Source organism: Rhodopirellula halodulae (assembly GCF_020966775.1).
Taxonomy (GTDB): Bacteria; Planctomycetota; Planctomycetia; order Pirellulales; family Pirellulaceae; genus Rhodopirellula; species Rhodopirellula halodulae.
This window is the reverse complement of the sequence record NZ_JAJKFV010000003.1, coordinates 1-57,671: the sequence shown is the minus strand read 5'-3', so window position 1 is coordinate 57,671 and position 57,671 is coordinate 1. Positions and strand designations below refer to the sequence as shown.

The window sequence follows — 57,671 nt, the reverse complement described above, 5'->3', positions numbered from 1 at the left end:
CGTGCGCGTGAGCCAAACCATTGGCGGCTTGGTAAACCGCGTCCAATGCGGCGGCGACGGACATGACGCCATCGCGCGCGACCACTTGATGCATGTCAATTCCGTCGACGTACTCCATGACGATGTAGAGCTTGCCGTTGGATTGATTGAAGTCATACGCGCGGACGATGTTTGAATGATCCAATTGCGCTGACGCTCGGGCTTCTTCTTGAAACCGCTGAATACGACGTTCGTCGCGACTGGAATCGGAATTCAGAATCTTCAACGCCATCTGCCGCTTCATGACGTTGTGTTCCCCCAGGTACACCATGCCCATGCCGCCTTTGCCCAGCGGCCGAAGCAATTTGTACGCGCCCAGGAAGAAGCCTTTGCTCTTTCCCGCAAGAAGCTTGCTGGACTGCCAATGAGTCAGCAGCCCCGCGTTCATCATGCCATCCGCGAGGCGTTGTGGGGTGAACTTTCGGTCATCCGCCATCAGCGAAGCAACCACGGTCTTGATCTCATCCAATGTCACAACACCGGCGGCGATGGATCGTCGCACGAGCGATCGACTTTCCTCGTCGAGAATGGGTGCTGAGGCGGGAGGGCTCTCGCCAGACATAGAAATTTCGCATCAATAAGAGTGAAACCGGTGCGTGCAGTTTACCAATCGACCCCGATTTATCGAAGCAACAGTTTCCTTCGAAAAGCCCGCAAATCACGGTGTTTCTGATGCGTGGGGATGAAGTTTTGATGAACATTGTGAAGACGGCCACGGACGCTTCGCCCATCAGCTCGATGGACTTGGGAAAACCCTCTCAGTCCAGCACAAAGATTTCGTCCGGATAGTCGACGCGGCACAGGTACAGACCCTGCGGCGGTGCGGTCGGTCCAGCCTGCTTGCGATCGCGACTGTCGAGCACATGATCGATCCAGTCCAAACTTTGCTTGCCGCGACCGACCTCCAACATGGTTCCGATCAAGTTGCGAACCATGTTGTAAAGGAAGCCTTCGCCTTCAATTTGAAAGCACCAATGTTCGCCCTCCAAAGGAACGCCGGTTGGACCGCTGATCTCTCGTAGTAGCCACTTGGCGGAATCGATCGTGCGGACCGTCGACGGACGTTCCGCTCCCGTTCCTTGGAACGCACGAAAGTCGTGACGGCCGACGAATTTCTCCGCCGCGGCTTGCATCTTGTCATGATCCAGCGGTCCCGGCACGCGATGGACGTATCGATGAAAAAAGGGATCGCGTCCGCCGCCCACTTGAACGAGATACTGATACTGTTTTCCGATCGCATCGGCGATCGGATGAAAACGCTCACGCGTTTCGCGGACTTCCCGAACTCGAATGTCGTCGGGTAGTTTGCTGTTGATGGCTCGCATCAATGCGTCGGGCCCCGCCGACCAGTTTGACAGTTGGCATCGGGCGACTTGTCCCACCGCGTGAACGCCCGCGTCCGTTCGGCCACTCCCGAGCACTCGGACAGGCTTGCCCGCCAAAGGTCGCACGACGTTTTCGATCTCGGCCTGCACGGAAACATGATCGGGTTGGACCTGCCAACCGCAGTAGTTGCTTCCGTCGTATGAAACCGTCAGGTGGAACGTGCGGCCAGAAAAGCTGTGTTGCTCCTCGCGTGGTGCCTGATCGGATTGTTCGTGTTGGAATGATTCGTCAGGATTCACTTCATCGTCTTTGTTCGGTGTTTGGCCGCTACCAGTTGGCATGCTGCGTCTGGGACTCGGCCCCCTGCTTTCGGTCACGCGATGCTTGGGTGGCGATCGAACGTTGCCAAGGCTCCAATGGCGGCTCGACAGAAGCGCTAGCTCCTATCAAGCAACGCCAGTCAATTGGATCAACTGGCAAGTTTGATCGACCAACCGAGAACCACAACCCGCCGAGCCCCTCATGCCTCATCGCATTCGATTGCAACGTCCCTGGAAACGAGAAGTCTACTGCAACCAGCAACTGATTCACGTCGAAGAACGAGTCGATCTGCCCGATTCGCAGGCGATCATTTTGGATGAGGAAAGTGCCGCATCACACAATGTGTTCGACGTCACTTACCACCGATCGTTCAATTGCCCGACTGGATTGGAGCCCACCGACAAGCTTTCGATCGAGCTGCAAGAGCCCGTGAGCGGCGAGGTCGACGTGCGGCTCAACGGCGAATCATTAGCACGCGACGAAACGGTTGGGTCGAAAACCGACGCGACCGAAGAAGTGGGGATCTATTCAATCTCCCAACCGCTTCGGTCGCAGAACTCGTTGGAAATACATCTTGTGGTCACCGGCGAAGGCGGTGAACGTGGACTTCAATTGCAGCCCGAAATCGGTGGCGTCGCACTGAAGATTGATTCGTAGAGTGTGGTCGCTCTAGCGGTTTGACTCTGTAGTTCGGATCAGCCGCCCAAATTTTGCTCGATCAGCCGAATCATTGACTGCGAAGATTCGACCGCGCCGACGGTGGTTGTTTTTGGGAACAGCAACTTTGGAATCGTTCCCGATCCAGCACGTTGGTAAAGCTGAATGTGCTTGGCGATGTATTCCGACGGTGTCTTTCCCGCGAGCGTTGATTTCAGCTTGGCTTCGTCGACCAATTTTGATGCTTGGCTCAACGCTTGCGAATGGTTCGGTTTGGACTCGAACAAGTAAGCATGGAATTCGCCAAACTTTTCACGATCGACCATCCAGACGGCGACGGCCAGTTTCGCCAAATCGCAAGCTTCGCGATGCATGGCACCGGTGCTTTTGATGGCGGGATTGCATTGTCCGTCCAGTGGGACGGGCAAAGCCATCACAGCCAAACGATCGCCGAAGTGTTCTCGAGCGGCTTCCAGCGATGCATGTGTGCGTTGGCAATGTGGGCACGTGTAGTCGAACATCTCCACAAAAACCATGTCAGCTTCGGGATTGCCGATCAATGGCCAGTCCTTGGTCGACAGGCGAACCCCACCCAAAATCTGGGCCGTTGTTGGTTCGGCTTCGGCAGATGTCTCGGCGGTGACTTCTGCACTCAACAGGGTGGCTGGATTGACCATCGCCATCGTGAAGGCACTCGCGTCAAAGTTGGCCACGGTTGCGATCACGTCGCTTACAAGTTTCTCAGGTTCACGTTGCTCGTTCAGCGAGCTGACAGACGATGGGGGAGCGAACAATTCATTCGTGCCGGCATCATCCCCCGCATCGGATTCGGCTGGTGCAGCACCCGGAGCGGCGAAGACTTCGGAAGACTCGGTGTATTCGATGACTTCGAAAGTCTCTGGGGTCTCGGCAGCCAACTGCAAACCGATCATCATGAACAGGCCGGCAGCGGAGATAGCTCCCAACCAACGCAGCGATGGCGTTTGCAGTGGACGAGCGTAGAGGAAGGCTCCCGCCAGGATCAGACCCGCGAAGTGCGCGACCATGCAATACGGACACAGGTGCCCCAAGGCGAAAACTTGCAGTCCGAGGAACCACAAAGCGGCACCTCCTGCAGTCAACGCCACGACACCGATTGCCCCCCAGCGAGCCTTCTTCCAGGTTGCCGACGTTGGACGCATCAGAAGCAGACTGATCATCGCGACGTGAGTCAAAATGGCCGGCACGCTGACCGGAATGGAAGCAACTTTCGACCAACGACTGTGCAGCACGTGCCCACAATCGAACAGCTCACCGCCGCTGCACCCAGCGACCGGTGAGGAAGTGAAGGAGGACCACGCCAAATACGAACTGGATGCCAATGCGACAACGCTGCAGGCCATCATCAACCATTTCACGTTCCAGCGGATGGACCGCCAGTTCACACCCGTCGACCGCGACCCCCGCCAATTCGCGGCGGTGTTTTGGAGGTTGGGAAGTGCGTGAGAGGCCGAAGAGTGGTAGTCAGCGGTGGCCATGGTCAGTCCAGAACCGGGAGGGAAAGTCTTGATGCGAGTCGCCCAATCACCAACTCTAGGTTGCGGCGAAAGGTGCGCGGTTGAGGTTGCAGATTTTGTGCCAACGCCGGGACGGGGAATCTGGTTTACCGGAGAATTGTGCGGTTATTTCGTGTTTCGCCCTCCGCGATGGTCGGCACCCGATCAGTTTGCTAGCAAAAAGACCATTTTCTGTCGTTTTGTGAAGCGGCGCGGTTCAGTACGAGTTCGATTGAGACGCGGAAGCCCCGGACGTTGAAACGCGATGAGCCCGAAAGGTGTGACGCAGGCCTCGCCAGAGCGAGTTTGCGTCTCAAAGTGTCGCGTTTTAGGTATCCCATGAGTCGCAAATTGCGACGATCCGGGAGTTATTGAAGAGATCGTCGTTGTTCGGGGCGACAACCGTCCCGTCGCCGACGGCGTAAAGAATTCGGGCATTCGGACGCGCTCCCCGTAGCCGAAGTCGTCAAGACTTCGGACGAGCATGGAACGAGCCTCCCAAATGTCGCGGATCGCTCCGCGGTCCGACGGTGGAGACCTCGCTTTGTTCCAAAGCATCGGTCGGGGCGTCATGTGAAACATGACCTACAGACGATCGCCCGTTGCCGAATTTGGACGCGCTACCTGTAACCGAAGTCGACAAGACTTCAGACAAAACTCCCGTAGCCGAAGTCGTCAAGACTTCGCCCGTACCCCGTAGCCGGATTCGTCAAGAATTCAGAACCGCACGTTTTCAAAACGCGTCGGTTGGATTCCATCGAACGCTCCGCCAAACGTTCCAGCGATCGTCGGCTTTCAGGCAGGCGTGACTTCGTGGGTCAGACGATCGCGTTGTTGGCAGAGCGACGCCAGACGCTCGGCGTGTTGCATCGTCAACATTTGTGGCTTCAACCGCCACGCCCAGTTGCCGCTGGCCACGCCAGGCAAATTCATCCGCGCTTCGTTGCCCAAGCCCAGCACGTCTTGGATGGGAACGATTGCGATTTCGGCTTCGGATGACATCACCGCGTCAATCAACTGCCAGTGAATGTCTTCCTCGCCGTGGATCACATCGTCCAACGGGTCCGGGCCCTCTTCGGGCGGTTTGCGAAGGTGGTACCAACCCATCACGGTGTCATTGTCGTGCGTGCCCGTGTAAGCCACGCAGGATTCGGTGTAAGTCGACGGGCGATGGAAGTCATCTTCCATCGTGGCGAATCCGAACTGTAGCACCCGCATCCCGGGGAAGCCAAGTTTCTCACGCAGTTCATGCACTGAGTCCGTGATCATGCCCAAATCTTCCGCAATAAATGGAAGCTCGCCCAACTCTTTCGTCGCGGCATCGAACGGCTTGGTGCCTGGTCCCGTTTTCCATTGACCGTCGATCGCCGTTTCCGCGCCGTAACGAATTTCCCAATACGCTTCGAAGCCTCGGAAGTGATCAACACGCAACAGATCGAACTGCTGCAATGCTCGTCGGAAACGAGCCGTCCACCAAGCGTAGTTGGCTCCTTCCAGTGCATCCCAATCGTATTGCGGGTTGCCCCATAGCTGCCCCGTTTCGCTGAAGTAATCCGGCGGAACACCCGCGACCAATTTCGGCGTGCCGTCTTCGTTCAGAGCGAACATGTCCTGGTTGCCCCAAACATCAGCGCTCTCGTAAGCGACGAAGATTGGCATGTCGCCACAGAGCTGAACGCTCTGCTGGTTTGCATAAGCCTTCAAGCGATTCCACTGACGTTCAAACAAGAACTGCTTGAATCGCGAAAAATCGATTTCGCGCGAGAGTTCTTGGCGGGCTTGCCCCAGGGCATCGGCGTCCCGTCGTCGGATTTCATCTGGCCAATTGGCCCAGTGCGAATCCTCGAACTTGTTCATGAAGACTTCGAACAACGAGAACTCATCGAGCCACCAATCGTTCTCATCGATGAACAATTCAAACGCGATTTTGAACTCGCGGGGTGGTGCTTCGCAGAACCGTTCGTAGGCAACACGCAACTTCGGCAGTTTGAATTCATGCACCGCGCCGTAGTTGACGAACGCGGGATCACCTTCAGGAAAGCCTTCCAAGTCGGCGGCGTCGAGCAAGCCCTCTTCGACCAGCGTTTCCAAACTGATGAGCAAAGGGTTGCCCGCAAACGCGGAGTAAGCGCTGTAGGGCGAATCACCGTAGGCGGGTGGGCTGAGCGGCAAGATTTGCCAAATCGATTGCCCCGCCGCATGTAGGAAGTCCACCATCTGGTAAGCCGCTGAACCCAGATCACCAATGCCCAACTCAGACGGCAAACTGGTGATGTGACAAAGGATGCCGGAGGATCGCGGGAATCGCATACGCTTGGTCGGGTTGGCGATGGAACGGGCGGTGAATCAAAGATGGTCAGCGAATGAGCCACGACGAAGCTGACTTGGAGCAACTCAAAGCAACTTTCGCACCAGTGTTTGAAAGACTACCGAAGTTCGGTCACACCGCCAATTGGACCAACTCGCGAGCGGACTGTTCTCCGTTGGCTTCGATCGCTTTCTTCTCCAGCGCTTCGTCAACCAAATTGTAGTGCACATCGCGTTGGCGAGCGATGAAACCAAGCTCTTCAATTGCCTCACGAATTTGTTGCAACGACAAATAGTGCACCGTACCGGCCTCCGCGACGACGTTTTCTTCGATCATCAAACTGCCCATGTCGTTGGCACCGAACATCAACGCCATTTGCCCAATCTTCAAACCTTGCGTGACCCAACTACTTTGAAGGTTGGGAATGTTGTCCAGATACAATCGAGAAACCGCCAGCATCTTCAGATACTCGAACGATCCCATCGGACGGATGTGATCCATCTCGGTGTTGTCGGGTTGGAATGTCCAGCAGATGAACGCGGTGAAGCCACCGGTTTCGTCTTGCAAGCTTCGCAGTCGTTCCAGATGCTCGACGCGTTCTTCCAACGTTTCGACGTGGCCAAACATCATGGTGCTGCTGCTGACCCCACCCAGTTCGTGCCACACTCGCATGACGTTCAACCAGTCATCCGTCATGACTTTGCCGCGAGTGATCTCAGCGCGAACACGATCGTTGAGAATCTCCGCTCCACCGCCTGGCACACTGCCCAATCCCGCGTCCTTCAATCGCGACAGGACTTCACGAAGTGGTAGTTTGTTGACCTTGGTGAAGTGATGCAGTTCCGGTGGCGAGAAACCGTGAACGTTGACATCAGGAAAACGCGATTTGATGTCGCCCAGCATCTCCTCATACCAGTCGAGTTTGTACTTGGGATGCAGACCACCTTGCAGCAAGATTTGGTTGCCGCCGAGGTCGACCGTTTCCTGAATCTTCTGCAACAACACTTCTCGCGGCAACACGTAACCTTCGTCGCTTTTGGGGCCGCGATAGAAAGCACAGAAGTCACACACCGCGGTGCAGACATTGGTGTAGTTGATGTTCCGATCGACGTTGTAGGTGCGATAAGGCTCCGGGTGTTTGGCTCGTGAAACCTTCTCCGCCGCGGCGCCGATTGCCGCCAGGTCATGACTCTCGAGCAACGTGACTCCTTCGGCTGGAGTCAGACGGTCGCCCGCAACGGCTTTGTCGAGGATGTCTTGGACGGCGTTCGAGTTTGCGGGAGCGTTCATCGGTTCGTTGCAGTGAAGGAAGCGTTCGGAGTTGAGCGTGGGGGCAGGTGGGGCGTTCGGTGGGAACGGGCGATTGGCGGGGGCGTCCGGTGGCATTGGGTATACGGAGCGTCCGGTGGAACCGGACCTACTGGGATTGTCCGGTGGAACCGGACCTACGGGGTGGTGTGGGGGGACGCGGGGACCAAACCTAGATGTTCGGCTTTTTCGCGGAAGGCTGCCAGTCCCGATCGCTCGCCGTTTCCGAGCTGGAAATGCAGATTCTCAGCGAAGTAACGGTGTAGGTCTTCGACCGTCAGCCCGTGCGGGGCGGCTTCTCGTTTCGCAATGGTCTCGAAGCAAGCCAAGCCTTCATCGCGAGACGTATTCAAAGCGGTTTCAATCAATTCACGAAGTTGCGGATCGGCGATGGCGGATCGACGAGCCACCCACATGGCGAACACAAACGGCAACTCCGTCCATCGGCACCAACGATCTCCGAGGTCCCAAATTTCTTGATACTTGCCCGGTGCCGGGTGCATCGCACGATCACCAATCATCAGCAACGCGTCCGCGTCGACTTGATCGGGCGACGCCCCGATTGGAAACGGGACGGTTTGCGGGCGAATGCCATGCATCTCCGCCAGCAGGATCTGCGACATTGCTGCGCTGGTGCGACTGCCTTCGTCCAACGCCAACGTTCGAACCTTCGACATCGGAACGCGGCTGAGCACGCGGACGCTCCACACCGGGCCTCGACACGCGATCGCGGCGTTTGAAATGATTTCGTATTCGTCACCGCCACGAAAATATTCCACGCTGGGGATCAACGCGATGTCCAACTCCCCGGCGGCCAAATCGCGAGCCAATCGCGACGGCAGGTCCAAACGCAATTCGCCACGCTGTCCGTGCTGATCGAGCGATGCCAAGTGGTCCGGCAAAGTTTCGATCAGCGGTTTGGTATTCAGGTAGGAAACGGCACCGAGGCGAAGCATGGAAACACGTGTGAAAGACAGCGGAAGTAGCGTTTTGAAGCGAACGACGCGACTCGTTGATAACCGCATGATGCGGGCACCCACAACCCGTTTCAGCCGCGGCCCCGTGTTTTTCGCCACACTCGCATGTCGTTGGGTCCTTTGAACAGCACCATGACCGCCCCAAAGGCCGCGTAGCGGTGAAAGACGTACTCGTGGAAGTCGTCTTCGCCCGGCCAAGGGTAGCTGTAGATGATGCCGAAATCTTCGACGTGCAAACCAATCGACGGATAAGCGGACTCGATGGAGTGCCCCAGGCTGGGCAGCGTCGGATCCTCCGCCATGGTTTCTGAACCCGATGGCAGGAAGTTGCCTCGGACCAATTCGGGCGTGGGACCAGCACCCTCGATTGTGTCCAGCGTTTCCTGCCAATCGTTCAGTGTCGTGGTGCCTTGGCGAATCAATTCCGGTTCTGATTCGATTCCAATGGAATCCCAACCCACGGCAGCGGCCAACCATGTGATCGCGGCGAATCCACACCCCCATTCGACGAACCGTTGGTTGTTGAGCATCTGAGTTTCCGCGACCCAACGCATGGTTTGGTACACGTGCAGATAGTCGGCGGCGACAAACAGTTCGATCTGCGGCCGATCCCAACGATCTTGGAATGCTTCGATCCGTTGCTTGACGCCATGAACCATCGCGTGGATCTCGGTTGGAATGGGCGTGGTGTCCAGACCGGGTGGCAGTTCAATCGGAGTCAACATGCGATGGGGCGATCAGAAGGTGTCAAAGCAGCAGGTGTCAAATCAGAACGTGCAGTCGGGTGGGAATGTCAGAGCAGCGTTTGCATTTTGTACCGAACACGAGTGGCTCGCACCGATCGTTCAGCGACCAGCGTTGATCCGCCGCCGAGCAGCAAAATCGATGTCGCCGTCACAAGCGGCATGTTGGCAGGTTGGAACGCTTGGTTCGAGATCCGTAAAGATCCTAGAACCGGAACATTCGGTCAGTTCAATCCGGACGACGGCGAGGTTCTCCGAGGATCCCGCCAGTTCGTCAAGCCCGCCGGTCGGAATCGACCTATTTGTTTCGATGAGGCACGAAACCTGAACCAAGAAATGGCAACATGAATTCAACTTCGGTGGACTTCGGGCAACCGTCGATCGGTTGGCTGGACGAGATGTGGGGGCAACTGGATGACACCACGTCAGAAGATCAAGCGGTCGAGGAAAACTTGGCCGAGCAATGCGGTCTGACGGACGAGTCGAAACTCGCGTCAACCTACGCATCGCACTACTTGTTGCCTCTGTTTGAACCGCCGATGGGACTGTCGATTCCACTCGACAAACGTCTGCGGAAATGCTTGCCCGAGGATTTCTGCAAAACCAATCACTTGGTTCCTTTGGCTGTCCAAGACCACAGTTTGGAAGTGGCGATCGCGTCGCCGTCGGCGTTGTTGTTGGCGGATGATGTTCGACGCATGAGCGGTTTGCAGATGCGACCGCTATTTGCCCGAGCCACCGTGGTTCGACAAGCGTGCGAGCAACTCTTTGACAAGCCCGCAGCAACACCGGATGAAGCCGAAGCGAAGCCATCGTCTTCAGCAGACAAAAATTCTGCGGACCGAAAAGCCGGCTCGAACAAAAAGAAACGATCGGGCAAAGCGTCCGGCAAATCCGAGCAGCCACATGCGTCCCCAAGTCCCGTGGCGGTGCCTTCGCCCATGAATTTGACCGCGTACGATCTGAAGGACGCGGAACGGGCGGCTTGGCAGCGTCAGTTGGTAGCCGACAGCGGGTTGACGGTGCATTGCGGTCGAAAAAGTTTGGACAAGAGCCCGCTGGCTCGATTGTGGGGCGTTTGGGCGGCTCAGACTCATGGCCGGCCGGCGTGTCGTTGGAACGCATTGCAGCGTGAATCGATGGATTCAGATCCTTCGGTGGTCGTGATTCCGGACCTAAAAGACCGGACCTCGGCGGAGGTCGCGTTGCACGCGGTGCTTCAGGGACAACGCGTTTTTGCCGTTGTTCACGCTCGCGATCCCGTTTCCGCGATTCTTCGTTTGAGAGCTTGGGGACAAATTGGCCACTTGCTCGCGGAACAGATTAATCTGTTGATACACCAGGACGGCCTTTCCAGGTCCGATTGCGGCACCATCGAGATCGATGACACGCGGCGTTCGGCTTTGGCGTCGGAAAACGACATGGGTCGATTGCAGAAACTGTTCCCCTCATCCGGCACCTTTCTATGTGGCCCCTGACCAACGGAAATCGATGTCTCGTCGGACCGGAAGCCGATCTTTTCCGCGGTGCTGCGGCAATGATGGTGGACGAGCTGGTGGATCAGTTGAATTCTGAACCTGATGAGTTACCGGCGGAAACGAACGAGCCGACTCAGTTGTGGGGCGGTGCTCCTCTGGTCGAATTCGATCCGCCGCGTTGGTATTCGATGTGGGAACCGGAGCAAAAGGTTTGGTTGCTGGAGCGCGTGACCACATCTCTTCTGACCTCGCGTCCCGCACCCGCGATGGCGGCCATGTTCGAAGCGACCGTGGAAGCGGTTTACGTCGAGATGGGCAATTTAATTTCGCTGGAGATCACCGAGGGCGGGCCCATTGAACCGGGGTCATGGCGTCAATCGTTGCTGGATGCATTCGTGCAACGTTGTCCGATGGATAGCTTTCTGCAAGCCACCCATTTCGAAGCGACCACGTTGGATCCCTGTTGGCCTCGCGAGATCCAGCAGCAAATGCAGATGTACGAACAGTCGACCAATCCGGAAGCGGATGCGAAATCGAATTCGATCCAGGACCCATCCGAGAAACGTCAAAACGATTGGATGACTTGGTGGTCGATGGTGATTGATCGTCTGGTGGACGCAACGTTTGGCCCGCGAGTTCACCACACGGCGGAGGCGTATCGCGATGGTGATCCCAAGAAGTTGAAAGAGTTTCTGCAGTCCAAAGGTGTGAGCCCCAAGTTCGTGCAACGCATCCCACCGCTCCGTTCACGAGCACAGACGCAAAGTGCGATCACCCGATTGCAAAAGTTGTTGATCGACACCCCATAGCCGGATTCCGACAAACGCCCACTCTCGTAGCCGAAGTCGTCAAGACTTCGGACGAGCCTCCCGATCGTCGCGGATCGCTCCGCGGTCCAGCGCCCCACACCTCGCTATGTTCCAAAGCATCGGCTGGGACGCCATGTGAGACATGGCCTACACGGATGCATCATCCTCAAGCTGAGTCTGGATCTCGCATCCCGTCGCCGGATTTGCCAAGAATTCGGACGCCCACCCCCGTAGCCGAAGTCGTCAAGACTTCGGACGAGCATCGAACACGACTCCCAATCGTCGCGGATCGCTCCGCGGTCCAGCGCCCACACCTCGCTTTGTTCCAAAGCATCGGCCGGGACGCCATGTGAGACATGGCCTACAGCGAAATTCCGAATCGCGACTCGTTCACGCGGAGACGGCGCGAGTGGCTTGAAACGGCAACACCGATGGCGTGTCGGCGTCCATCGCCGGCCTCCTGACACTGCGTTTTCGACGAATGGCGGGAGTCGTCTCGGGCACCAACGTGCGTCGCATCATCTCCCACTGATCGCGACTCATTTCTACGCAACTTTGAGCGAACCAGCCGACGGCTTCGCTGAACGTTTCTTGTCGCAACACGATGGGCTGCGATTGAACGCTGCTGAGTTGCTCGCAAAACGGACGGTCGTCGTTGTCTCGTTCCGACGCCGTTTCGATCTCGGAATGCAGCTTCAGGCGTTCGGCGACTTCGATGAATCGAGTCGCCACCACCAAGCGTTCGTGCTCGTTGGCGTCGGGAATGACTGCGAGAATGGTTTCACTGGTATGCACGGAAGGATCCAAATTCACTTCGTCAGAATCAGTTTGCCCTGGCGTGTCTTGCGGAGCCGGTAAATCTGGCCTTCGTTTTCGATCCAGATTTCACCGCCGCATCGAGCCAAGGCCTCGAATCGGATGATTTTGGGCATTCCACCGGTCGACATGGTCGTCGCCGAAGGAACCGATTCCACCGCGGGAGTCACCGGCGTCGCGCCATCAACCACCGCACCCGCAGGTGCTTCGGTCCAGGTCGAATCATTCGCCGGCGTGGGTTTCGAATCGGTCATGCGACCAATCTAAGTGGACGAAACCTCTCGGGCAAGACCTTATTGCGAATGATTTTCAGTAAAAACAGCCGGGCGTCGCGTATGGAAATCGCTGGCCATCTGGAACACGTTGCCCGCCCGCAATAATCGCGACTCTTCCATCACCGGAGCTTGCAACTGCACGCCGACGGGCAAACCAGTCGCGTCGAAACCGCCTGGCAACGAGATCGCGGGGACTCCGGCCAAGTTGGCACCGACCGTGAAGAGGTCGCACAGATACATGGCGATCGGGTCATCGGTCTTTTCACCGAGCGTGAACGCGGGCGATGGCGTGACGGGGCCGAGAAGCACGTCGCACTGTTTGAAGGCCGCGTCGTAGTCGCCTCGGATCAATCGGCGGACCTTGAGGGCTTGGTTGTAGTAGGCGTCGTAGTAACCTTCGCTGAGTGCGTAGGTGCCGACCATGATTCGGCGTTTGACTTCGCTGCCGAAACCACCTTCCCGACTGAGCGAATACATGGCTTCCAGCGGGCCGGAGTCCGCCTTGGCAATTTCCGCATCGCTGACGCGGTATCCGTAATGAGCCCCGTCGAATCGCGAAAGGTTGCTGCTGGCTTCGCAGGGAGCGATGACGTAGTAGGTCGGCACCCAATACTTGCTGTGCGGCAGCTCGATTTCGACGATCTCGGCGCCTTGTTCCCGCAGCACCGATTCCGCCGTGGCCAACGCGTCGCGGACCGCCGGGGAAATTCCGTCTTGATCCAACCCTTCTCGCAGCACGCCGACTCGCATGCCTCGAACGTCTTCCGCGGCCATCGCGGGAGTGTAATCGGGGACTTCCACGTCGACGGAGGTGCTGTCGCGAGGGTCGTAACCCGAAATGGCCTGCAGTCCAATCGCGACATCGTCGACCGACCAGCCCATCGGGCCGGCTTGGTCCAAGCTGCTGGCGAACGCGACCAGTCCGTATCGGCTGACTCGCCCATAGGTTGGTTTCAATCCGGTGATGCCGCAGAACGCGGCGGGTTGGCGGATCGATCCGCCGGTGTCCGTTCCAATGCTCAGCGGAGCCGTTCCCGCGGCGATCGCTGCCGCTGCCCCGCCGCTGCTGCCCCCGGGCGTTTTGGTGGTGTCCCAAGGGTTGCTGGTGATGCCTGCGGCGCTGGTTTCGGTGCTGGCGCCCATGGCAAATTCGTCCATGTTGGTTTTGCCAACGACGATCGCCCCCGCATGTTTCAATCGTGCGACCACGGTCGCATCGTAGGGCGGCACAAAGTCTTGTAGCATTTTGGACGAACACGTCGTGGGCATGTCCGAGGTGCACAGAACGTCTTTGACCGCCACGGGCAATCCAGCCAAAGGCCCCAGCGTTTTTCCGGCCTTACGGTCCGCGTCGACTTGGCGGGCCGCTTCCAAAGCGGATTCTTCCGCGATGTGCGTGTACGCGTTGATGGTCGATTGAGTCGCGCGAATGGCCGCCAAGGATTGTTCGATGACCTCGACCGCAGTGACTTCACCAGAGTCAAGTTGTTTCAGGATTTCGGATGCCGAGTGCAACATGAACGAACCGTCTTGGTCGCGTGGGAAAAAGGATGTGTTCGGCCGCAGTATCGGGGATCGGCCAAGGATTTGGAATGCGACTAGTGCTGGCGGGAACGATTGCCGCGTAGGCCATGTCTCACATGACGCCCCGGCCGATGCTTTGGAACAATGCGAGGTCTCCACCGTCGGACCGCGGAGCGATCCGCGACGATCAGGAGGCTCGTTCGATGCCCTCCCGAATTCTTGGCGAATCCGGCTACGGAATGGCTGGTTCGATGCTCATCCGAAGTCTTGACGACTTCAGCTACGGGTATTGGTTCGTCCGAATTCTTGACGAATCAAACGACGGGATGCACGTTTCGAACTCGGTGATGGGCGACCCGCTGTAGGTCATGTCTCACATGACGCCTCGGCCGATGCTTTGGAACAAAGCGAGGTCTCCACCCACGGACCGCGGAGCGATCCGCGACGATCGGTAGGCTCGTTCGATGCCCTTCCGAATTCTTAGCGAATCCGGCTACGGAATGGCCGGTTTGATGCTCGTCCGAAGTCTTGACGAATTCAGCTACAGGTGTTGGTTCATCCGAAGTCTTGACGACTTCGGCTACGGGAAGGCGCATTCGAACTCTTGACGACTTCGGCTACTTGACTTGGGGCCAGGTCATTTCGGCGACGCACCCAACCAGGGCCGGAATCAACCGGATGCTGCCACCGTGCATCTCGGTGATTCGATGGACTCGGCACAACGACAACCCCAATCCTCGCCCCGCTTCTCGGCCGCTGAAATACGGATCGAAGGCACGTCGCGCATCCTCCTCGCTGATTCCTTCGCCGCTGTCGGCAATCGTCAATCGACAAGGTCCGTCCGAAACGGCTTCCACCGAAACCACAATCCGACCTTCCACGCCAATCGATTCCATCGCATTGTTGATCAATGCCACCAACGCTTCGCCAAACATCGCCCGGTCGCCATGACAATGAATCTCGGGCGAACATTGAACCTGTAAATCAATCGAATCGCGTAAAAGCTTCGCTCGCAAACGCTCGCTCGTTTGCTGCAACACCTCAGCAACCGAAAACGTTGTCTCCAGCGACGGGCTCGGTGGATTCGCATAGAACATCAAGTCCGCGATCATCGCATGAGCCCGGTAGGATTGATCCACAATTCGTTGCAGTGATTCCGCGTGCCGGTCGTCTTGAACGCGCGACATCAACCCCTGTGCTCGTGTCGAGATGTTGGCGAGCGGATTGTTGATCTCGTGGGAAAGACCGTACGCCAATTGTTTCGCGAGGTCGCGACGCGCGTCTTCCAAGGTACTCGCAAGCTGCTCCTGCAAACGTTCACATTCACGTTGAAGCGAGGTGACTTGGCCAAAGGTCACGTGAGCCTGCAGAGCCGTACTGCCACGTGCATCATCACTCGATCCAGCGTGATCTCCATCCGTTTCTTTGCGAGAGTCAATCAGCCGAATGGAATGCAGTGATTGCCGGATGCCGGAACTGCGATGCAGACGAGCGGCCTTCCACCACAAGTCGGACTCAAGCAACCAACGAGAGAACGGTAGCGTTTGAAAGTGTTGATCCAAACGCGTGTAGCGTTCGAGCAAACGCGACGATTCTTTGTGATCGGGCGTCGCCAAAAATTGCTCGCCATCCCAAGTCGTCTGACCATGCTGCATCCACCACTGGGCCAACTGTTCCGTGGACCATTGACTAGGAATAGGCCGCCATCGCCGTTCGTGTTCCTGGACCAATTGGGCCGCTGTGAACAAACACAAGGCAGCGTCGTGCCGGAAACACTTCAACAAAGACGCTTGCTGATGCGATTGACGCGTCGCCGTCCCGCCACGACCAGCCAGCAGTCCCATCAACGTCGCGGATGAACTCGAGCGCATCGGAAGCCAAATGCGTTGAGACGGCGAAGTGGTGGGAGCGTGTTCGTCGCGAGGCAGAACGATCGGCGGTAGCCAACCGACAAACAAATCAGCCGATGACACCGCGATCCATTTCGAGCAGATTGCATGCGCGGCCGACCAAGTCATCGATGGAAAACGGCTTCTGCATGAAGTCGTTGGCACCCGCGGCCTTCAGTCCATCCACTTTGCTGTGTTCAACCATCCCGGAGATGCACAGAATCTTGACCGTGTCCATCGAAGGATCGCTGCGAACCCGCTGGCAGACTTCTTTGCCGTTGATATCGGGAAGCATCACATCGAGGATCACCAGATCGGGGCGAAATTCCTTCACCCCCATCCCGGCATCAAACCCGTTGTTCGCGGTGCGAATGTCGAAGCGGCCGTCGCGTTGGAAACCGTCCTGCATCAAGTCGACCAGGTCTTGATCGTCGTCCACGATCAACAGTTTCTTTTTGCCGCTTTCCAGGGCGTCGGTTGGGATGCCGTTGTCCTTCATGAACAGGAACAACTGCTCACGCGGAATGCGCCGGAACTTGCTGCCCGGAACACGGAAACCCTTCAACGAGCCGTTGTCAAAACAACGGATGATCGTCTGCTGACTGACTTTGCAGATCTTGGCTGCTTCGCCAGTCGTGAATACCGTTTTTGTGGTCATGGCGGGAACCGTCCTCCCTGTGGGGTAGCCCAATACCGAAACGAGGAAAGCGTGAAGCCATCGGGGTCGGCAAAAACTCTCACCGAAGCACCCAGCTTCACTCTGTCACTCCAATTAGCAAAACCTCTGGGATGATGCACTAGCACTTCAACCCCCAGAGTCACAAACGCACTTAAAATCCGCTGAACTCGCAAGGGTCACAAGCGACCGCACTTCCCTGGCTTGCCACTGCGTCAAATCATACAGTTCGGGCAAGATGGGTCAAGGTTGATCGGCGTCACGAAATCCCCCATGTGAAGGATGGGAGACGGGGTGCGTGGAAGCGGGGTCTCGTTGTGGAAGCGATGCCGTCCGATTTCTTGACGAATTCAGCTAGGGGGCGCTCTGACCGATGATGCCCCGTGTAGGTCATGTCTCACATGACGCCCCGGCCGATGCTTTGGAACAAAGCGAGGTCTCCACCCACGGACCGCGGAGCGATCCGCGACGATCGGGAGGCGCGTTCAGTGCGTGCCCGAAGTCTTGACGACTTCGGCTACAAAATGCAGATCCGAATTCTTGACGAATTCGCCACTGAGGCGCTGACCGATGATGCCCCGTGTAGGTCATGTCTCACATGACGCCCCGACCGATGCTTTGGAACAAAGCGAGGTCTCCACCCACGGACCGCGGAGCGATCCGCGACGATCGGGAAGCTCGTTCGATGCGCGCCCGAAGTCTTGACGACTTCGGCTACGGGGTGTTCGGCCAAATTCTTGACGAATCTGACGACGGGATGCACGGTACCCCGGTGTTGGCTGTCCGGTGCGGCACCAAGGTGCGAACGGCCGTCGATCAACTGAATGGTCGACGGCCGTTGCGGCGTTTCATTTGTGCCACACGTTGTTACGAAACGTGGATGACGGCTTTGACCACGCCCGATTCGGGGTCGGTCCACGATGGGAACGACTCGATCACGTCTTCGAATTTGGCGTGATGTGTGATCCACGGATCCGTATCGATGACGCCGGTTTCGATCAAATCAATGATCCTCGCGAAATCACGCGTCAACGCGTTGCGGCTGGCCAGGATCGTCAATTCTCGGCGGTGCAAAAACGGCGCGTGGGGGAATTGCAAATCTTGTTGAGTGATCCCAACATAGACGACTCGTCCGCCGAACGCCGCCATCTCCATGGCACGACGCATCGAGTGGTGATTGCCCGTGGCATCGACCACGACATCCGCACGGCGCCCGTCCGTCATCGCTTCCAACTTTTCGATGTCCGCCTCGGACCCGTCAAACTGAATGGTGTGTTCAACACCCATCTTCTCAGTCACGAAGTCCAGACGTTTTTGACTGAGGTCAGCCACGATGACCTTCGCACCCGCAACGCGCGCGAACTCGGTCGCCGACAAACCGATGGGGCCCGATCCGATGACCAACACGGTGTCTTTCTCAGTCACCACCGCGCGATCAATTGCATGACAACCGATGGCCAGCGTTTCCACCAAAGCGGATTGCTCGTAAGAAAGGTTGTTGGCCGGATGCAATTTGCGGGCGGGCAAGATCATTTGTTCCGTCAGGCCGCCGTCGCACATCACGCCCAGCGTTTGGTGTGACTCGCAGCAGTTGGTAAGACCTCGCGTGCAGGAATAACACTTCTGGCAATTGATGTAGGGTTCAACGCTGCATCGGTCACCCGCCTTGATGTTGTCCACGCCCTCGCCGATCGCCAACACTTCCACGCCCAATTCGTGGCCTGGAATGCGTGGGTAGGAGAAGAACGGAAACTTGCCGAGGTAACCACCCAAATCCGTTCCGCAAACGCCGACGCGGTGAATCCGCACCAGGGCTTCGCCGGCGGCAGGTGCCGACGGTTCCGCAATGTCGACTTGCTCCCATTGCTTGGGAGCACTCAGTTGCAACGCCTTCATGCTCAGGCTCCTGTTCCGATGGCTTGGCCGTCTTCGCCAACGAACAGTGGCAACAGGTGACGGTCGTAAATGTTTTGAGTGACTTGTTGTCCAACGATCTCTTCGTTGGCTTTCAACATGTCGGTGTAACGGTTGCCGGCTTTCGCAGCGACTTTGAACGACACGTGCAACAGTTGGCGAACGTGAGCGTTGAAATTTGGATTGCTTGGAATGTGTCGGATCAGTTCCGCGAATGCGGGACCATCCAATTGATCAACCGCAGCCGAATCAGGCAGCTTGGAACGGTCGATGTCGATGACGCTGGCGTAAGGAGCACACAACTCATCCACATGTTCCAGAGCGTACACGTAGATTTCTTTGGCAAGAGCCAATCCATCGCCACCGGCTTCGGCCAAACCAATGATCTCTTCCAACCAAGTCGTGCCTGCGGTCTTCAAGTGAACGCCAGCCCCGGTTCGCTTCATGCAATCGCGAATGATGGGATACAGGCTGAACTTGTCGCTGCCGCTGTGGACGCTGAGCTTCAACACCTCAGGCAATCCGTAAGCCTTGACCGCGTGAGCCAGAACGGCCACGTCATCGTTGAACTCACGTTCGAACTGAGCCAAGTCGCCGACGTAGTCGACGCCTTTGTTGAAACGTCCGGTGAACTTGGGAGCGATCGTTTGAACGCGAATGTTTTCGTCAGCCAACATGGCCAAGATGATCAACAACTCCGGTGGAGTTTGTGGTTGATCGGTCTCGTCCATCGAGACTTCTGCGATGTAGTTGCCTTCGCCCTTGGAGGCCGCAATGTGGCGATCGATTTGCCCGGCTTCTTTTGCCGCCAGCATGTATTGGCCGGCAACACGACGCACGTCGTCTTCCGTGATCGTCAAGGGAGCCGACAAGCCGTCCAGTTCCAACGTTCCGATCAATTCACCGTGTTTGGCGACGAATGCATCGATGTCCGAGGCATCGGCTGGTTTGCCGATGGAGTCCGCCACGTCCAAGGTGAAGAAGTCAGAGCAAGGCAAGAAAGGATCGACGGTTTGCAGACCGATGTGATCCGCGTCCACGTGCCAAGGTCGGTCAAATCCCAGCTTCTTGACTGCTTCGGCCGCCGCGTCGTAGACGCTTTGCGGCTCCGACCCCACAAACGTGTGTTCGCGATTGGATTTGTTCCAGACCGGAGCGACTTCGATGCCCTTTTCAGCCAAACGGGTGAAGGATCGCAATTGAGCGGCCGCTTGATGAGCGAAACGGTCACCGACACCGAAGGAGTATTTCTCGATCGTTAACAAGGCAGATTTCTCAGATTCATACGGATGGAGGGATGTGTTCACGCCCATCAATATGCCGGATTATTTTCGATTTCACCACAGCCCATTTGCGAAATGCAAGTCTCCGCAAACTTTTGCCCTGTATAGACTTTTGGCTGCAACGCGTTTCCTTTGAGGTTGCCGAAACTCGATGGATTTCGCGTCTTTGAAACTCAATCTCTATAGCCTTCTCGTTTGTCCAGCCATCCAATCAGGCAACGTGACACGGATGAAATAGAAAAAGCTTGGAAGCCTCACTAGGTGACTCCCAAGCTTATGCGGATCACGCACCCCGACGCGTCGGTCGCGAAAAGTAGCTAACGCTTCCTTGAGCTGTTCATCAATAGTCTTGCATGTCAGCGGCACCGACGCCTGCTTCCTCTTCCGCGATTTCTTCGGCGGTCATTTCGGTCTCGCCAGTCACGACAACATTCTCCTCGGAACCACAGCCCGCGAAGATAGTTGTGGATGCGAAAGCGAGGAAAAGAAAACTGATTCGAAATAGATTCATACTGGTTTGAGCTGTTTGCCAGAGGGAAAAAAAGAAGGCCGGCGAACAACCGCCGCCGGCTTGGGAAAAACCATTGCTTGAGAGAGTCAACTAGAACTCCTCGGTGATCTCGCGACTGGCACGTGTGCCAAGAGCTCCGATCAAGCCGTACGGACTCTCTGAACCGGCTGGGTGTGCCGTCGAACCGTTGAACACGGAACTGTCATTTGGATCACCAGCTTCGATGGAGTCCGTGATGAACTTCACGGCACCGTCACCCATCAGAACGTGAGCTCCGCCTTGGTGACGACTTGCGACGGATGCTTGACCTGTCGAACTCCAGCCACCACCGAAACAAAGTGGTGCGTTCGGGCTACGCATGAAGTTCACACAGGTGAATGCGATGTTGCTGTTCGCCCATCGAAATCCGCGACGGCGGGTGTCGCCACCCTCCAGAGTCACGCCATTTGCCCAGAACTGAGGACGTTGCGGATCGAGATCATCGTCGCAAACATTCGCGTGTCCGCGAACGCCGTCGGGAAACCATCCGTTATTGATATTGATGTGTGTTCGGCTGTCTCGATCGCCGAGGTCCGTCACCATTTCACCCATGGCAATGGTATTTGATAGACCATCCAGAACGTCTCGAAATTTGCAGTGGTGACGCTGCACAAAGAAGCCTCGACAACCCGCCTTCGCATTCGCGAGCTGGTCCTGCCGCCAAGCGTTGTTACCAAAACGCCAATACCCCCACTCGGTGTAGTGAATCGCGTCGCCGACGTTCACGCCGTAGTTGGTGCGTCCCAAAGCGGGAAGCCCTCGACCGGGATCGCTCGGACAACGAAGCATTGCGATGTCAGTCGCCCAAGGTGGAAACTCTCGGACCCAAGTGCCCGGTCCCATCGCTTGCCAAACGTCACCCGTCGTCGATGGGTCTTGGTCTTTGTCGTAGGGGTTGCTAATCGTCTCCCATAGCCCTTGCTGTTCGAAGAACGGAGTCAGTCCGACAAGTGCTGAAAGGGACCGCTGGTTGTGCCCTGGGAAATCATTCGGGCCTGATCCAGCCTGGGTGTCGGGCCGAAAAGTCCCAGAACCCTGGACGGGAAGTTGGTTGTAGGCGGAATGGTAGTTGTGCATCGCCAAGCCAAGTTGCTTGAAATTGTTGCTGCACGACATGCGACGGGCGGCTTCTCGAGCTGCTTGGACCGCCGGAAGGAGCAACCCCACCAGCACGCCGATAATGGCAATCACCACCAGCAATTCGACCAGTGTGAACCCTGAACGTTTTGTACGCTTCACGTGTTTAGGCCTCGCAAAAGAAAAGAGCTTCAAAAAGAGCATTTGGAGATGGCTAAATCCCCTCGAGTGAGGCAGTCTACGCGTCTGGCCGAGTCATTTGAAGCCTTTTTGGGTGCGGTAATTCCCCCTGAGCAACTTTGAGCGGTGCTCGAAACGCCAATATGTCTCATGGAGAGACGATCGCAATCTATAGGCCTATCCCGCCATGCCGAGAACGATTTGCGACTTCGCTCACCACGAATTACTGAGCGAGCGTGCCTCAGCGGCCACAGTCGCCGGGCGACAATATGTCTTCCGAAAATCGAGCTGGATTCCACCGGGAAATCGATGGATTTTTTTGGGACGCTCGCCTCTGGGCGGGACAACAGTGCCGGGAATCGCAGTTCTCGTTTTCCGTGTCTCGTTTGATCGCCGACGATTCTGTGGTGCGTCCGCACTTCACTCGTTCAATTTCCGACGTCGCCTCAAACGGCGATTCCAAACCACCGCTAGGAAGAATCCGCCGAGGGTAGCGAACACGACTTCGCGGTAGAACACGAGCCCAAGAATGAGGTTGGCGGTTGCGAATCCGATCGCCGCTCCGGTGTAGGCTCGCAGGGCATCCAGTGCTTCCTCACCATTGCAAAGCAATAGCAGCAAGAATGTCGGCAAAATGATCAGATCGCCAAGCGGTGGCGTTATCCGAAAAAATTGACTGAGGAACATCCAAACCGCTGTCGTGCCGAGCACCGCGAAAACAATCCTCAGCAGCAGAACGCATGCTCCGATCACATGACGATGTCGCAAGAGTTAACCAAATTTTGCGCCGAACCGTTTTAGGGTTACAGCACGCTCATTCATTTGGCTGTCGCTCATTCTTTCACCGGTCTGCGAAAGGAGGTACTCGTCAACTGGTCATGAACAAGACCACGCCGAGATAGCCGATCGATAGGCCGACCGCGGCCAAAGCAAGCTTCGTCACGAATGGCGTTGCGTCACAAAGCAATGGATGAAGGCCCCAGTACCAACGAAAGTGAAAGTAGGACGCAAGTGAAGCAACGATCAGACAGATGGCGTAGCGTGCGTGTGGACTCGACGTCATCATCGTTTGCGATGGCGTCCGATGATTGGCCGGCAGCGTCAAATGAATCGTCGTCGGCAACGTTACGAACAGATAGCCAGCGAAAAAAAGCAAGCCGATCGGTAGGGCAACCCCGACCGGTGCTCGCGTCCTTGGGCCTCCTGACACGGGGTCCGTCAGGATGTCCAACAAGTCGATGAACGCAAGGTCTTGCTGTCTGGTCAAACTTTTGCCCCGAACTTTCCAGTGAAGAACGCATCAGCATGACTGCGATCAAAAATTCGTCGCCTATCGCGCCGCTGGGATCGCGTCTGGGAACACCTCGCCCAAACAACGTTGGTCGCCGAATGATTTGGGAGGCTGATATCAGTCATTTCTGGGGCGACCGAGCCTGCGCATTCCAGACGTCAAATCAATCGCTGGGGACATCCATGAATTCGAGCGGTGGTGCCGCCTCCGGAGATCTCTTCGTCAGCACGCGAATCGTGTATCCGCCGTAGCACTGGTTGCCCTTCACCAGCATCCAATCTGATAGGGAATCCAAGCCGACCGTTCGCGAGTCACCGTACTGCAAGTCCGGCAAATTGACGGGATCATTGGCACACGATGCTGTGATCTGATCGCCATCGATTGCTGTTGGTTCAAACCAAATGTGTTCGAGGTCGTCGTCGGGAGTCGGGAGTGCAAACTTGACGCTGTACCCATCGAAACTTGGGTCTTGCCAATGCTTCCTGAAGTAGTCGAACGTCTCTTGAGCGGTCTCGATCGCCGAGTCCATTTCAGGATCGTCGCCTTCGACCTTGATGAAATTGGATGACTCAGTCGTCTGCTCCACGGGTTGGTTGCAACCGAGTGCGAGGTTCAACAGCACCACGAAGACAAAGATCGAACTCGAGGTGGTCGTTCGGCGAAGTGCTTTCAGCAAGACAAGAGGCTCTCAATAGGAAGGACAAAGGTTGCAATGTTGATGTCTTGAGCATGCATGCTCGCGCGGCGGCTCATGTCACGATGCCAGAACGCGAGCACGCATCGCGTCAACTCGTTTCTCGGCTAACCGGCAAACGGATGTCTCCGCCAAGCATCAGTCAATGCGAACGGCCCAAACGCGAAACGACGGGTCGTGTGCTTTGGTGCCTTCGAGCACGCGTCCGTTGGCGGAAAGTCGAACGCGGTCAGCCGGAATGCGGCTCCATTTGAATTCGTACGCCTGCTCTTTCGCGTCCACCAATCGCCAGGTTCCGTTGCCGTTCGTCTTGCCACCGCCGAGATTTTTAATGTCCACCCCATTGTTCCATCGCCAAGTCCCCAAGATCGAACGTTCGGCATCGGGGGACTGATTGGAATTCGGGATCGCAAACTTCGATTCGCGGATGGATTCTGCCTTGTCACGAACTGAAACTGCCGCGTCCAAATCGCCCTTTTGCGTCAACGTCTTTTGATGCTTCTTCAATTTTTCGGTGATCTGTTCACGAAGCTCTTTCCGCTCACTCACGTAAGACTGCTCCAACTCGGCAACGGCCTCAAAGAATTGGCGATCCAAAGCACGAATGCTGGCTTCGTGTTGATCCAAGTCATTAGCAACTTGTGTTGCCTTTGACTCGCTCTTGGGCAACCCTTCCGCAAACGCACACGGCGTCGCCGCGAAGGCAAGAGCAAACAATCCAGCGATGAAAGAACGACGAGTCATGGGAGCTGCCTCAGCATGTGTCAGCAATCGAGCGGTGATGAAGTCGCTCCAGTCTGACCTTCCTCGCGAGCCGATGCAACCAAATTTCTAGCCGTGAAAGAACACGTAGCGGCCGCCATCGTTTCCTCCAACCGACAACCATCAACGCCGCAGTAGCGGGCATCAGACAAATCAGGTCGGTCAATGTTGAAAATGTGCGGTATCAGAATTCGAATCTGCTTCGATCGAATCGTAGTACCCGCGAACGTGATCCGGCATCGGTGCATCCGAGTTCGGATTATGGAAATAGAAACCTTCCTGTCCATCACCGAGCGGGATCCAATCAATGGCGGTCCCTCGAACGAATTCAAGGCTCGACTTGGCGATCGCAATATCAACGCCGCGGGATTGAGCGAAAACGAACTCGTCGTTCGGTAATTCTGATGCCAAGGACAAGTTATAGCGGTACCCGGTGCACGTTGTCGGGTCGTCGAAGTCGACTGACATCTCAAGCAGTTCAGCAGAGGGATCAGAAGCCATGAACTCGCTCAAGGAAGCTTCCGCTGCTTCGGTCAACGTGATGACTTCGTTCGCAAGTTGCTTCTCTTCGATGTTGCCGCTTTGAGAGGACGCATCACAGCCAACGAAAAGACAGCAGGCAGCTACAACGATCATGCGCATACAAACACCTCAGCAAACCCAATCATGAAACGCAAACGAGGGCGGTGGAAACTTCACGGGTAGTCGACGCAAACACTTGATACGCTTGCGGTGGCGGCTTTAGGAGTATCGCAACAACAGCTTATCGCAAACGGTCGCCATTCGTTCCAGGAAAGCGGCGTCTTTCAACGACCTTTGTCCAATTCGCTTCGCAGCACTCGCCTGAACGGAAGCCCCGGGCCGCAGCAGGATACTTCGACCTCAATCAATTTCACGAATGACTCGGCATGGATTGCCGAACGCCAGGACGCCATCGGGAATGTCTTTGGTGACGACGCTGCCAGCGCCGATGGTCACTCCGTTTCCGATGCGGATACCGGGCATGATGATGCTGCCGCCTCCAATCCAGACGTTGTCGCCGATCACGACTGGTTTGGCTTGAGTCTTGCAGAACGCAAAGTCACCCGACGATGGATCGCCGAATCTTTCTCGTGGACTGAGCGGATGGTAGGCCGTGTAGATGTGCACGCCGGGAGCGATCAATGCGTTGTCGCCGATGGTGATGGTGTTGCAATCCAGGAAGACGCAGTTGGCGTTGATCTCGCAATTGCTACCCAGATGAATGTTGTCACCGTAGTCCGCAAAGAACGGGGCGGTGATCCAAACACCATCGCCGTGCGAACCAAGCAACTCACCCAGGATTTCCGTCAAACGAGCGCGGTCCGTCGTTGGAGTTTGCTCGTAGAGACGCAACAGCCGTTTGGCTTCGTGCCATCGTTCCAGCAGCGCAGGATCACCCGGGTTGTAGGGTTCACCCGCCAGCATCTTTTCCTTCTCAATCTTCACGGCCGGCACCTTCAATCGTCGCGAGGGAGTGATGAGCAAGAGCCATCAACGATCGCACAAGAAAAGCCGGCAGCGTAATGCAACCGGCTTTTCAGTACACCCCAGAGGATGTGAAACATCCGCGAAAACGCGGACGTTTTGTGAGGTTTTCGGTGTACCCGAAGCAGAAGCTGAAGCACTCGGTTTGGATGCATCGCTGCGCCGCTTGGTGCGGTCCTGGTCCACGTTGAGCCAACCGATCAAAGACGCGATTTTGTTGATCGTTGAAAATGGGTCTTCGGGTGATTGAGGTCGCCCCGTTATGATAGATGCACCACCAAGCCACGAAGGAAACCAGATGTCTCCCACCCCAACCGCCGCCGAAGTTATCAAGGTCGCATTGCAATTGCCCGCTGGCGATCGTGCGGAGATTGTCAACGCGCTTCTGCTGACGCTTGACGAGAACGATTCGACTGCGTCAGTCGAGTTAGACCCGGCTTGGTCTGACGAGATGAAACGCCGCATCGACGAAATCGACAGCGGAGCGGTTCAGACCGTTTCGTCGGATCAAGTTTGGGAACGGATTGGTGGGCGGGTCAGTGGCGAATCCTGACTCACCACTGCTTTAATATCACCCGCTCGCCGCCGACGAAGTCGAGGCGGCGTTCTCCGAGTACGCGATGGTCGGTCAAGAAGTGGCTGACGGTTTCAAAGCGGAACTCGATCACGCGGAAAAGTTGGTGTTGCGGTCACCTGAATCTTGGGCGACCTATTTTCATGGCACGCGTGGCTTCCGCTTTCGTCGCTATCCGTTCGTGATGGCGTACATCATCCGTGAAGACACACCATTGGTGATCGCGGTCGCCCACACGCGCCGTCGGCCTGGGTATTGGGCAGAGCGAATCGACGACGCATGACAGCCTTCGGCGGTAGGATGCCGCCGCATATCGGGCCCGATGTCGGCACGCCTCACCCGGCAGGGGCCGAACCTATGCGGTTTTTCTTTGGAAAAGCTGCATAGTTCGGGCATAGGCGAAGCAGAGTGCGAAGCATTTTCGAGCGATTCGACGCTACGCGACGTCGTGCGTCTCTGGTCCACTCTGGACCCCGCCATCAAACAGGCGATTTTGGCAATCGTTCAAAGCCAATCGCGAGGTTGAGACCTACAAGCTAAACTGAGGTGGATAGCCGTTAAGTGAAGGAGCCCCCAATGTCGATTGATCTTCCCCTCGATTCCATGTCTGTCGCTGAAAAGATGGAAGCGATGGAAACTATTTGGTCGAGTCTTTGTCAGAAGCCCGGTGACGTGCAATCTCCGCAGTGGCACGAAGAAGTGCTTGCCGAACGCACTCGCCGTCTCGCAAATGGCGAGGCGAGCGTATCAAGGTGGAGTGATGCAAAAGCTCGTCTTTTGAAGCTCGGTCAATGATCGTCAATATCAGCAGTGACGCAGAAGCAGACATTGCCGATGGATTTTGGTTTTACGAAGGACAGAACGCAGGACTGGGAGACTATTTTCGATCTGCAATTATCGCTGATATCGAATCGCTTGCGATTTATGGTGGCGTTCATGAACAAGTCTACGGCTATTACCGTTCGCTTTCGCGGCGGTTCCCATTCACGATCTACTATCGCGTTGATAATGACGTGGTCTTAGTGGTTGCTGTAATCGACGCAAGACGCAGTCCATCATGGACGCGGAGGCGTCTGGACCGTTAAAAAGTGCTTCGTCCCACGTGGGGCTCTATCATGTTGCAGGTTCCAGAAGTTCTTTTCTTAGGGTAGACAGCTGCTCCTCAAGTATCTGTTTCGCTGCACCTTGCATTATGTAAAGGCGATTTCCACACTCGTCGTACCGCAGCAGCGTACGGCCTCGGGCCAACGTTCCTTAATAATGTTGGGCACGCGGGCGATCTGTATGCGTTCGGTCAGAGCAGATTGACTATCTCGGAATCTGCCACAACCGAGCCGGCGATCGCGACCGCCTACTGCGAACAGTGCGGGCGACCTGCAAAGACTGACGCAAGCGAAATCATTTATCAGTCCGCTGCGGAACTTCCGCCCTTAAGCCAACAAGAATACGATTCGTTTCTGAAGCAAGAGGAACGACAACGTCGGTTTGGCGGTAATCGCGGTGTAGGTGGTGAAGAGTTTTATGCGGCAGGACCGGCTGATTTGTTCCTCGATCACAAAACGGGAAACTACGTTCAGGCCGCTCATAGTTTGGATCGGCCGAAAAGGTACTCGCGATTCCCGGTCGGTAACGTTTCATCGGGTTAGCCGACAAATCGGTAGTTTAACGATCCGACCACAGGTAGACGCGATTACCTTTTTCGAGGAAATCGCGTGTCGTCAAACTGGCCGGATCTTCTTTGAGTCCGTCAAGCGTGTGGTTCATGCGGCCTTTCCAGTATTCAATGCAGTGACGCACTCCCCATTCGTTTGTCTTGTTCCGCTTCGTCTCATGGATCAATCGCTGAACCAGCATCGACAGATAGTTCTGTAGGTTGTCGAGCAGCGGAACGATATGTGGGACTTCGCGGCCCTCATGGACTAACAGATTGCGGGCTCTATAAATTCTCGCCACTTGCCATTCCAAACGCTGCTTTGACGCTTCCAATCTGGCCCGTAGTTGTTTGGGGTCGTGAAAGAGTTTCCACGCGTCGTATAAGCGATATCGCAGAAGAGGATGCTCGGCAAATTTCAATAGCTCGTCGATCTTCGGGTCGCGACACTTCGATGTGAGTGTGACGAGCATGTCATCGGAAAAGATTACGCCGTTCTTTGTTTCCCGAAATCCTACGCCGTAGTTTCGACTTCCTGTCGCATCGCCAAACTTCTGTGTTAATATCGTCATGTAACGCGTCGTTCGATGAACATGACGCGAAATCACAAGAGGGACAATTAACTCACTTACCCTCTCCATTGCAGTCTCGCCTTCGTGCGCACCGGCCAAGGTTTCGACGGATGACCAGAGATTGACGAACCGAGTGCGTGTATCACTGCTACCGGAAGCAAGTGCCAGTTGTTTTACTGCTGCTAAAATTCGGTGATCGACGTTGGTGGTTGATACAAGATCAATCGCTTCCTTGATGTCGCGATCCGCGTGGGTTCGTGGATGGAGCCGACGAAATGCCTGCTCGCTCTGCAGGAATACGTTGTCATGACCAGATGACGAAACGAACGCCGTTGAATGGAGTCGTAGTGCCGATGGATTCTGATAGAGACTGGCGAGGCCAATAACCAACTCCAAGCGTTCGCGAGCATCGGCAACAGCGTGGCGAATCGACTTCGCGGGTAAATCGACTCGGACGTGTAGTGAAGACCCTTCGTTCGACAACGCCGCTGTGTAGTCGTCGGGTAAAGCGTCGATGGAAACGACACGATGCCCACGTTTGCGAACGGCTGAGTGCATTCCGGTAACATCACCGAGAATCGTAAAGGTACACGAGTATTGACTCTCGTCTTGTTGAGTTAAAGCGATCAACTCTCGAAGCACGTCAACCGGATTCTTGCTCGCCGTTTTGTCCACTGGTTCCCAAACATCATCGTCTTCCTTTCCATGCTGGAACGAGAATGTTGCTAATCGCCGAAGGTTCTCGATTGCAGACTGTTTACGACTAGGCAACTCGCCTGCCGCTTTCAATGCCAGTGACTTGAACGCTTTCCAATATGAACGCCGTTGACCGACAAGGATTCCGCCGCCGGCAACAATCGCTTCCGGTGTCTTCGCTTTCGTGAGCGATATAGCTCGCGACTTGTAGGTGGGAATCTGGCGAAGAATATCGTCTTCAGATTTTATCGCTGCAGCAAGTTCCGCTTTCAATTTCTCGACATGGGCGGCGTTGCGAGGCTCAGCCTGCCACAGATTTCCAATGTCGATCAGTTCCTCGATAAGCGACGGGACGTTATGAAGTCTTGGCTGAAACGAGTCGGGCGTAAAACCGTAAAAGAGCTCATGCCACGCCGCCAAAAGGAATACGGAGCCGGGGTTCTGCTTATCGTCAGGATGGTCGGGGAGCCACATGAGTTTCCGGGCTAAAAAAAAAGCACCTGCCGACTGACAGATGCTTTCGTATGGTCAGGGCCGAGGGCTTGGAAGTGCAAGCACGTTCCGCACCGAGGGCCCTTTGCTAGATTGGTGATACATCTGAAAGATATCGGCCAAATTGTCGTGAGTCAAGAGATTTTCTTTGCTTTCGCCCCCGTCAAAGGCACGTAAGTGCTGTATTGTAATGTGTTTTCGACGCTATTTGGTGGCTGGGGAGGGGGAAGATCGACTTTTCGGCTTACGAGCTAATTTCCGACATTTTTGATGAGGGCGTTTTGCAGCATCGCCCTCCGTTCTACGCAGCTTTCGCATCGCTCGGTGCGTGATCACGACCCACGGAACTAGGATCGCTACGCCTCCCGCCGCGAAGCCGAGCCATCTGGCGAGGAGCCACCATGCGAAGCGGGTTTTGGCGTCGTCGATGCGGTCTCGGATGGGGACGTGTTCTCAGCGGCGGGGATTGCTCCATGGGTTCAGGTCGTCGGAGAGGTCGGCGTCGTCGGGTTGGTCTTCTTCGTTTCGGTTAGAGAACCCCCAGCGGGCGAGGAACGCTTGCAAGCGATCGCTGCGAAGCAGGCCGCTTGCGGTGTGCTTGAGCTGGTTATCAACGAACACCATCAGCGTTGGCGTTACGCTGACGTTGTAGCCCTTCGCGATGACGTTCTCGATGTCCACAGATTCGTAGCGAACGTCGTCGGGCATCGACTGCTTTTGCAGTTCGCAGGGTTGGCAACCATGTGACGTGACGAGAACCAAACGCACGCGAGATTGCCAAAGCGGGATCGCGTCGTCGGGGAGCTCGCTTTCGGCTTTGGAGACTTCGCCACGAACGAATGCACGCACCCAAGCCGCGTTCATGGCGAGTCCATGACCGTCGCCGGTTCGCCATGCGACGAGGCCGACGAATTTGGTTCCCGCTTCGTTGAACAGCGGCGAACCACTGCGACCGGGCAATGCTTCGGGCTTGTTGTTGATCGAGCCTCGCGTTTGCGCGACAGCGTGACCACGTTCACGGCTGACGGCGGCCCCTCGTGGGACTCCGCAGGTCAGCACGGTGGTGTTCTTCTTTGTAATTGACGCGACGGGGATCTGCACCCTGAAGCTACACAACTCGTCTAAACAACTAGACCTGGGTCGGAAGACAACGGCAACCAATCGGCGTCGCAAAACATTCTTAAGAAAAAACTTGACTTGCCTACGTCTTGTCGGCAACAATGCCTACACGGAGTAGGCAACCAGTTCTTTCGAAGGAAACGCGATATGGCAAAGCAGGACTACACACCGCTGACGAAGGCGCAACGAGAAATCATGGAGGTCGTTTGGGACGAAGAGGAGGTCACCGTCACCCAGGTCAGAGACGAACTCCGCAAGCAACGCGAGGTTGCTCGCAACACGATTCAAACGATGATCGTCCGCCTGGAAGAGCGCGGTTGGCTGAAACACCGGGTAGAAGGGCGAACGTTCTGGTACTCGGCCAATCGACCTCGCACCGCGTCCCTCGGGGCGAAGGTTGCTCAGATGGTGGATCGACTCTTCGCCGGTTCGCCTGAAGAGATGGTCACGGCCCTCATGGAATATCGTGGTCTGACGACCGATGAAGCCGATCGCATTCGCAAAATGATCGACACGGCAGAGACAAAATCGTTCAACAAAGCCAATCGTACATCGGGCACAAAACGCGGAGATCAATCATGAACACGCTCTCTGATCAACTGGTTCTGTGGGTGATCAATGTACTGATTCACTCGACCGTTTTGACAGCGATTTTGTTGTGCGTCGCGATGTTGTTTCGCAAACGAGCCGCTATGCGATATTGGATTCTGAGTTGCGGTCTGCTGTTGGTGTTGGCCAGCCCCGCGGTCTCGGCACTCGTTCAATGCAAAGGAGGTGGCTGGCTGACGCTTGCCTTGCCAAATGAAAACGTTCCAACGATAGCATCTGCCGCAGGCGAGCAGCTAACGCGGGCACGCGAGTCGCCGATGCAACGTTTGCCAACACAGAAGGTCAATGCATTCATCACGCCACCGGTCCCGGATGCGAACCACGCAGACGATGCTGCCAATGCGTCCATCACGAGCGAGCCAACGAGCGTCGCCGATGTTCCTACGAAACCATCCGCTGCCTCAACCGTAGACTTTGGCTCCCTCATGCAGCTACTGAAGATCACCACGACCGCCGCCACGGTGATTTGGGCATTGGGAGCAACGGTGCTGCTAGTACGGATGGCGACTGGATGGATCCGACTCGCGGGGATCCTACAACGAGCGGGGCTTATCGACGCCCCTGACTACGTTGCGATGTTCACGAAAGCCTGTGCACTGGCCGGTTGCCATGAAGAACGCACTCCACGTCTGCTTGCTTCGGATGAAGTCACCTGCCCGTTCGCTGCAGGAATATTGACTGGTTCCGTCGTCCTTCCCAAGCGTTTGATCGACGACTCAAGCCCAATCGAACTTGCCGACGTCCTGGTTCATGAAGTCGCTCACGTCGTCCGGCGGGACCAAATCGTCGTCTTGTTGCAAAACATTGTCGCGGCGATCTACTGGCCGCATCCGCTGGTAGGGAAGCTCAACTGTGAACTCGCCAGAGCCCGCGAAGAGGTCTGCGACAACTTCGTGCTGGCAACCACCGCCGCCCCGATCTATAGCCGCGCACTGCTGTCGTTCGCCCAACTTGTCCAGCAGCCAAAAACAGTCCCCGGCAGCGTGGGCTTTTTCACGTCACACTGGAAATTAGAACAACGTGTGGCGGGGCTACTCGATGAAACTCGAGACAAACAAACTTTGGTGAGCAAACGCGGATGGGCGTTTGTCTTGGTTTCGGCTGCCAGCTTGTTGGCAGCGATCTATGTCGGCACCGTCACGGTTGCAACCGCGCAGGTCAATGACGAGCTGATCGTGGAAGAGCCTGTTGAGTCCAAAACAGTTCAGGTTCGAGGACAGGTTCTCAAACCGGATGGTAGCCCAGCTTCTGGTGCGAAAGTTCGTTCCGCAGCATCTGTCTACGCTGACATGCGAGGTCTGCTGGGCGAACGTTTTGAAACTACCATGGTAGAAGTGACCGCTGATGAAAAGGGTCAATTTGAGATCTCGGTCGACACCCAGCCGTACGGCGACCTACCGGTCCTTGGTACGAAATGGGAGGACCATTGGAAGTACACCGTCATCTCCGCGACCCTGCCCGGATTTGCCGGGCAATTTACAAAGTTCATAGAAGTGGAAGAGTCCGATGCCATCACTTTACAACTTGTCGAAGACACAACCATTCGCGGGCGGATCATTGGCTTGGAAGGTCAGCCCATCAGTGGTGTCACAGTCAATCTAGAAGCTATTTGGGTACCGCGGGAGGGGAATTTGGATGCGTGGTTGAGTGCTGTTGAAAATGGAGAACCTGCCTGGACTGCCGTGAATTATCTTTCCCTGCAGTGTGAACCTCGCATGCTCGGCGTCCCCGAGACGGTCACCTCAGACGAGAACGGTGAATTCGAAATCAACGGCGTAGGGCGTGAACGATGCATGAAGATGCATGCTCATGGAAACGGCATCGCATTTGATCATTTCGAAGTTGTTTCCCGGTCGATTGATCCTCTACCGTGGGAGGAAACAGGTAGCACTGATTCTCCGACCACAGTCTATGGTGCCAGATTCACGCTCACCGGTCGCCCATCGCAGACAGTCACGGGGACGGTGACCGATGCAGAAACAGGGTCGCCACTCGCTGGCGTCGACGTCGCAATCTCGAAGATCTCAGGGGAAAACATTGTCAAACGTTGGTTGCTCCCAACCAAAACCAATGAACAGGGCGTGTTCCAAATTTCGGAAATGCCGAAGGGCAACGGCAACCAACTGATGGTTCGTCCGACCGATAATCAACCATACTTCATGCGAGAGATCGACGTCCCCGACTCTGATGGGATGGCTCCGATTGCAATTGATATTCAACTGCATCGTGGCATTTGGATTGAGGGGAATGTTGTCGATAAACAATCCCGTGAACCGGTCGTTGGAGCTCGAGTTCATTACCTACCACTGTTGACGAACAAGTTTGCCGACGAACTTCCCGAGTTCGATCGTGGTTACGTCGATGGCCAACAAGACCGCTACCAAACCGATGCCGAAGGAAAGTTTCGCTTGGTTGGTTTACCAGGCCCGGCGGTGATCGGCGTCGAAAGTATCCACCAATCTTTCCAATCCGGTGTCGGATACAATGAACTGACGGTACCGAGAGACTCAAAGAGCAAATGGATGCAAACCTACAGCAACCCGATTGTTCCAGGACCCAAGTGGCCCGATTCGATGATTCAGATTGAACCTGACGAAGGAACAAAGAAGATCCAACTGGATATTGAACTTGTCCCTGTCCCATAGATCAGCATCAGCGTCTTTGAAGAGTCAGGTCAATGGCAGTCAGGATTGACCTTGGAACGATCTCGCTGACGACTGACCGCAAGCCCAAACGCATCAACGGATCGAAGCAATGCACTTCGGCATGGGGTAGAACCATGTCGGATAGCTACGCAAACGCGATGAATCAGTAGCACAGCTAGTTCGCTTTCGGCCTCGGCGACTTCGCCAGGAACGAATGAGCGGACGGCGACGATCTTCATCGTTAAGCCGTAACCGTCGTCAGTTCGCCATGCTGCGAGACTGACGACCATGGTTCCCGCTTCGTTGAACAGCGGCGAACCGCTGGGACGCGGCAACGCATTGGTCGTGTTAACGATCAAGCTTCGCGTTTGCTTGACAACGTGACCGCGCCCAGGGCCGACGGCGGCCCCTCCTTTGACTGCGCACGTCAGCGCAGTTTCTTCCTCGAGACGAAGCAGAACCCGACGGACATGATCGTGAAAACGCGACGCTTGAGCCGAAGCAGCAGACAGGTGCAAATCGTGGAGTGGACGAGCGCAAAGAAAAAGCCGGCTGCTTGATGCAACCGGCTTTTTAGTACACCCCACTGGATTCGAACCAGTAACCTTCGGTTTCGTAGACCGATGCTCTATCCAGTTGAGCTAGGGGTGCTTCTCAATGAAAAACGAGCGACTCGTCACCGCGTCGCTCGCGTGGGCGTGAAAATATCGGGTGATCGATTTTCTCGCAAGGGGGAATGGCACAAGTTTCAGTTTCGAGGGACGTCGATTCCGCGAATCATGGCCTTCAATTCCTCATCGACGTTGCGACCCTCAATTTCGGCCTCCGCGGTCAGCGAAACGCGGTGCCGCAAAACGGGCAATACGATTTCGATGACATCGTCCGGAACGGCGAAATCGCGGCCGGCGAAGGCGGCGATCGTTCGGGCGGACTGCATCAATGCAATGCCGGCTCGAGGGGATGCCCCCATGTGGAACGCGGGCCAGCTTCGTGTCGAACGGATCAGCGAATTGATGTACTCGACCAAACGATCTTCGACCCGGACGCGGCTGCAGATGGAGATGACTTTTTGCACAACATCGGGATTGGTGATCGGGCGAACCTCCTCTTCCAAACGCTTGGTGAAGTCAACTTGTTGTGAATGCAGCTTCAGAATCTCGGCTTCCTCCGACGCACTCGGGTAATCCACCATCAACTTGAACATGAACCTGTCCAACTGAGCTTCCGGCAGGTTGTACGTGCCTTCGCTTTCGAGCGGGTTTTGTGTCGCCAGCACCAGGAACGGTTTGGGCACCGGGTGGCTGGTGCCATCAATCGTGACGCGATACTCCTGCATGATCTCCAGCAATGCCGCATGCGTTTTTGCCGGCGAGCGGTTGATTTCGTCCGCCAGGAGAAGCTGCGTGAACACTGGTCCCGGACGAAATCGAAATTCGCTTTTCTGCATGTCAAAAACCGGCGCACCGGTGATGTCCGAAGGCATCAAGTCCGCCGTGAATTGAATGCGTCCAAATTCACAACCCAAGATCCGACCCAGCGTTCGCACGAAAAGGGTTTTGCCCAAACCGGGAACGGATTCGATCAACACGTGACCGCCGGAGAACAAGGCGGTCAGCGTGCCCAGCACAAGTTCGTCTTGGCCGACATAAAGTTTGGCCACCTCGGCTTGGATCTGCTCAAACAGCGATTTGATTTTCGCGAATTCGGGCGAGGGCGCGGGGCGATCGGCGATCGGTTGCGATTCGCCGGGTTGCGAATCGTCGTTGGGCAAAATCGGAGGCAAGGAAGAATCGTTCAAGGCGTCTTCTCAGGTGTCTCGGGTGAGGAGGGTTGTTCAGGAGCGGGTATGTCAGTGTTGGCGTCGGTGGTTGTATCCGAACCAGCCGTGGAAGCGGAATCCACGGTGTCATCGACTTCCGAGGTTTTGTCCGACGGAGGTTCGTCGTTCGATCCGCTCGCGTCGGAGACGGACATCGGCGTTGATTTGGAATCCTTCGTCGATGGCGCCTCGGTTTCGCTTGGCCTGGGTGGCGTGGACGATGGCACATTCGGGAACAACTCGGATTCGCCGCGAACTATCTTCATGTAGTGGTTAATCTGTTCTTTGGCGTAATCCAGTCCTCCCGCGCGGCGCATCAAGATCGCCATCGCGTTCAAGTGATTGCCGAAGTGGGTCGAGCGATGGTAGATGACACGTCGCGCTCGGCCAAAGGTGGGAAGCAGCATCAGACAAATCACCACGCCAAGAAACAAAGCGTGCATTGTGATCAGGCTGATGGGCCAAGTCGTGAGCAGCTCCATTCCTGTTTGCGATGGTGCACCGGGTTCCGCGTCGGAGATGGCAACCCAACTCTTGTCCGTGTTGAAGAATCCGATGCTGACACGTTCGTCGCTGCCGACCCGAGATCGGTTCAGGATCTCCTGCCGAATCGTGTCGGCCATCTTCATGGCGGGTTCTTCGGTCATCGCGAAATTGGTGAGCAGGCCACCACCGGCGACGACCAAGATCTGTGAATCCTTCCATGTTTCGGAGGTGACTCGACCGAGGATGGTTTGATCGTTGAAAGAAGCCAACGTCTCGAACGTGATCTTGGAACGTTTGGGAAGAACGGACTCTTTGTCGACGCCCATCTCATCCAACAGCTCGCCAAGTTCGTCCTCCGCCGAAGTCGGCTCTTCGTCGGCCGAGTCATTCGTGTCAGCGGCGTCGGCGTCAGAAAGCTCTGCTTCGCCATCGCTGCTCGCGGAACCACTGCCACTCGATAGACCGGACGTGTTGAGGGTGATTTTTTGGGAGAACGGTTGCAGTTCGTAAGAGACGTCTCGCCGGTCGCCGAGTGGCTGTCGAGCCGGCAATGCTTGAGCGGTGAACCATTTGGAAACGGTCACGTTGTCACGTTGCGAATCTTGCAACAAGCGGTTGTTGATCTGCTCGGCGAGTCGTCGACGGTACTCCAAACGTTGCTCGGGAGGTGCAAGCTTCGCGGCTTCGCGGTAGTACGCTTCGGTGCTGCCTTCATCGGGCACGATGAACACAACCGTGCGATGATTGCTCCGCATCCACTTTTTCATCCACGACTCGATGTCGACCAAGTTGGGTGGCGGCCAAGACTCGGGGATCCAGACAATCGCATCGTGTTGGTAAGCACGCGATGAAAGTCGCGAAAGGTTGCGCTGTTTCAGCTCGGCATCTTGCCACTCGTCTCCGAGAGCTTGAACTTCGCTCGGCTCGAGCTCTCGCGTCAAACTTTCACGAAAGCCAGCGAAACCGTTCAAACTGGTTCGGCCCTCATTCCCATCGGAACTGCCATACTCCGTTTCGAAGCGGTTGCAGCCGAGCATGCTGGCGAACGAGACAAGCAGCATCGCCCCGGCAAAGACTCGAAACTGGGCCAATCGCGGACGGCAAACAAAAGCGTGACTTCTGCTAACGGAATCGTATTTCTTCACGGCATGCATCACGCTGCTCCCGTTTTCTTTGGAGAGCTGGCGTGTTGAATGTCTTGCTCCATCGCTTCGTTTTGCTGCCACAACCGTTCAAATTCGGATTGCGAGATTTCGTGCCGACCGAAGTAGGCTCGCTCAAACGACGCCACAGTTTCTTGCAACCGTTGCCCGGTCATCGGTTCCGAACGACGCGTTTCGCGAACGTAGCGGCTGTTGGTTTTTCCGCGAGCCAGGCGAAGCCAATGCACTCGGTCCAGCAATAGAAGTTGGTGGCCGAAGAGATAGATGATCGCTTCGTTGTATTGGCCTTCCTGCATCAACTTTTCCGCTTGGCCTCGCGGATTGACGGTGGTGTCCCGCAAGGCTTCCGGCAGATGTTCCATCCGTTGGCGGGTTTGTTGATCGAGTTGCTGCCCGGTGATGAGTGACTGTTCGATGGTCCCGGAGTTGAAGTCAAAATCGCTGTTGGCAAAGACCCAAACCAACACCGAAACCAAACCCGTCAGCAGAGCAATTAGCATCAGCCAACCAAAAAGTCTGCCCCACGAGAAACCGCCGGTGGTCGCCGCGGGGGCTTTCGCGGCCTTGCCGCCGGTGGTGGAAACCCCGGTCCAGCGACTGTCTCGGTTTTCCGTGTCGGACCGTTGATCCTCGACTTCGACAGGCAGAATCTGCCCCGTTTGTTCGTCGTACCAAGCGGAATCTCTGACGGGCGATTCAACGGCGGCGTCTGCGGTTGGCGATTGAGCCGATGCGGAGTTCATCGCTGATCCGAGCAAGCAGACAATGCCCAGCAGGACACACAACATGGTCTTTCCGCAACGCAGACGTGTCTGTCGCGAAAAAACGTGCGTGGCAGAAAGAACGCTTCTCGCGTGAGTGCCTACCCGTGAGGTGTTGAGCTGGATCATGCTTCCACCTCGATGCCCATGACCGTTTCTTCCTGCGGGCTGGCTACCTCTTGCGAGACCGGCTCGACTTTTTCAGCAACGGTGGCGACCGGAGTGGTGTTCATCGCGTCTTCGCCAAACTGCCGGATGGCTTCGGCGCGGATGGCGAGTTCGACTTCCCAGCCTTCTAAACGAATGCGAGCGTCCAAGTAGCCAAGTAAACGAACGACGACACTGAAGGCCGCGATCGACCACAGGGCCAGCGGATAGAAAATGACCAAGGCCACCAAGTCGGCGGACCAGTTTCCCGTCGCGACGCCGCGAACCCAAATCAGCGAGTAGTAAATCGATCCGGTCAACGCCATGGCGGAAAACGCGACCGCCAAGAACCGGCCACCGAGTTCACTGACCATCGGTGTGTGCAGCCCCTTGGAGCGTCGTTTGAGTGTGATCACGTTTGGCGAGCGAGAACGCAAAGGACAACGTTCGAGAATTAGCATTTCCGGAACGAAGGGCCGATTGCTGCGAACGATGGCGACGAAGATCACAACCACCCAAGGCAGAATGTAATCGAGAAAGGCATTGGGTTCGCTGCCAATCCGCAGAACAAGAAACGCGGTGGTGGGAATGGCCAATCGTTTGAAACCGAGTACCCAGATCAGAGGGCCTTTCATCTTCCAAATTTCCGCGAACGTGTCGCGAAGCGTGGGTTGTTGTTCGAAGACGGCTTGGCCCAGGTAGTAAGTCGAGAACGCTCCGGCCAGCGGCGTTTGCAGCACCACCAAGGCGGCCATCCATGTCATGTAGCGGACCATGTCCGAGAACGATTCGTCGGTGAAGAACTCGTCCGATGCGATCCGAAGTGGTAGAAAGATCAGCAGCAGTGTATTGATCACCATCCAGGGCGCGGCCCCGGCAAAGAAAGCCCGAGTGACCGCGACCGGGTAGCGACGAACCATGCGGAGGCCCAGGTCTCCGATTTCCGAGAGCGTGCGGACTCGGATGGCGATGTGGGTGCGATCAAGCTGCACTGGGACTCACACTTTCGCCGAGGGCAACGTCGTCGGGTGAGTCGGTGGTGGTCGCCTCGGCGGCGGGCTCGTCGTCCAAGAAATTCAGCACCGTTTGAACGGATTCCCGTTCCGCGAGTGAACTGCGATTGCCTGGGAAACCGAGCACCACAAAGTAAAAACTGATCATGCTGGACGACATCACCGACCAAGCCGCTTTGAAGGTGTAGGCGAGCGGGCTGGGCGAGATGAATCCTTCGGTGAACGCGGCGAGCACGAACAAAACGGCGGAAGCGGACATCACCGGAACCGCTCGAACGGCCGCGCGACGCACCGAGTCCACACGACTCAAGCCGCCGGTCGCAAACAGACCCATTCCCAATCGCAGTCCGGCGGCGGCGGACAGAGCGATCGCCGTCAATTCGAACGGACCATGCGCCGTCACAAACTCAAAGAAGTTGTCGCGACTGGCGTTGTCCTCTCGTGCCATGTAACCAAACACCGTCCCGAGCGTCACCGCGTTGCTGGCTAAAATGTACAGGCAAGGAACAATCAAGATCCCGTAGGCAAAACACTTCAGCCCTATGCCGGTGTTGTGCATGATGTAGAAGCTGGACATCTGGATGTAGTGATCCAAACTACCCACGAGTTCTTGTTCGTACATCTCGTCCATCTGTTCCAGCCCCGCATCGCCGACAACCACGTTGGCAAAATCCGGGAACAGTGTTTGTTGGTAACCCAAGTACATCGATAGGGCGAACAAACCGAAGAAGACCAACGTGGCAACGCGGACGCAAGCATCACCGTAGATCTCTTTGGGTGCCACACGAAAGATCATGTCGAACCATCCCATCGGTTCGAACTTGCCGGCTCGATAGAGCTGGTTGTGCGACCGTGCCACCAACCGATGCAGGTAGGTCACCGTTGCGGGAGGCAATTGATAAGCGTCGGCCAAAGCCAAATCAGCACACGCGCCGCGATACAGTGTTGCGAATCGCACGATCCCCGCGGCGCCTTTGTATTGAGGCCCCGCCTTGTCGGTTCGTCCTCGAACTTCCATCGCTTCGCAGAGGCGTTCCAATTCGCCCCAGTTCGATCGTCGTTTCTCGAGCAGTTTGGCGATGTTCATGCCGGCGATTATAGCGAAGGAAGTTAACGTCGGGTGGGCCGGTCGTAGCGAACCGAACCACTATCCGCCAATCGCATGCATCGCACGGTCGGGTGGTTGGAAATCTTCCGAATCAATGCCGTGAGCGGCGTGCTTTTCGCCCACACAGGCCGCGAAGGTTTGTAGCAAATCTTCATCACTGCATCCGGCTCGCATCATGTCGCGAAGCGGCGTCTCGGTTCGAGCGAACAAACAGTTCCGCAGTCCGCCATCCGCCGTCAAACGCAGACGGTTGCAGTCACCACAGAACGGACGCGTTACCGAACGGATGATGCCGATGGTGCCCTGACGACCATCGCTGGTGATGGTGAACGATTCGGCAGGGGCTGATGGCGTGTCACGACCGATGGGTTCGATCGGACCAAACGCATCGGACAAAATCCGCAAACATTCGTCTCCCGATAGCACGCTTTCTGTTCTCCAAGCTCGGTCGCTGTCGAGCGGCATGAATTCGATGAAACGCAGAACGACGCCGCGAGCCACAGCGAATCGAACAAGGCTTACAAGCTGCGTTTCGCTGAGATTTCGAATGGCAAGCGCATTGAGTTTGATGGATTCGAAACCGGCCGCGATTGCCGCATCAATTCCAGCCACGACTTTTTCGACACCCGGCCGGCGAGTGATCTTTTGAAACAGCGTTTCATCGAGTGTGTCGATTGAAATGTTGAGTCGCCGAAGTCCCGCGTCTCGCAGTGCGGCGGCGTGGTCAGCCAGCAACATCCCATTGGTCGTCATCGACAGGTCGTCCAATCCATCGATGGAAGCCAACATGCGGACCAGGTCGACGCAATCCCGGCGGACCAACGGTTCGCCACCCGTCAACCGAATGTCGCGAACACCGCAACGATGCACCATCAGCGTGGCCAGTCGGCGAATTTCTTCAAACGTCAGCACGCCGCTGCGAGGCAAGAACTCAGCGTCGTGTTCAGGCATGCAGTAGTAGCAGCGGATGTTGCAACGATCCGTGATGCTGATGCGAAGACTGTCGTGACGCCGACCAAATCGATCGACCAATGCATGCGAGGCGGTCATGGTGTTAGGTTAACCGGCGACGCGCCATCACGCGATGCGACACTTTCTGCTTCACCTGACAGTTTGCAACCACCATGCCCGACGATTGGGACGATGAACCGGACGAATGGGATGCCGACACATACAGCGAGGAATGGGACGACGATGATTACGAAGAATTCTTGTCGCGGGAATTTCCTGATTCGACCGAGCGTCAATCCTGGGCCGGTGGGCGTCGCCTCTGGCACTGGACGGTTTGGGTGTTGGTGATCGTGTTTGTCGGAGGTTACTTGTTGGCGTTGATGTGAGAGTTGCCACGATCCTTTTCGGCTGCTGCACAAGATGGCCCGCTCTCAATGAAAGTGTGGGGGCGCTGCTGGACTCATTCCGGATCGGGCAAAACTCGTTGACGCAGGGTTCGCGAAACCCACATCATCCCGGCTAGCAAAGGTGGCATGACCAACGCCATCCACAACAGCACGTCGCCCATCAGCAACAACGTGGTGCGAAAGCGTTCGTTGTAGACATCGTCCCAGAACCACACGACCAACAGTGTTCCCAAACAGAGATAGGGTCCGAACGGAGTCCTGGGGTCTCGGGTGAGCACGAACACGATCAGCACGATCAACAACGCGGCCATGGGCGAGACAAAGAACGCCAGCGTGCTGCCTTGCCATCCGATGACGGCGCCGACCATGGCCATCAACGTCACGTCGCCGAAACCCATGGCTTCCATGCCGATCGCCCAACCACAAACCAGTCGCACGACCCAAACGATTCCTCCTCCGACCGCCAAGCCCACCAGAGACGTCATCATTCCCATCCAACCCAGCGGGCTGGTGAAGTAAACCGCGGTGATGACGATGGAACCGATCAACCACATCGCCGTCAACCATTTCCAACTGTTGTTGCGGGTCAGGCCCAACCAGAAATACCCCCAAGCCTTGGACCATCCGCGGCGGAGGTAAAAACGCCGGTCAGCCAACGCAAAGCACCAAACGGACCAAATCAACAAACCGGTCGCCAGTCCTTGTGGGCTGCTCCAAAACGGCGACAAGCCAAACGGATGATTCGCCAACACCGGTGCGATGCCTTCGACCGAATTGACGACAACCAATCCGGGCAAGAAGGCGAACGGAGTCAACGTACCGATCAGGATCGCGATGATCGTCCCGGGGATGGTGATCAAATCAGGAATGGTTCGTTCGTCGAAGTCAATGAACGTCGCGGACACCAACCAGACCAACACCACGGCGTGATAGAAGAACAACCAAACCATCCAATCCGCACAAGCTGCCTTCGTCGCCGCGGTGACTCCGGATGGCAACAGTTGCCCGTCGAGGTAAGCGTGGAACATCCAGGGGTAGACCGCCGCCATGCTTAGCTCAATCAACAACGGCCGAATCCAAAAGCCTCGGCCAAACAGTTCCGATTCCCGACGCAGTCGCAACCAACCGAAGACTGGAATGCGATCAAGCCAGGTTCGTGGCGGTAGCGAGCGTGAAATCGTTTCAAACTCCGGCCGCAACGGCCATCGTTCGCGATCCACCCACGGGGAGATCGGACGTGGGTACCAGCACCAAGTCGGAATGATGTGATTGGCGATGGCGCCCGCGATCAGACCGATAGCTGCCAACACAGCACACTGGACCGAAGTCGACAGCGATAACCAAGCGGCCATCAAAGAAGCCAGCCACGCCGGTGTGATCTCGGCGAAATAAATCGTGCTCGATTGAATCGCGTCTTGTCGCCAGCCGTCGGTTGATTGCGTGAACTGAAGCAACGCCCGCGAAGGACTCAACTGACCTGCGATCAAATTGGAAACAGGTGCCGGAAGGTTCGTGAGGATCATGCGGGCGTTAACGTCCGTTGCCAAAGGGTGCACATAAAACGTGGCAGGGCGAAGAGCCTAAAAGGTTTTTCAAAAATTTTCACGCCCGGGTGCATTTCCAAAGCTAGGTTTCCCATAGAGACCCTACTCGGAGATCCCCCGATGGTTCCCGTGGAGGCAATCCTCGCGAATATTCACTGAAATCCATGTCTTTGGCTCAACGTACCATGAACCCCGTTCTTCACGCCTCCAAACGAACGCGTCACGGCTTTCTCACAGCCGGCCGGGCGCGTTCGGGAGGCCACCTGAATCAGCCGCGACGTGGAACGGCGACGGCGGAGATTGCGTTCTGCTTGCCAGTCTTGCTGACGTTCACGTTTGCCACGGTTGATTTGTGTTCGATTTTCTTCTTGAAGGAAACCGTCGCGATTGCTGCGTACGAAGGGGCACGTCGCGGCATCAACCGTGGCGGCACGAATGAAGCCGCCGCCGCTCGCGTTCGAGAAATTTTGGACGAACGCGGCGTTGAATACGGCGGCAACGTGATGCAGATGGAAAACAGCACGTTCAGCACGGCGGACACGTTGGAACACGTCACCGTCGTGGTGACCGTGCCGGCCGCTGGCAACCTTTACGCCCCGGCGGGTCTCTACGACGGATTGCAGATCTCCCATCGAATCACGATGCGGAAAGAATTCGCAAACCAAGAATAAGCTCGGTGCCCCACAATGTTTGAACCTTCATCCAATCAAAAACGCATTCCCGGCCGGCACCGCCCGCGCCCGACGATGCTCGCTCGCCCGCCTCGCCGCAGCAAAGCCCAGCGTGGTGCTCTGGCGCGAGCCGGTGCAACGCTGGTCGAATTCGCGATCGTCTGCAACATCCTTTTGCTGACCATTTTCATGTGCATGGAATTGGCTCGCATGAACATGGCTCGCAACTTGGCTCAAGATGCTGCTTACTACGCGGCGCGAACCGCCATCGTTCCGGGCGCCACCGCCGAAGAAGCCCGCCAAGAAGCCGAAACGATCATGCAGTCGCTGTTCGCGAATGGTTACGAAATTGAGTGCACGGAAATCGACGACGATGCGGAAGAAGTCACCGTGACCGTCAGCATCAATCTCGACGACGTCGCGTTGTTCACGCCAATGTTCCTAGGCAACATCCAACTGACTTCGTCCGCCACGATGCAGACCGAACGATACAACGGCTTCTTCCGAGTCGACAACTGATACGAACTTTTGCTGAAGCTATTCAGCTTTGAACCAACCGAAAAGAGTGATCCGGGGGGATCTTCTTACGCTTTCCTTTCCAACCAATTGTTTTGGAGAACTTCGATGATCCTTTCCCCCAACGCACGGCGATTCGCCTTGACCACACGCGAAGATTCGCGTCGTGGTGGCATCACCGTGTTGATGGCATTCGTTCTTCCGATGCTGGCGTTGCTCGCCGCGTTCTGCATCAACATGGCACAAATGCAGTTGGTGAAGACCGAGCTGGCCATCGCAACGGACGCCGCGGCTCGTGCCGGTGGGCGTGCCTTCAGTGAAGAGCAAACCGTGGATGCCGCGAAGACGGCCGCGCGTTTGACCGCTGCGATGAACGAGGTCGCCGGGGAGCCCTATCAACTGAACACGGACGACGCGGCGAACGAATTTGAGTTCGGCGTGTCGGCTCAATCCGACGGGCAAACTGGCCGCTTCCACTTCACCAAAGTCCCCACCAGCGACGTGGCGGACAACTTGGTCGCGGTCAGCTCCGTTCGCGTGACGGGAAAACGCACCGCCGACTCATTGATGGGGCCCGTGCCGTTCATTTTCCCCAACTCGTTCTCGATCAGCGATTTCAAACCGCAAACCTCCGCGGTTGCGATGCAGGTTGACCGCGACATCAGCTTGGTCTTGGACCGCAGCGGATCGATGGACTGGAAAACGTATGACTGGCCCGATGGCATGGACCCTTGGGAAGAAGACAGTTTGGTCTCCGCCGAGGATGCTGGCATCGTGCGTTTGGAATGGCGTTATCGCAACGGTCGACCGGACTACATCCGCCGCGTTCGTTACAACTCTGGCTACGACCAGTACGACCTATACGATCACGCTTGGGAAGAACACTTTGAGCTGGGGCCGGCTCCCAACACACCTTGGGAAGACTTGGTGTTGGCCGTCGATGCGTTCTTGCGAGTGCTCGACGAAACCCCTCAGAACGAACAGGTTTCCATTGCCAGCTACAACAGCCACGGCACTTTGGATTGCTGGTTGCTAGACGACTTCGCTTCGGTGCGTGCCGCGGTCGATCAGCTTGGGCCGAACGGTTCAACGGGGATCGGCAACGGCATGAACTCTGGTAAACGATCGTTCGAACATCAAAACGCTCGTCCGTATGCGTCCAAGACGATGGTGGTGATGACCGATGGGAATCACAACTACGGGACGTCGCCGGACACGGTGGCTCGCCAGTTGATGACGTCGCAGAATTTGAACATTCAAACCGTCACTTTCGGTGGTGGTGCCAACCAACAAACAATGCAAGATGTCGCGGTGATTGGGTTGGGCAAACACTACCATGCCGATTCCGGTGACGAACTGGTCAGTGCATTCGAAGAGATTGCCAACAACCTGCCAACGATTTTGACTGACTGATCGTTTTGTTACGAGAATTTCGAAGCAGGTCACTTCGCGTGACCTAGAGTACAACATGAAATTCACGTCGACACACAACCGTCTTTCGCCTGCATCCGGAACGGGATCGTCCCAAAAGGAAGCCTCATCGAATTGGATCGGCAAACTGCTGATCTTCTCGGTGCTCTCCGTTGGATCTCTCGCCGGATGCATTCTGTTGTTGCGAAACACAGTTCAGTGGGTGAGTGCTCGACCAACACCCATGGTCGAGGCTCAACCGACCAGCACCGCCGCGACGCGTCCGTCCGACGAGGACTATTCGGCTCGCAAGCGTCGCAACGAAGCATTCTTAGCGGATGTGAAGCAAGAAGACGCTGCTTTTTTGCGTGATCGCCAACAGCGTGTATGGATGGAACGCAGTCGTCAAAAGCCGGATCACCGAAACGCGTTCGCGATCTGGAAGACTCAAGTCGAGCGTTTGGAAAACAAGGTCGCGGAATTGGCCAAACAAGAAGACTTCTACGACGAAGACGGCAACGTGCTAAAGGACAGCATCCTTTGGCACCAACAACAACGTTTGGAATCGCTCAGCCAAGACCCGCCGCCGACCTACTGAACGCGGGCGCAGGACCATGCGGGCGCAGGACGCATGCGATCGTTCAGCGGGCTTCGGCCGGTTGTTGCTCCGCAAGATGCCGAACGAACTCTTGCACGACGGGACGGGTTGTCAGTCGCGGGTTGATGTGAGGTCGCTTTTCCAGCAGCCAAGCTTGGGCTTCTGCAGGCGACATGTCTCGGTGAGCGATCAGCCAACAAATTGCAATCGTCGCGCTTCTTGCTCGCCCGGCTTTGCAGTGGATGTAGACCGCTTTGCCTGACTGCGTGATCCGCTGGATGAAGTCGACTCCCGTGATCACGTCCTGCAGACTCGGGTGAGTGAAGTCCGTGATCGGAAGATGCAGTTGCTCGATTTCGTGCTTGGCGTACTGCTCCACCGGGCCGCAGTACTCTTCGCAAGTGTTGACGACGCCGCCCACGTTTAGCTCGGCCATCTTGGCGACGTCACGAGCGAACGGGCGGGCACCGACGATGACTAGCGGATCGATCCAGTCGAACCAGTTGCGGACTTTCAGCCAACGTCCCAGCAACATGTTCCACCACAACGTCGGCAAGAACACCACGCGTGCGTAGGTTCGACGCCAGAATCCGGATTGAATCGGTCCGCTCACGAGTCGAACCTGATCACGCCGTGTGAATCGCTCGGTCATCCACCGCCAAAGCGGCTTCGTGAACCGCTTCGGACAACGTCGGGTGAGCGTGGCAGGTGCGGGCGATGTCTTCGCTGCTGGCACCAAACTCCATCGCCGCTGCGGCTTCGGCAATCATGTCGCCGGCGCGGGGGCCGATGATGTGAACACCAAGAACACGATCGGTGGCGGCGTCGGCCAAGATCTTGACTCGTCCGTCGATGTCGCCCAGCGTTCGCGCGCGACCGTTTGCTCCGAGCGGACAAACGCCTTTGTTGTATTCAATGCCGGCTTCTTTCAGCTCTTCTTCGGTCTTGCCCACCATCGCGATTTCGGGATGGGTGTAAACGATGGCGGGGATGACTTCGTAATTCATCTCGGCACCGATGCCGGCCATCTTTTCCACGCACACCACCGCTTCTTCCATGGCTTTGTGAGCCAACATGGCTCCGCCAATGCAGTCACCCGTCGCGTAGATCCCGGGCACGGAAGTTTCAAACTGATGGTTGACTTGGATGAAGCCGCGTTGATCCGTCTTCACACCGGCGGCTTCGAGACCGAGATCTTTGGTCGCCGGAGAGCGTCCTGTGGCCAGCAAGACGCGATCGCAACGAATGGGATCACCGTCTTTGATTTCAATCACGCACGGTTTCTTGTCGCCCGGCTTGGGATCGACTTTCGCGGAAGCCACCATGGTGCTGGTGCGGATGTCCAAACCTTGTTTCTTAAAACTGCGATGCGCCAGGTTCGCCATCTCTTTATCGAGGCCCGGCATGATGCGATCAAAGGCTTCCAGCACGATGACCTGGCTGCCCAGTCGGTTCCAAACGCTGCCGAGTTCCAAACCGATGTAGCCGCCGCCAATGACCACCAACACTTCAGGAACATCGGGGAACGACAACGCGGTGGTGCTGTTGCCGATGCGGTCGTTGTCTTCTTCAACCATCGGTAACTGTGCGGGGACGCTGCCGGGGCAGAGCATAATTTGATCGGCAGTGATCAATTCGGGTTGGCCGTCTTTGGCGGCCTTGCTCGGTGTGATCTCGATGGTGTCCACATCTCGCAACCGCCCGCGACCGTGGTAAGCCGTGACGCCTTTGCGTTGAAACAGCATGTCGATGCCGCCGGTGAGCGCGTCAACAATGCTTTCTTTGCGTTTCATCATCACATCGAGATCCAACTCGATGCCGCCAACCTTCAATCCGTGGTCCGCGAATTTGTGCTGAGCTTCCTCGTACAGGTGGCTGGATTCCAGCAGAGCCTTGCTGGGGATGCATCCCACACGCACGCAGGTGCCACCGAACTTTGGGTCATCTTCGATGCACGCCACATCGATGCCGAGTTGTGCTGCACGAATGGCGGCGACGTATCCAGCGGGACCACCGCCGACAATGACGAGTTCGTGACGGGCCGTTTTCATAGCGTTTGAATCGAGGGCGTTGGCGAGAAACGAAGCTTGGACTGCAAGAACGGATTGCTCCTGCGTATGGGGGCCTGCTTCACCGAACCGGAAAAGCACCGGCGATCAAAGTCAGACAGGCTCATGCGGTCCGGCAATTCATGGACAGAATCCGAGCGGACCGACAGAGAGATTGTCAAGCAATCGACATCACTTGTCGACCGGAGCAACGCCGGAACGTTGGGCATCGCGGCAGAATTGGTCTCGCGTGGCATGTCCAACGCGAGCCATCGAGCGACCAACCAACATCTGGAGGACTCGTCCGCGAAGATCGGAGGAACGAGAATCGGTCATTGGCTGGCGATGGCGCCGTCCAGAGCGACGGTCTCGGCAAAATCGTACGGGTGGAAGACGCGACCAATGCGTTCCGCCAACATCTGCAGGTACAGCTTGCGGAATTTGGATTCGGTCGTTTCGCTGGTATACTGGCCCGCGGTGGATGGAAATGTGAACTCGTCGATTTCTTTGCGGAACACCACCGATTCTGTTTCCACGTCCAACAAGGTCAACGTGACGGCGGCGGTGCCGCGATACAGCGTGGCTCCTTCGCGAAGCTTCATGCCGCTGAGTTCGATGGCCAGCACCTTCTCGGCCTCGACGCCTTGGCCGATGTCCAGGAAGTCCGAATTTTCCCAACCGTGCGTGTCGCGATACTCCTGAATCTCGTCTTCGCGGACGAGGCTGATGTCGTCGATCTTTCGCAACAGGATGTCGCTGACTTTGCGAGACAGCAAGCGAGCCGCGATGTCTTCGCTGTATTGGCTGCGATCGGTGAAGGTGACGACGGCAACCTTCGAATCTTCCAACAGTTCGCATTCGGCAGGAATCTGGTCGGCACCCATGGCGTGCATGAGATTGGACATCAGGCCCAGGCATCCCGTTTGAGTGAGCAACAAACCGGAGACCAACAAGCACACCGCGGTGCGTGAAAGAAGTGTGAACCGAATTGGCATGATGACCGTCAATGAGCAAGCGACGTGAAAACGACTCGATACCCGGTCGTACGCATTGCGGTCGTCTGGATGCCACCCCAATCGAGCTTTCGATGGTGAATTGAAGCCCGAATTGTTGGCCTGGGCGTTTCGCCTACAGAACCGACGGAGCCACGATCAATTCGCGTTCGACCTGGAACAGCGACACGTGCCAGTCAGCTTCTTCGCCCTCATATGCGGGGCTCCATTCCAATTCGACTTGGATCACACCGTTGAACTTGCCGGATGGATCACGCCAATACGTGTCGACTTTTTCGCGGCCGTACTTCTGAAACACGCGAGGCCGACGGTCGAGTTCCCACTCGGTATCCAGGCCCGCCTTTTTCACGTCGGCGTAGGCTCCGCTGCGAAAATTCTCCAACTGCTCCATCGCGGATTCGTCTTGCGAATAAGCCTCGTTCAACTGCATCGTTGCCACCTGACGGTTCGGCTTGGTCTTTTGCAGTTCAATCGCGAGTGATTCCTCACCTCGGGCCGCCAGTTCCAAATACTGGCGAGCGAAGTAGACGGCTTGGTTCCCCAACGTCCGTGATTTCAGGTGGTGGACAAAGAAGCCCGTCGATCCGAACAAGCATGCCAGGACCAATCCGATGCGAGCGGCCAGAGTCCCAACCGGTTTGGTGCGACCATCATGCTTGCGCAAAGCAAACAGGCACAACGCGATTGCCAAGACCGGCAGAACCAACATCGGTTTCGCGACGGCCGCGGTGAAACTGCAGATCGCGACCAGCAATCCAACGAAAGCACTGATGCGAACTGGTGCGACGTCTTCGACCAGCACTTCCTCCAGTGCCGATTCTTCGCCCATGCGAGGAACGTACTTTTCGCGGCTGGCGGCGGTGGCTTTGGCGGCACCGCCCAAGAACAACGATTTAGACGATTCGGGCTGATTCATTGCGACGCGAAACTGAGGAGTAGGGCCATGTTGGACGATGGACCCGGGCTGTTACGCAGCTCGTCGCGAATCGGTTTGCTCGGGAACGGAAATCTTTTGCGGCAGCGTTTCGTCGCCCCATTGCGATGGCATGGCTTGGCTTTGCCGGCCGTTTCCACTGAGCAATTTTTGACGAAGCAGGTCCGCCGCGCGACGCGAGGCACCGGGCAACGCGTGTTCTTGACGCAACTGTTTCAGGTCGCGTTGCAGTTTGGCGTAGTAGAACTTGTCCTGCAGCATGGCTCGCATGGTTTCCGTCAGGAAATCCACGGCTGGTTGGGGATCGCCAACCGAAATGAATTCAGGGAAGAGTTTGCGTCCGGCCATCAAATTGGGCAGTGTCACGCTGTCGATTTTCAGCACCCGTTTGCCGACGGCGTGCAAGACTCGTCCGACGCGGTAGATCACCGCGGCGGGAGTTTGACGAGCCAGCAATTCCAGGCTGACGCTGCCGCTGACCATCATCGCGCAGTGCGACGCCTCGATGATCTCCGACGTGCAGTCCACGTAGAAATCGATCGGAAGATCCTGATCCGCGTCGGTCATTTGCTGGCGACACCATAAACACTGCTTGTCGCGATAGGCGGCCACGGCGAATCGAACATCTCGCCCGGATTCTCCCATTTCGCGATACAGCCGACGGATGGTCTCTAGTTGAATCGGAAAATTGTTTTTGACTTCGTGATCTCGAGACCCGGGAAGCACGGCAACGATTCTCTCGCCGTCCGTTTGTTGTTGGTAGAACTGCCGCATAACGGCGTTGTCCAAAGCTTGTTCTTCCACCGCATCGAAAAACGGGTGCCCCACCAGGCTGACTGGAATCTGGTGCTTGCGGAAGAAGGTTTCTTCCACGGGCAACACCGCGACCACGTGATCGACGCTGCGTTTCATCTTGCGAACTCGCCAGGCACCCCAAGCCCATAACTGCGGCGGGCAATAGTAATGCACCGGAATGCCGTATTTCTTAGCTCGTTTCGCGATGTGCCAATTGAACCCGGGGAAATCCACCAGCACGACGCCATCGACGGCGCCGGAGCGAAAGATGTCTTCGGCTTGGTCGGCAAAACGAAAGAACTCACGCAGTTTCGGCAGGACTTCCACGATTCCAACGACCGCGTGTCGAGTCAGGTCGAGATCGACGCGGCAGCCGGCGGACATCATCGACGGGCCGCCAAAACCACGGCAGATGATTCGCTCCGATGACGCTGGCGATGCCCCGTCGGGGTGCGTCAGTTGGCGGATCAAACGAGCCGCGTGTTGATCGCCACTGGGTTCGCCAACGGAAAAGAAAATCGTCTTGGTCACGCGTGACATTCCCCGGTGATCGTGGAGCAAAGTTCAGTCTCGCGGTATAGGAAAATCGTGCGGACGATCGCAAGTTCGATCGGCCGGAAACGGCCCCTGCCGAGTCTGCTTGATCCGCTCTTGCGATTCGTTCCGGGCAACGATACGCTTCGCAAAGTTGAACAGGATGTTTCACGCTGAGGTGGTCAAGGAGGCCAGTCCAGATGCCAGAAAACAGCCCCCCGGGAGCGGATCGTGCTCCCGAAATTGGGTCGGCGTCAACGGTCGTCAATGGAAACGCCGCGGCGGAAACCAATGCGGACACCATCCCCGCATCCAGTGCGGCGGTGACGGCGGATCCCGCCCACCCGACGGCGGAGGAGTCCGCTCAGAAATGGGCTCGTCGCAAACGTCACCCACGCACCGATTCCGGTGTCTGGCGAGTTGGCAACCAACGCCGACTGTTCAAGTGGCATTCGATCCAAGGCAAATTGCTGACGGGAACATTGGTCCTTGTCACGTTGATCATCACGCTGGGCGTGGTCGGGATTTTGGGTCTGAATCAGTACAACGATCTGGCTCAGGAAATCAGTGCCCGAGCACGGGAACTGCCGTGCGCGAACCAATTGGCCCAATTGGCCGCGGAAGCTCGTAGTCACAACCGGCGTCTGTGTCAGATCCGTTCCGAAGCCACGATGATCGACGCCTACGGCGTTTCCTCTCGCAACCGCCAAATCGAAGATCATGGCTTCCAGGAATCCATGAAAACGATCGGCGAAGTGCTGGACGAGTACGAGTGGGTGGTCAACGCCAAGCTGGCGGTCAACAAAGACAAATCGCCGAACACCGTGCTGATCGATCCGCAAATGCAGGCTCGCGCGGTCGAGGGAATCCGCAGCACCTACGACGACATTCGCGTTCGCCAGGACATGTTCCACTACAACATCCTGTTGGAAGGCAACGGGGTGAACCGTTTGGACGAAACTCTGGGTGATCTTGAAAAGCTGACGCAGGAACACCAGCAACTGATTCACGAAGAGATGTCGGCGTTCAGCGATCACGTCAAGAACGAATACCGACTCAGCAATACCATCGCTTGGGTCGCATTCGGTGCGGCGTTGGTCATCGCTCTGCTGATGATTTGGATTTTCCACACCAGCGTCCTGGCACCGTTCAACACATTGGTCTTGGGAGCACGCTTGGTCGCGCGAGGCGAATTCTCGCACCGGATTGACCTGGGAACGGAAGACGAATTGGGCGAACTGTCAGAGATTCTCAATCAGATGACGGATCGCTTTCAAAACAGTTTGTCCCAGATTGAAAAGATGTGCGACGACTTGGACCAAGAGGTCAAGGATCGCTCGCAAGAAGTCATCCGCAATGAACAGCTGGCCGGGGTTGGTTTCCTGGCCGCCGGCTTCGCTCATGAAATCAACAACCCAATGGCCGCGATCGCTTGGAGCGCCGAAGCGATGGAGTCACGGATGAACGATTTGATGATGCTGCCCAACCACGAACGTTTGCTGGACGAGGAAATGTCCGACAACTGGCGTGAGAACTTGCAACGAATCGAAGGCGAAGCGTTCCGCTGCAAATCGATCATCGAAAAGATGCTGCTGTTCAGCCGCATGGGCCAAACGGAAAAGTCTAAGTTCGACATTGTGCCATTGGTCGACGACGTGCTGGAAATGGTCACCACGCTGGGCAAATACAAGTGCCAAACGGTGCGGCGATTGGGCGACGACTCCGCGGTGGTCTACGCCAACGACCAAGAGATCCGGCAAGTGGTCTTGAACTTGGTCACCAATGCTTTGGAAAGTGTGGATTGCGACGGCAGTGTGCATGTGCACGTTCACCAAGGCCCCAAGAATTCAACCGTGCGAGTCACGGACACCGGTTGCGGCATGTCCGCCGAAGTCCAAGCTCACTTGTTCGAGCCCTTTTTCACCCGCCGCCGCGATGGCACCGGGACCGGATTGGGACTCAGCATTTCCCACCGAATCGTTTGTCAGCACGGCGGCCAACTGATCGGCCGCAGCGAAGGCGAAAACCGCGGCAGCGAATTTGAGTTGCGACTGCCCGTCGAAGCCATCACCGAAGAAGTCTCCTCACCCGCATTCGAAGATTGGAAATTCCAACATGCCCAGCAAACCCAAGCAGCCTAGTGCCGACGGAATGCACGTGCTGTTCGCCGACGACGAAAAGCATTTGCAGGAACTGATGCGAACCGAGTTGCCGCGAATGGGTTACCGCGTCACGGTGTGCCCTGATGGCGAAACCGCGGTTGATGTGCTCTCGAAAGAACCGATCGATTGTTTGCTCGTCGATTTGGACATGCCGGGCATGAACGGGATCGAAGTCATCGCGAAGGCACGCGAGATTCGACCTGAAATCGAAGCCGTCGTGATGACTGGAAAACCCAGCCAAGACACCGCGATCAAGGCTCTGCGTCACGGCACGTTTGATTACTTGACCAAGCCCTGTCGTTTGGCGGACATCTCGGCGTTGATGGCTCGTGTGAGCGAACGTCGTGAATGGAATCGCACGGTCGCGGCTCTGCGTCATCGTTTAAAGCGAGCCGAAGGGCACTCCGATCTGATTGGCGAAAACCAATCGATGCTGGCCGTTCGCAAACTGATCTCGAAAGTTGCGCCCACCGAGTCGACGGTGCTGATTCGCGGCGAAACGGGTTGCGGAAAAGAACTGGTCGCGCGAGCCATCGCTGATGAAAGCTTGCGTAGCGAGCAACCCTTTGTCGCAATCAACTGCGGTGCGTTGCCCGAGACGCTGATCGAAAGTGAGTTGTTCGGACACGTCAAAGGTGCCTTCACCGGAGCCGACTCGGGACGCATGGGATTGTTCGAAGTCGCCAGCGGCGGAACGTTGTTCCTGGATGAGATCGGTGAACTTCCACTGGCAGTGCAAGCCAAATTGCTGCGAGTCTTGGAAACCGGCGACATCCGACGGCTGGGTGACAATCAATCGATCAAAGTCGACGTGCGCGTCGTTTGTGCGACTCACCGTGACCTGGAAAAAATGGTCGACGCCGGCGAGTTCCGCGAGGATTTGATGTTCCGCATCAACACGTTCGAACTTCGTTTGCCGTCGCTTCGTGATCGCATCGATGACTTGCCAGCACTGGCTGAACACTTGCTGCGGCGGCACCGTGCCGATGGCACCAGCGGCAACCTGTTCACACAGGCGGCCATGGACGAATTGCAATCGCACCAATGGCCCGGCAACGTTCGTGAGCTTGCCAACGTGATCGAACATGCTTCCGTGCTCTGCGATGCTTTGCCAATCGACGTCGAGCATTTGCCCCAGCACTTCTCGCGACGTCAACTGCGAGCGGACTTGGCCGACACGGCTCCGATGACCATGCGGGAGATCGAGGCGTTGGCGATCAAGCGATCCATGGAACGGCACAACGAAAATAAGAAAGCCGTCGCCGAAGAGCTGGGGATCTCGCTGAAAACGCTCTACAACAAAATCAACGCGGCGGCGGAAGCCAGCGAAGCCGCCTGATTCATCCGCGACGCGACAATCACATTCCATTCAAGCGGCTCGAGCTCTGGTTCGAGTCGCTTTTTTCGTGATAGCCAGCCAGGATGCTAGCTTCGCGAAAAACCGGCGGGTAAGATATGTTCGCACGAGCGGCCTTGGTCGTTCTTCCTTAAATGCGTTCATCCCCAGAACTGGTTTGCTGCGATATGTCGTTCTCGTTGAGAATCCTTGTTGCTTCGATTTGGTTGTTGTCGTGCGTCGGCTTGACGTCGGCGGAAGAGGTTCGACCGAACTTTCTGATCGTGATGGCCGACGACTGCACTTACAACGATCTGCCGATGTACGGTGGGCAAAACGCCAAGACACCCAACTTGGAAAAGCTCGCTCGCGAAGGCATGACGTTTGATCGCGCGTTTCTGGCGGAGGCGATCTGCCAACCTTGTCGCGCGGAGTTGTATTCGGGGCTGTATCCGATGAGCAACGGATGCAACTGGAATCATTCTGCCAGTCGCGGTGATATCGAGAGCATGCCTCAGCATCTCGGCCGCGAAGGTTACCGAGTTGGATTGGCGGGCAAGGTCCACGTTTCGCCACGCAAGGCGTTTCCGTTTGAGATGGTCGACGGATGCGACAAGAACTGCGTTCGCAATCCGACTCGTGAGATGAAGTTGGATTCGATTGCCGAATTTATCAATCGCAGCAACGAACGATTTTGTTTGGTGGTGGCGTTGGTCGAACCGCATGTGCCTTGGGTGATGGGCGACGCCAGTGCTTATCCACCCGATGAACTGAAGTTGCCACCGAACATCGGTGACACGCAGGAAACCCGCGAAGCGTTCAGTCGCTATCTCGCGGAGATCACCTACATGGATCAACAATTCGGGCAGATCATGGAGGTGCTGGAGGAATCTGGCAAAGCCGATGACACGGTCGTGATCTTCACCTCCGAACAAGGCTCCCAATTCCCCGGTAACAAGTGGACGAACTACAACACCGGCGTGCACACGGGATTGATCATGCGTTGGCCGGGACGTATCCGTGCAAATACTCGAACGGATGCATTGGTCCAATATGCGGATGTGTTGCCGACAATGATCGACCTGAGTGGTTCCGTTTCAATTGACCAGCCAAAGTTCGATGGGAGAAGTTTTGAGCAGGTTTGTCGAAGTGAGGTCATGGCGCACAGAGAATATGCTTATGGCACGCACAACAATGTTCCGGAGGGACCGCCGTACCCGATTCGATCGATCACCGACGGTCGCTATCACTACATCCGCAACCTGCAAAACGAGAATCTCTACATCGAGAAACACTTGATGGGGATCAAGGGCAACGGTGAGCTGAACAACAAGTACTGGCAAACATGGGTGTTCGAGTGTTTCGATCAGCCCGAGTTGTTGCGTTTGATCCAGCGTTACCAACTGCGTCCGAAGGAAGAGCTCTATGACATCGCCAATGATCCGTACGAGATGACCAATTTGATCGAGCAGGATGAGTTGGCTGAGGTTCGGAATCGACTGAGCAACGAGCTTGATCGTTGGTTGCAATCACAGGGCGATCCCGGTATTCCCCAAGACACCCCCGAATCATTGAGAGCCGCCAAACAAGGCCGTCACCGTTTCGGCAACCACCCGTGACCAAGAGCAGCCAACCGTAGTTGCAGGCCTCCCAAACGATTCCGCACACGTCGGCACCCGTCACCCGACGATTCGACATTCGTCCGCCACGCCTCACCTGACGACTTGGTATTTGTAGGTCAGGTCTCACCTGACGCCCCGGCCGATGCTTCGACAGAAGCGAGGCGTCGTCCCTCGCACCACCCCGCCGGCCAACTGAATCGACATTGCTCGACCAGGTCACCAACGTCAGGCGGGGCCTGACCTACTGGTCGTTCCGGATCTATGTGTCATGCTGCGGATAGAGCGACTTGAGTTTGACTCGCGCATCTTCGGTGGTGAATCTCCAATTTGTGCCACG

55 protein-coding genes, 1 tRNA gene and 1 pseudogene (1 of these 57 running past the window's edge) are annotated in these 57,671 nt (G+C 56.4%); 18 read left to right on the top strand and 39 right to left on the bottom strand.

From position 1 onward, the window contains the following. On the bottom strand, nt 1-541 hold the beginning of the coding sequence (locus tag LOC70_RS03890) for a serine/threonine protein kinase (protein WP_230251963.1). The gene continues 914 nt to the left of window position 1, outside the view; 541 of the gene's 1,455 nt are visible here — the first part of the coding sequence; its start codon is at nt 539-541; its stop codon lies beyond the left edge, outside the window. A 256-nt stretch (nt 542-797) separates the two neighbouring features. Then, a complete protein-coding gene (gene truA, locus LOC70_RS03885; protein WP_230251962.1) occupies nt 798-1,706 on the bottom strand; it encodes a tRNA pseudouridine(38-40) synthase TruA in 909 nt (302 codons plus the stop codon). 181 nt (nt 1,707-1,887) lie between these two features. Between truA and LOC70_RS03880 the strand changes: the two genes are divergently transcribed. Further along, a complete protein-coding gene (locus tag LOC70_RS03880; protein WP_230251961.1) occupies nt 1,888-2,343 on the top strand; it encodes a hypothetical protein in 456 nt (151 codons plus the stop codon). A gap of 38 nt (nt 2,344-2,381) precedes the next feature. On the opposite strand, the gene LOC70_RS03875 is transcribed toward LOC70_RS03880, so the two are convergent. The 5 genes from LOC70_RS03875 to LOC70_RS03855 all read right to left on the bottom strand — a co-directional run bounded on the left by LOC70_RS03875 (nt 2,382) and on the right by LOC70_RS03855 (nt 9,196). Next, the gene (locus LOC70_RS03875) at nt 2,382-3,860 is read right to left on the bottom strand and encodes a vitamin K epoxide reductase family protein (protein ID WP_230251960.1); all 1,479 of its coding nucleotides are present in this window, start codon (nt 3,858-3,860) and stop codon (nt 2,382-2,384) included. A gap of 813 nt (nt 3,861-4,673) precedes the next feature. Beyond that, entirely contained in the window at nt 4,674-6,188 is a 1,515-nt protein-coding gene (gene malQ, locus LOC70_RS03870) for a 4-alpha-glucanotransferase (protein ID WP_230251959.1), read from the bottom strand. 130 nt (nt 6,189-6,318) lie between these two features. After that, nucleotides 6,319-7,476 (bottom strand): cyclic dehypoxanthinyl futalosine synthase, encoded by a 1,158-nt coding sequence (mqnC, locus tag LOC70_RS03865; protein ID WP_230251958.1) that lies wholly within the window; start codon nt 7,474-7,476, stop codon nt 6,319-6,321. A 155-nt stretch (nt 7,477-7,631) separates the two neighbouring features. Continuing rightward, entirely contained in the window at nt 7,632-8,450 is an 819-nt protein-coding gene (locus LOC70_RS03860; protein WP_230251973.1) for a menaquinone biosynthetic enzyme MqnA/MqnD family protein, read from the bottom strand. 92 nt (nt 8,451-8,542) lie between these two features. Then, complete coding sequence (locus LOC70_RS03855; protein ID WP_230251957.1) at nt 8,543-9,196, bottom strand: class I SAM-dependent methyltransferase; 654 nt, start codon at nt 9,194-9,196, stop codon at nt 8,543-8,545. 362 nt (nt 9,197-9,558) lie between these two features. Here LOC70_RS03855 and LOC70_RS03850 point away from each other — a divergent pair, with 362 nt between their 5' ends. Continuing rightward, the gene (locus LOC70_RS03850) at nt 9,559-10,692 is read left to right on the top strand and encodes an ATPase, T2SS/T4P/T4SS family (protein WP_230251956.1); all 1,134 of its coding nucleotides are present in this window, start codon (nt 9,559-9,561) and stop codon (nt 10,690-10,692) included. Next, nucleotides 10,680-11,501 carry a hypothetical protein gene (locus LOC70_RS03845; RefSeq protein ID WP_230251955.1) on the top strand — a complete coding sequence of 274 codons (822 nt, stop codon included), beginning with the start codon at nt 10,680-10,682 and terminating at the stop codon, nt 11,499-11,501. Before LOC70_RS03850 ends, LOC70_RS03845 begins: the two co-directional genes overlap by 13 nt. Nucleotides 11,502-11,891: 390 nt before the next feature. Here LOC70_RS03845 and LOC70_RS03840 read toward each other — a convergent pair whose 3' ends face one another. From LOC70_RS03840 to gatA, 3 genes are read right to left on the bottom strand one after another with little or no spacing between them, the layout of a single operon-like run. Beyond that, nucleotides 11,892-12,314, bottom strand: coding sequence for a hypothetical protein (locus LOC70_RS03840; RefSeq protein ID WP_230251953.1), 423 nt, complete (start codon nt 12,312-12,314; stop codon nt 11,892-11,894). Beyond that, on the bottom strand, nt 12,311-12,571 hold the full coding sequence (locus tag LOC70_RS03835; RefSeq protein ID WP_230251951.1) for a hemin uptake protein HemP: 261 nt from the start codon (nt 12,569-12,571) through the stop codon (nt 12,311-12,313). The genes LOC70_RS03840 and LOC70_RS03835 overlap by 4 nt, the downstream gene beginning before the upstream one ends. Before the next feature lie 39 nt (nt 12,572-12,610). Continuing rightward, the gene (gene gatA, locus LOC70_RS03830; RefSeq protein WP_230251950.1) at nt 12,611-14,110 is read right to left on the bottom strand and encodes an Asp-tRNA(Asn)/Glu-tRNA(Gln) amidotransferase subunit GatA; all 1,500 of its coding nucleotides are present in this window, start codon (nt 14,108-14,110) and stop codon (nt 12,611-12,613) included. A gap of 209 nt (nt 14,111-14,319) precedes the next feature. Between gatA and LOC70_RS03825 the strand changes: the two genes are divergently transcribed. Further along, nucleotides 14,320-14,481 (top strand): hypothetical protein, encoded by a 162-nt coding sequence (locus LOC70_RS03825; RefSeq protein ID WP_230251949.1) that lies wholly within the window; start codon nt 14,320-14,322, stop codon nt 14,479-14,481. Between the two features lie 252 nt (nt 14,482-14,733). Here the strand turns inward: LOC70_RS03825 and LOC70_RS03820 are convergent, their stop codons facing one another. From LOC70_RS03820 to LOC70_RS03765, 12 genes are all read right to left on the bottom strand, one after another. Next, a complete protein-coding gene (locus LOC70_RS03820; RefSeq protein WP_230251948.1) occupies nt 14,734-16,089 on the bottom strand; it encodes a sensor histidine kinase in 1,356 nt (451 codons plus the stop codon). Continuing rightward, nucleotides 16,076-16,663, bottom strand: coding sequence for a response regulator (locus LOC70_RS03815; RefSeq protein ID WP_230251947.1), 588 nt, complete (start codon nt 16,661-16,663; stop codon nt 16,076-16,078). Before LOC70_RS03815 ends, LOC70_RS03820 begins: the two co-directional genes overlap by 14 nt. A gap of 885 nt (nt 16,664-17,548) precedes the next feature. Next, a complete protein-coding gene (locus LOC70_RS03810; protein WP_230251946.1) occupies nt 17,549-18,577 on the bottom strand; it encodes a zinc-binding alcohol dehydrogenase family protein in 1,029 nt (342 codons plus the stop codon). Nucleotides 18,578-18,579: 2 nt separating this feature from the next. Then, nucleotides 18,580-19,860, bottom strand: a complete 1,281-nt coding sequence (locus tag LOC70_RS03805; RefSeq protein ID WP_255715364.1) for a tagaturonate epimerase family protein — start codon at nt 19,858-19,860, stop codon at nt 18,580-18,582. A 358-nt stretch (nt 19,861-20,218) separates the two neighbouring features. Next, the gene (locus LOC70_RS03800; RefSeq protein ID WP_230251944.1) at nt 20,219-20,389 is read right to left on the bottom strand and encodes a hypothetical protein; all 171 of its coding nucleotides are present in this window, start codon (nt 20,387-20,389) and stop codon (nt 20,219-20,221) included. Between the two features lie 90 nt (nt 20,390-20,479). Beyond that, complete coding sequence (locus LOC70_RS03795; RefSeq protein ID WP_390888991.1) at nt 20,480-21,709, bottom strand: DUF1559 domain-containing protein; 1,230 nt, start codon at nt 21,707-21,709, stop codon at nt 20,480-20,482. A gap of 396 nt (nt 21,710-22,105) precedes the next feature. Continuing rightward, the gene (locus LOC70_RS03790; protein WP_230251942.1) at nt 22,106-22,396 is read right to left on the bottom strand and encodes a hypothetical protein; all 291 of its coding nucleotides are present in this window, start codon (nt 22,394-22,396) and stop codon (nt 22,106-22,108) included. Nucleotides 22,397-22,553: 157 nt separating this feature from the next. Then, on the bottom strand, nt 22,554-22,952 hold the full coding sequence (locus tag LOC70_RS03785) for a hypothetical protein (RefSeq protein WP_230251941.1): 399 nt from the start codon (nt 22,950-22,952) through the stop codon (nt 22,554-22,556). Between the two features lie 187 nt (nt 22,953-23,139). Continuing rightward, nucleotides 23,140-23,652, bottom strand: a complete 513-nt coding sequence (locus tag LOC70_RS03780; protein WP_230251940.1) for a DUF2314 domain-containing protein — start codon at nt 23,650-23,652, stop codon at nt 23,140-23,142. 156 nt (nt 23,653-23,808) lie between these two features. After that, nucleotides 23,809-24,414 carry a hypothetical protein gene (locus LOC70_RS03775; RefSeq protein ID WP_230251939.1) on the bottom strand — a complete coding sequence of 202 codons (606 nt, stop codon included), beginning with the start codon at nt 24,412-24,414 and terminating at the stop codon, nt 23,809-23,811. A 180-nt stretch (nt 24,415-24,594) separates the two neighbouring features. Further along, entirely contained in the window at nt 24,595-25,068 is a 474-nt protein-coding gene (locus tag LOC70_RS03770; RefSeq protein ID WP_230251938.1) for a HesB/IscA family protein, read from the bottom strand. A gap of 246 nt (nt 25,069-25,314) precedes the next feature. Beyond that, nucleotides 25,315-25,899 carry a sugar O-acetyltransferase gene (locus tag LOC70_RS03765; protein ID WP_230251937.1) on the bottom strand — a complete coding sequence of 195 codons (585 nt, stop codon included), beginning with the start codon at nt 25,897-25,899 and terminating at the stop codon, nt 25,315-25,317. 337 nt (nt 25,900-26,236) lie between these two features. On the opposite strand from LOC70_RS03765, the gene LOC70_RS03760 reads away from it, so the two are divergent. From LOC70_RS03760 to LOC70_RS03750, 4 genes and pseudogenes are all read left to right on the top strand, one after another. Next, entirely contained in the window at nt 26,237-26,491 is a 255-nt protein-coding gene (locus LOC70_RS03760) for an addiction module protein (protein WP_230251936.1), read from the top strand. A 28-nt stretch (nt 26,492-26,519) separates the two neighbouring features. Beyond that, nucleotides 26,520-26,795 (top strand): annotated as a pseudogene (locus LOC70_RS03755) (hypothetical protein); the annotation flags it as partial. A gap of 293 nt (nt 26,796-27,088) precedes the next feature. After that, on the top strand, nt 27,089-27,307 hold the full coding sequence (locus tag LOC70_RS24575; RefSeq protein WP_368861079.1) for an addiction module protein: 219 nt from the start codon (nt 27,089-27,091) through the stop codon (nt 27,305-27,307). Further along, nucleotides 27,304-27,597 carry a type II toxin-antitoxin system RelE/ParE family toxin gene (locus LOC70_RS03750; RefSeq protein ID WP_230251933.1) on the top strand — a complete coding sequence of 98 codons (294 nt, stop codon included), beginning with the start codon at nt 27,304-27,306 and terminating at the stop codon, nt 27,595-27,597. The genes LOC70_RS24575 and LOC70_RS03750 overlap by 4 nt, the downstream gene beginning before the upstream one ends. Before the next feature lie 577 nt (nt 27,598-28,174). Here LOC70_RS03750 and LOC70_RS03745 read toward each other — a convergent pair. Together LOC70_RS03745 and LOC70_RS03740 are read right to left on the bottom strand one after the other, a co-directional pair. Beyond that, a complete protein-coding gene (locus LOC70_RS03745; protein ID WP_230251931.1) occupies nt 28,175-29,905 on the bottom strand; it encodes a hypothetical protein in 1,731 nt (576 codons plus the stop codon). A 471-nt stretch (nt 29,906-30,376) separates the two neighbouring features. Continuing rightward, nucleotides 30,377-31,024, bottom strand: coding sequence for a thioredoxin family protein (locus LOC70_RS03740; protein WP_230251930.1), 648 nt, complete (start codon nt 31,022-31,024; stop codon nt 30,377-30,379). A gap of 165 nt (nt 31,025-31,189) precedes the next feature. On the opposite strand from LOC70_RS03740, the gene LOC70_RS03735 reads away from it, so the two are divergent. Together LOC70_RS03735 and LOC70_RS03730 are read left to right on the top strand one after the other, a co-directional pair. Beyond that, complete coding sequence (locus tag LOC70_RS03735) at nt 31,190-31,624, top strand: BlaI/MecI/CopY family transcriptional regulator (protein WP_230251929.1); 435 nt, start codon at nt 31,190-31,192, stop codon at nt 31,622-31,624. Beyond that, nucleotides 31,621-34,296: a M56 family metallopeptidase gene (locus tag LOC70_RS03730; RefSeq protein ID WP_230251928.1), complete on the top strand. Its 2,676-nt coding sequence runs from the start codon at nt 31,621-31,623 to the stop codon at nt 34,294-34,296. The genes LOC70_RS03735 and LOC70_RS03730 overlap by 4 nt, the downstream gene beginning before the upstream one ends. 29 nt (nt 34,297-34,325) lie before the next feature. Here the strand turns inward: LOC70_RS03730 and LOC70_RS03725 are convergent, their stop codons facing one another. From LOC70_RS03725 to moaA, 8 genes are all read right to left on the bottom strand, one after another. Continuing rightward, nucleotides 34,326-34,655, bottom strand: a complete 330-nt coding sequence (locus LOC70_RS03725) for a hypothetical protein (protein WP_230251927.1) — start codon at nt 34,653-34,655, stop codon at nt 34,326-34,328. A gap of 218 nt (nt 34,656-34,873) precedes the next feature. After that, nucleotides 34,874-34,947, bottom strand: a tRNA-Arg gene (locus LOC70_RS03720). Nucleotides 34,948-35,044: 97 nt separating this feature from the next. Next, nucleotides 35,045-36,094 carry an AAA family ATPase gene (locus LOC70_RS03715; RefSeq protein WP_230251926.1) on the bottom strand — a complete coding sequence of 350 codons (1,050 nt, stop codon included), beginning with the start codon at nt 36,092-36,094 and terminating at the stop codon, nt 35,045-35,047. After that, entirely contained in the window at nt 36,091-37,746 is a 1,656-nt protein-coding gene (locus LOC70_RS03710; protein ID WP_230251925.1) for a hypothetical protein, read from the bottom strand. Before LOC70_RS03710 ends, LOC70_RS03715 begins: the two co-directional genes overlap by 4 nt. A gap of 8 nt (nt 37,747-37,754) precedes the next feature. Next, nucleotides 37,755-38,552 carry a DUF4129 domain-containing protein gene (locus tag LOC70_RS03705; RefSeq protein ID WP_230251924.1) on the bottom strand — a complete coding sequence of 266 codons (798 nt, stop codon included), beginning with the start codon at nt 38,550-38,552 and terminating at the stop codon, nt 37,755-37,757. Nucleotides 38,553-38,650: 98 nt separating this feature from the next. Beyond that, nucleotides 38,651-39,664: a hypothetical protein gene (locus tag LOC70_RS03700; protein WP_230251923.1), complete on the bottom strand. Its 1,014-nt coding sequence runs from the start codon at nt 39,662-39,664 to the stop codon at nt 38,651-38,653. Beyond that, entirely contained in the window at nt 39,654-40,772 is a 1,119-nt protein-coding gene (locus LOC70_RS03695; protein WP_230251922.1) for a stage II sporulation protein M, read from the bottom strand. Before LOC70_RS03695 ends, LOC70_RS03700 begins: the two co-directional genes overlap by 11 nt. 60 nt (nt 40,773-40,832) lie before the next feature. After that, complete coding sequence (moaA, locus tag LOC70_RS03690) at nt 40,833-41,843, bottom strand: GTP 3',8-cyclase MoaA (RefSeq protein ID WP_230251921.1); 1,011 nt, start codon at nt 41,841-41,843, stop codon at nt 40,833-40,835. A gap of 74 nt (nt 41,844-41,917) precedes the next feature. Between moaA and LOC70_RS03685 the strand changes: the two genes are divergently transcribed. Beyond that, nucleotides 41,918-42,130 (top strand): hypothetical protein, encoded by a 213-nt coding sequence (locus tag LOC70_RS03685; RefSeq protein ID WP_230251920.1) that lies wholly within the window; start codon nt 41,918-41,920, stop codon nt 42,128-42,130. A gap of 74 nt (nt 42,131-42,204) precedes the next feature. Here LOC70_RS03685 and LOC70_RS03680 read toward each other — a convergent pair whose 3' ends face one another. Next, nucleotides 42,205-43,503, bottom strand: coding sequence for a prepilin peptidase (locus tag LOC70_RS03680; protein WP_390888992.1), 1,299 nt, complete (start codon nt 43,501-43,503; stop codon nt 42,205-42,207). A gap of 377 nt (nt 43,504-43,880) precedes the next feature. Between LOC70_RS03680 and LOC70_RS03675 the strand changes: the two genes are divergently transcribed. The 4 genes from LOC70_RS03675 to LOC70_RS03660 all read left to right on the top strand — a co-directional run bounded on the left by LOC70_RS03675 (nt 43,881) and on the right by LOC70_RS03660 (nt 46,890). After that, a complete protein-coding gene (locus LOC70_RS03675) occupies nt 43,881-44,366 on the top strand; it encodes a TadE/TadG family type IV pilus assembly protein (protein ID WP_230251918.1) in 486 nt (161 codons plus the stop codon). 15 nt (nt 44,367-44,381) lie between these two features. Further along, nucleotides 44,382-44,885: a TadE/TadG family type IV pilus assembly protein gene (locus LOC70_RS03670; protein ID WP_230251917.1), complete on the top strand. Its 504-nt coding sequence runs from the start codon at nt 44,382-44,384 to the stop codon at nt 44,883-44,885. Nucleotides 44,886-44,990: 105 nt separating this feature from the next. Continuing rightward, nucleotides 44,991-46,295, top strand: coding sequence for a vWA domain-containing protein (locus LOC70_RS03665; RefSeq protein ID WP_230251916.1), 1,305 nt, complete (start codon nt 44,991-44,993; stop codon nt 46,293-46,295). Between the two features lie 55 nt (nt 46,296-46,350). Next, nucleotides 46,351-46,890, top strand: coding sequence for a hypothetical protein (locus tag LOC70_RS03660; protein WP_230251915.1), 540 nt, complete (start codon nt 46,351-46,353; stop codon nt 46,888-46,890). Between the two features lie 43 nt (nt 46,891-46,933). Here the strand turns inward: LOC70_RS03660 and LOC70_RS03655 are convergent, their stop codons facing one another. From LOC70_RS03655 to lpxB, 6 genes are all read right to left on the bottom strand, one after another. Continuing rightward, the gene (locus LOC70_RS03655; RefSeq protein WP_230251913.1) at nt 46,934-47,503 is read right to left on the bottom strand and encodes a phosphatidylglycerophosphatase and protein-tyrosine phosphatase 1 family protein; all 570 of its coding nucleotides are present in this window, start codon (nt 47,501-47,503) and stop codon (nt 46,934-46,936) included. Between the two features lie 13 nt (nt 47,504-47,516). Further along, the gene (gene lpdA, locus LOC70_RS03650) at nt 47,517-48,941 is read right to left on the bottom strand and encodes a dihydrolipoyl dehydrogenase (RefSeq protein WP_230251910.1); all 1,425 of its coding nucleotides are present in this window, start codon (nt 48,939-48,941) and stop codon (nt 47,517-47,519) included. A 189-nt stretch (nt 48,942-49,130) separates the two neighbouring features. Then, the gene (locus LOC70_RS03645) at nt 49,131-49,274 is read right to left on the bottom strand and encodes a hypothetical protein (protein ID WP_230251909.1); all 144 of its coding nucleotides are present in this window, start codon (nt 49,272-49,274) and stop codon (nt 49,131-49,133) included. Continuing rightward, nucleotides 49,271-49,933 (bottom strand): hypothetical protein, encoded by a 663-nt coding sequence (locus LOC70_RS03640; RefSeq protein ID WP_230251907.1) that lies wholly within the window; start codon nt 49,931-49,933, stop codon nt 49,271-49,273. Before LOC70_RS03640 ends, LOC70_RS03645 begins: the two co-directional genes overlap by 4 nt. Before the next feature lie 133 nt (nt 49,934-50,066). Beyond that, the gene (locus LOC70_RS03635) at nt 50,067-50,867 is read right to left on the bottom strand and encodes a hypothetical protein (RefSeq protein WP_230251906.1); all 801 of its coding nucleotides are present in this window, start codon (nt 50,865-50,867) and stop codon (nt 50,067-50,069) included. A 51-nt stretch (nt 50,868-50,918) separates the two neighbouring features. Then, on the bottom strand, nt 50,919-52,211 hold the full coding sequence (gene lpxB / locus LOC70_RS03630) for a lipid-A-disaccharide synthase (RefSeq protein WP_230251905.1): 1,293 nt from the start codon (nt 52,209-52,211) through the stop codon (nt 50,919-50,921). A gap of 203 nt (nt 52,212-52,414) precedes the next feature. On the opposite strand from lpxB, the gene LOC70_RS03625 reads away from it, so the two are divergent. The 3 genes from LOC70_RS03625 to LOC70_RS03615 all read left to right on the top strand — a co-directional run bounded on the left by LOC70_RS03625 (nt 52,415) and on the right by LOC70_RS03615 (nt 57,331). Further along, entirely contained in the window at nt 52,415-54,355 is a 1,941-nt protein-coding gene (locus LOC70_RS03625) for a sensor histidine kinase (RefSeq protein WP_230251904.1), read from the top strand. 10 nt (nt 54,356-54,365) lie between these two features. Further along, nucleotides 54,366-55,715 carry a sigma-54-dependent transcriptional regulator gene (locus tag LOC70_RS03620; protein WP_230251971.1) on the top strand — a complete coding sequence of 450 codons (1,350 nt, stop codon included), beginning with the start codon at nt 54,366-54,368 and terminating at the stop codon, nt 55,713-55,715. Nucleotides 55,716-55,867: 152 nt separating this feature from the next. Beyond that, entirely contained in the window at nt 55,868-57,331 is a 1,464-nt protein-coding gene (locus LOC70_RS03615; RefSeq protein ID WP_255715337.1) for a sulfatase family protein, read from the top strand. Nucleotides 57,332-57,671: the final 340 nt, after the last annotated feature.

Excerpts from the sequence above, each read along its gene's own strand:
- LOC70_RS03730 (WP_230251928.1), top strand. The coding sequence starts at position 31,621 with ATGAACACGCTCTCTGATCAACTGGTTCTGTGGGTGATCAATGTACTG.
- LOC70_RS03875 (WP_230251960.1), bottom strand. The coding sequence starts at position 3,860 with ATGGCCACCGCTGACTACCACTCTTCGGCCTCTCACGCACTTCCCAAC.
- LOC70_RS03825 (WP_230251949.1), top strand. The coding sequence starts at position 14,320 with ATGCCCTCCCGAATTCTTGGCGAATCCGGCTACGGAATGGCTGGTTCG.
- lpdA (WP_230251910.1), bottom strand. The coding sequence starts at position 48,941 with ATGAAAACGGCCCGTCACGAACTCGTCATTGTCGGCGGTGGTCCCGCT.
- LOC70_RS03775 (WP_230251939.1), bottom strand. The coding sequence starts at position 24,414 with ATGACTCGTCGTTCTTTCATCGCTGGATTGTTTGCTCTTGCCTTCGCG.
- LOC70_RS03845 (WP_230251955.1), top strand. The coding sequence starts at position 10,680 with ATGTGGCCCCTGACCAACGGAAATCGATGTCTCGTCGGACCGGAAGCC.
- truA (WP_230251962.1), bottom strand. The coding sequence starts at position 1,706 with ATGCCAACTGGTAGCGGCCAAACACCGAACAAAGACGATGAAGTGAAT.
- LOC70_RS03810 (WP_230251946.1), bottom strand. The coding sequence starts at position 18,577 with ATGAAGGCGTTGCAACTGAGTGCTCCCAAGCAATGGGAGCAAGTCGAC.
- malQ (WP_230251959.1), bottom strand. The coding sequence starts at position 6,188 with ATGCGATTCCCGCGATCCTCCGGCATCCTTTGTCACATCACCAGTTTG.
- LOC70_RS03670 (WP_230251917.1), top strand. The coding sequence starts at position 44,382 with ATGTTTGAACCTTCATCCAATCAAAAACGCATTCCCGGCCGGCACCGC.
- LOC70_RS03705 (WP_230251924.1), bottom strand. The coding sequence starts at position 38,552 with ATGTTGTGTGTCCTGCTGGGCATTGTCTGCTTGCTCGGATCAGCGATG.
- LOC70_RS03880 (WP_230251961.1), top strand. The coding sequence starts at position 1,888 with ATGCCTCATCGCATTCGATTGCAACGTCCCTGGAAACGAGAAGTCTAC.
- moaA (WP_230251921.1), bottom strand. The coding sequence starts at position 41,843 with ATGACCGCCTCGCATGCATTGGTCGATCGATTTGGTCGGCGTCACGAC.
- LOC70_RS03645 (WP_230251909.1), bottom strand. The coding sequence starts at position 49,274 with ATGACCGATTCTCGTTCCTCCGATCTTCGCGGACGAGTCCTCCAGATG.
- LOC70_RS03665 (WP_230251916.1), top strand. The coding sequence starts at position 44,991 with ATGATCCTTTCCCCCAACGCACGGCGATTCGCCTTGACCACACGCGAA.
- LOC70_RS03770 (WP_230251938.1), bottom strand. The coding sequence starts at position 25,068 with ATGATCGTTGTAGCTGCCTGCTGTCTTTTCGTTGGCTGTGATGCGTCC.
- LOC70_RS03850 (WP_230251956.1), top strand. The coding sequence starts at position 9,559 with ATGAATTCAACTTCGGTGGACTTCGGGCAACCGTCGATCGGTTGGCTG.
- LOC70_RS03675 (WP_230251918.1), top strand. The coding sequence starts at position 43,881 with ATGAACCCCGTTCTTCACGCCTCCAAACGAACGCGTCACGGCTTTCTC.
- mqnC (WP_230251958.1), bottom strand. The coding sequence starts at position 7,476 with ATGAACGCTCCCGCAAACTCGAACGCCGTCCAAGACATCCTCGACAAA.
- LOC70_RS03855 (WP_230251957.1), bottom strand. The coding sequence starts at position 9,196 with ATGTTGACTCCGATTGAACTGCCACCCGGTCTGGACACCACGCCCATT.
- gatA (WP_230251950.1), bottom strand. The coding sequence starts at position 14,110 with ATGTTGCACTCGGCATCCGAAATCCTGAAACAACTTGACTCTGGTGAA.
- LOC70_RS03680 (WP_390888992.1), bottom strand. The coding sequence starts at position 43,503 with ATGGCCGCTTGGTTATCGCTGTCGACTTCGGTCCAGTGTGCTGTGTTG.
- LOC70_RS03685 (WP_230251920.1), top strand. The coding sequence starts at position 41,918 with ATGCCCGACGATTGGGACGATGAACCGGACGAATGGGATGCCGACACA.
- LOC70_RS03695 (WP_230251922.1), bottom strand. The coding sequence starts at position 40,772 with ATGAACATCGCCAAACTGCTCGAGAAACGACGATCGAACTGGGGCGAA.
- LOC70_RS03750 (WP_230251933.1), top strand. The coding sequence starts at position 27,304 with ATGATCGTCAATATCAGCAGTGACGCAGAAGCAGACATTGCCGATGGA.
- LOC70_RS03815 (WP_230251947.1), bottom strand. The coding sequence starts at position 16,663 with ATGACCACAAAAACGGTATTCACGACTGGCGAAGCAGCCAAGATCTGC.
- LOC70_RS03640 (WP_230251907.1), bottom strand. The coding sequence starts at position 49,933 with ATGCCAATTCGGTTCACACTTCTTTCACGCACCGCGGTGTGCTTGTTG.
- LOC70_RS03615 (WP_255715337.1), top strand. The coding sequence starts at position 55,868 with ATGCGTTCATCCCCAGAACTGGTTTGCTGCGATATGTCGTTCTCGTTG.
- LOC70_RS03635 (WP_230251906.1), bottom strand. The coding sequence starts at position 50,867 with ATGAATCAGCCCGAATCGTCTAAATCGTTGTTCTTGGGCGGTGCCGCC.
- LOC70_RS03660 (WP_230251915.1), top strand. The coding sequence starts at position 46,351 with ATGAAATTCACGTCGACACACAACCGTCTTTCGCCTGCATCCGGAACG.
- LOC70_RS03800 (WP_230251944.1), bottom strand. The coding sequence starts at position 20,389 with ATGAATCTATTTCGAATCAGTTTTCTTTTCCTCGCTTTCGCATCCACA.
- LOC70_RS24575 (WP_368861079.1), top strand. The coding sequence starts at position 27,089 with ATGTCGATTGATCTTCCCCTCGATTCCATGTCTGTCGCTGAAAAGATG.
- LOC70_RS03760 (WP_230251936.1), top strand. The coding sequence starts at position 26,237 with ATGTCTCCCACCCCAACCGCCGCCGAAGTTATCAAGGTCGCATTGCAA.
- LOC70_RS03745 (WP_230251931.1), bottom strand. The coding sequence starts at position 29,905 with ATGTGGCTCCCCGACCATCCTGACGATAAGCAGAACCCCGGCTCCGTA.
- LOC70_RS03735 (WP_230251929.1), top strand. The coding sequence starts at position 31,190 with ATGGCAAAGCAGGACTACACACCGCTGACGAAGGCGCAACGAGAAATC.
- LOC70_RS03620 (WP_230251971.1), top strand. The coding sequence starts at position 54,366 with ATGCACGTGCTGTTCGCCGACGACGAAAAGCATTTGCAGGAACTGATG.
- LOC70_RS03860 (WP_230251973.1), bottom strand. The coding sequence starts at position 8,450 with ATGCTTCGCCTCGGTGCCGTTTCCTACCTGAATACCAAACCGCTGATC.
- LOC70_RS03835 (WP_230251951.1), bottom strand. The coding sequence starts at position 12,571 with ATGACCGATTCGAAACCCACGCCGGCGAATGATTCGACCTGGACCGAA.
- LOC70_RS03795 (WP_390888991.1), bottom strand. The coding sequence starts at position 21,709 with ATGCTCTTTTTGAAGCTCTTTTCTTTTGCGAGGCCTAAACACGTGAAG.
- LOC70_RS03625 (WP_230251904.1), top strand. The coding sequence starts at position 52,415 with ATGCCAGAAAACAGCCCCCCGGGAGCGGATCGTGCTCCCGAAATTGGG.